The 57,671-nt window shown below is 56.3% G+C and carries 50 protein-coding genes and 1 pseudogene (1 of these 51 running past the window's edge); 24 read left to right on the top strand and 27 right to left on the bottom strand.

Annotation, left to right across the window (positions count from 1 at the left end):
- Positions 1–609, top strand: partial view of a murein L,D-transpeptidase catalytic domain family protein gene (locus tag IEW06_RS08125; RefSeq protein ID WP_188548014.1) — the 3' portion only. Its footprint begins 159 nt before the window's first position; only the last 609 of its 768 coding nucleotides appear in the window; its start codon lies off the left edge, out of view; it ends in the stop codon at positions 607–609.
- Between the two features lie 90 nt (positions 610–699).
- Here the strand turns inward: IEW06_RS08125 and IEW06_RS08120 are convergent, their stop codons facing one another.
- Positions 700–894: a hypothetical protein gene (locus IEW06_RS08120; protein ID WP_187732089.1), complete on the bottom strand. Its 195-nt coding sequence runs from the start codon at positions 892–894 to the stop codon at positions 700–702.
- 186 nt (positions 895–1,080) lie between these two features.
- Between IEW06_RS08120 and IEW06_RS08115 the strand changes: the two genes are divergently transcribed.
- Together IEW06_RS08115 and IEW06_RS08110 are read left to right on the top strand one after the other, a co-directional pair.
- Entirely contained in the window at positions 1,081–1,893 is an 813-nt protein-coding gene (locus IEW06_RS08115) for a M48 family metalloprotease (RefSeq protein WP_187732088.1), read from the top strand.
- Positions 1,894–1,992: 99 nt separating this feature from the next.
- The gene (locus IEW06_RS08110; protein WP_187732087.1) at positions 1,993–2,904 is read left to right on the top strand and encodes a diacylglycerol/lipid kinase family protein; all 912 of its coding nucleotides are present in this window, start codon (positions 1,993–1,995) and stop codon (positions 2,902–2,904) included.
- Here the strand turns inward: IEW06_RS08110 and IEW06_RS08105 are convergent.
- A complete protein-coding gene (locus tag IEW06_RS08105; RefSeq protein WP_223284545.1) occupies positions 2,861–4,132 on the bottom strand; it encodes a metallophosphoesterase in 1,272 nt (423 codons plus the stop codon). The two genes, IEW06_RS08110 and IEW06_RS08105, sit on opposite strands and share 44 nt — an antisense overlap.
- Before the next feature lie 576 nt (positions 4,133–4,708).
- Between IEW06_RS08105 and IEW06_RS08100 the strand changes: the two genes are divergently transcribed.
- Both IEW06_RS08100 and IEW06_RS08095 read left to right on the top strand, forming a co-directional pair.
- The gene (locus tag IEW06_RS08100) at positions 4,709–5,581 is read left to right on the top strand and encodes a universal stress protein (protein WP_187732086.1); all 873 of its coding nucleotides are present in this window, start codon (positions 4,709–4,711) and stop codon (positions 5,579–5,581) included.
- A 47-nt stretch (positions 5,582–5,628) separates the two neighbouring features.
- A complete protein-coding gene (locus IEW06_RS08095) occupies positions 5,629–6,393 on the top strand; it encodes an SDR family NAD(P)-dependent oxidoreductase (RefSeq protein WP_187732085.1) in 765 nt (254 codons plus the stop codon).
- Between the two features lie 63 nt (positions 6,394–6,456).
- Here IEW06_RS08095 and IEW06_RS08090 read toward each other — a convergent pair whose 3' ends face one another.
- The 3 genes from IEW06_RS08090 to IEW06_RS08080 all read right to left on the bottom strand — a co-directional run bounded on the left by IEW06_RS08090 (position 6,457) and on the right by IEW06_RS08080 (position 9,261).
- The gene (locus IEW06_RS08090; protein WP_187732084.1) at positions 6,457–6,678 is read right to left on the bottom strand and encodes a hypothetical protein; all 222 of its coding nucleotides are present in this window, start codon (positions 6,676–6,678) and stop codon (positions 6,457–6,459) included.
- A gap of 52 nt (positions 6,679–6,730) precedes the next feature.
- Positions 6,731–7,597, bottom strand: coding sequence for a universal stress protein (locus IEW06_RS08085; RefSeq protein ID WP_188548012.1), 867 nt, complete (start codon positions 7,595–7,597; stop codon positions 6,731–6,733).
- A gap of 179 nt (positions 7,598–7,776) precedes the next feature.
- On the bottom strand, positions 7,777–9,261 hold the full coding sequence (locus tag IEW06_RS08080; protein WP_188548010.1) for a L,D-transpeptidase scaffold domain-containing protein: 1,485 nt from the start codon (positions 9,259–9,261) through the stop codon (positions 7,777–7,779).
- A 264-nt stretch (positions 9,262–9,525) separates the two neighbouring features.
- On the opposite strand from IEW06_RS08080, the gene hemA reads away from it, so the two are divergent.
- Positions 9,526–10,800, top strand: a complete 1,275-nt coding sequence (hemA, locus tag IEW06_RS08075) for a glutamyl-tRNA reductase (RefSeq protein ID WP_188548008.1) — start codon at positions 9,526–9,528, stop codon at positions 10,798–10,800.
- 120 nt (positions 10,801–10,920) lie between these two features.
- Here the strand turns inward: hemA and IEW06_RS08070 are convergent, their stop codons facing one another.
- The 12 genes from IEW06_RS08070 to IEW06_RS08015 all read right to left on the bottom strand — a co-directional run bounded on the left by IEW06_RS08070 (position 10,921) and on the right by IEW06_RS08015 (position 22,980).
- Positions 10,921–11,607: a hypothetical protein gene (locus IEW06_RS08070; RefSeq protein ID WP_187732080.1), complete on the bottom strand. Its 687-nt coding sequence runs from the start codon at positions 11,605–11,607 to the stop codon at positions 10,921–10,923.
- A gap of 104 nt (positions 11,608–11,711) precedes the next feature.
- A complete protein-coding gene (gene hemF / locus IEW06_RS08065) occupies positions 11,712–12,638 on the bottom strand; it encodes an oxygen-dependent coproporphyrinogen oxidase (RefSeq protein WP_187732079.1) in 927 nt (308 codons plus the stop codon).
- A gap of 156 nt (positions 12,639–12,794) precedes the next feature.
- Positions 12,795–13,685: a universal stress protein gene (locus IEW06_RS08060; protein WP_187732078.1), complete on the bottom strand. Its 891-nt coding sequence runs from the start codon at positions 13,683–13,685 to the stop codon at positions 12,795–12,797.
- Positions 13,686–13,732: 47 nt separating this feature from the next.
- Positions 13,733–14,497 (bottom strand): sulfite exporter TauE/SafE family protein, encoded by a 765-nt coding sequence (locus IEW06_RS08055; RefSeq protein WP_187732077.1) that lies wholly within the window; start codon positions 14,495–14,497, stop codon positions 13,733–13,735.
- 41 nt (positions 14,498–14,538) lie between these two features.
- The gene (locus IEW06_RS08050) at positions 14,539–15,000 is read right to left on the bottom strand and encodes a FixH family protein (protein WP_188548005.1); all 462 of its coding nucleotides are present in this window, start codon (positions 14,998–15,000) and stop codon (positions 14,539–14,541) included.
- A 56-nt stretch (positions 15,001–15,056) separates the two neighbouring features.
- Positions 15,057–16,466: a cytochrome c oxidase accessory protein CcoG gene (gene ccoG, locus IEW06_RS08045; protein ID WP_188548003.1), complete on the bottom strand. Its 1,410-nt coding sequence runs from the start codon at positions 16,464–16,466 to the stop codon at positions 15,057–15,059.
- A gap of 66 nt (positions 16,467–16,532) precedes the next feature.
- Positions 16,533–17,405: a cbb3-type cytochrome c oxidase N-terminal domain-containing protein gene (locus tag IEW06_RS08040; protein WP_223284544.1), complete on the bottom strand. Its 873-nt coding sequence runs from the start codon at positions 17,403–17,405 to the stop codon at positions 16,533–16,535.
- A gap of 11 nt (positions 17,406–17,416) precedes the next feature.
- A complete protein-coding gene (locus tag IEW06_RS08035; protein ID WP_187732074.1) occupies positions 17,417–17,671 on the bottom strand; it encodes a hypothetical protein in 255 nt (84 codons plus the stop codon).
- Positions 17,665–17,868 carry a hypothetical protein gene (locus IEW06_RS08030; protein WP_187732073.1) on the bottom strand — a complete coding sequence of 68 codons (204 nt, stop codon included), beginning with the start codon at positions 17,866–17,868 and terminating at the stop codon, positions 17,665–17,667. Before IEW06_RS08030 ends, IEW06_RS08035 begins: the two co-directional genes overlap by 7 nt.
- 151 nt (positions 17,869–18,019) lie before the next feature.
- On the bottom strand, positions 18,020–20,230 hold the full coding sequence (gene ccoN / locus IEW06_RS08025) for a cytochrome-c oxidase, cbb3-type subunit I (protein ID WP_187732072.1): 2,211 nt from the start codon (positions 20,228–20,230) through the stop codon (positions 18,020–18,022).
- 103 nt (positions 20,231–20,333) lie between these two features.
- Positions 20,334–20,483: a cbb3-type cytochrome oxidase assembly protein CcoS gene (gene ccoS / locus IEW06_RS08020; protein ID WP_133272948.1), complete on the bottom strand. Its 150-nt coding sequence runs from the start codon at positions 20,481–20,483 to the stop codon at positions 20,334–20,336.
- Positions 20,484–20,493: 10 nt separating this feature from the next.
- Complete coding sequence (locus tag IEW06_RS08015; protein ID WP_188548001.1) at positions 20,494–22,980, bottom strand: heavy metal translocating P-type ATPase; 2,487 nt, start codon at positions 22,978–22,980, stop codon at positions 20,494–20,496.
- A gap of 205 nt (positions 22,981–23,185) precedes the next feature.
- Here IEW06_RS08015 and IEW06_RS08010 point away from each other — a divergent pair, with 205 nt between their 5' ends.
- The 3 genes from IEW06_RS08010 (at position 23,186) to IEW06_RS08000 (ending at position 24,558) form a co-directional block, all read left to right on the top strand.
- Positions 23,186–23,662 (top strand): hypothetical protein, encoded by a 477-nt coding sequence (locus tag IEW06_RS08010; protein ID WP_188547999.1) that lies wholly within the window; start codon positions 23,186–23,188, stop codon positions 23,660–23,662.
- Between the two features lie 49 nt (positions 23,663–23,711).
- Positions 23,712–24,098, top strand: coding sequence for a group III truncated hemoglobin (locus tag IEW06_RS08005; RefSeq protein ID WP_187732070.1), 387 nt, complete (start codon positions 23,712–23,714; stop codon positions 24,096–24,098).
- 64 nt (positions 24,099–24,162) lie between these two features.
- Positions 24,163–24,558, top strand: a complete 396-nt coding sequence (locus tag IEW06_RS08000; RefSeq protein ID WP_187732069.1) for a cupin domain-containing protein — start codon at positions 24,163–24,165, stop codon at positions 24,556–24,558.
- A 131-nt stretch (positions 24,559–24,689) separates the two neighbouring features.
- On the opposite strand, the gene IEW06_RS07995 is transcribed toward IEW06_RS08000, so the two are convergent.
- Positions 24,690–25,316: a DoxX family membrane protein gene (locus IEW06_RS07995; protein ID WP_187732068.1), complete on the bottom strand. Its 627-nt coding sequence runs from the start codon at positions 25,314–25,316 to the stop codon at positions 24,690–24,692.
- A gap of 111 nt (positions 25,317–25,427) precedes the next feature.
- Positions 25,428–25,748 (bottom strand): thioredoxin domain-containing protein, encoded by a 321-nt coding sequence (locus IEW06_RS07990; RefSeq protein WP_187732067.1) that lies wholly within the window; start codon positions 25,746–25,748, stop codon positions 25,428–25,430.
- A gap of 278 nt (positions 25,749–26,026) precedes the next feature.
- Here IEW06_RS07990 and IEW06_RS07985 point away from each other — a divergent pair, with 278 nt between their 5' ends.
- Together IEW06_RS07985 and IEW06_RS07980 are read left to right on the top strand one after the other, a co-directional pair.
- Positions 26,027–27,640, top strand: coding sequence for a sensor histidine kinase (locus tag IEW06_RS07985; protein ID WP_188547997.1), 1,614 nt, complete (start codon positions 26,027–26,029; stop codon positions 27,638–27,640).
- Entirely contained in the window at positions 27,618–28,676 is a 1,059-nt protein-coding gene (locus IEW06_RS07980; RefSeq protein ID WP_187732066.1) for a response regulator, read from the top strand. Before IEW06_RS07985 ends, IEW06_RS07980 begins: the two co-directional genes overlap by 23 nt.
- Positions 28,677–28,690: 14 nt before the next feature.
- On the opposite strand, the gene IEW06_RS07975 is transcribed toward IEW06_RS07980, so the two are convergent.
- Positions 28,691–29,326 carry an LON peptidase substrate-binding domain-containing protein gene (locus IEW06_RS07975; protein ID WP_187732065.1) on the bottom strand — a complete coding sequence of 212 codons (636 nt, stop codon included), beginning with the start codon at positions 29,324–29,326 and terminating at the stop codon, positions 28,691–28,693.
- A gap of 134 nt (positions 29,327–29,460) precedes the next feature.
- On the opposite strand from IEW06_RS07975, the gene mtgA reads away from it, so the two are divergent.
- Both mtgA and IEW06_RS07965 read left to right on the top strand, forming a co-directional pair.
- Positions 29,461–30,207, top strand: a complete 747-nt coding sequence (mtgA, locus tag IEW06_RS07970; protein WP_187732064.1) for a monofunctional biosynthetic peptidoglycan transglycosylase — start codon at positions 29,461–29,463, stop codon at positions 30,205–30,207.
- An 80-nt stretch (positions 30,208–30,287) separates the two neighbouring features.
- Positions 30,288–30,722 carry a YybH family protein gene (locus tag IEW06_RS07965; protein ID WP_187732063.1) on the top strand — a complete coding sequence of 145 codons (435 nt, stop codon included), beginning with the start codon at positions 30,288–30,290 and terminating at the stop codon, positions 30,720–30,722.
- Between the two features lie 197 nt (positions 30,723–30,919).
- Here IEW06_RS07965 and IEW06_RS07960 read toward each other — a convergent pair whose 3' ends face one another.
- Positions 30,920–32,032, bottom strand: a complete 1,113-nt coding sequence (locus IEW06_RS07960; RefSeq protein ID WP_188547995.1) for a DNA topoisomerase IB — start codon at positions 32,030–32,032, stop codon at positions 30,920–30,922.
- Between the two features lie 325 nt (positions 32,033–32,357).
- On the opposite strand from IEW06_RS07960, the gene IEW06_RS07955 reads away from it, so the two are divergent.
- Together IEW06_RS07955 and IEW06_RS07950 are read left to right on the top strand one after the other, a co-directional pair.
- Entirely contained in the window at positions 32,358–33,167 is an 810-nt protein-coding gene (locus tag IEW06_RS07955) for a M48 family metalloprotease (RefSeq protein WP_188547993.1), read from the top strand.
- Positions 33,168–33,355: 188 nt separating this feature from the next.
- Positions 33,356–34,507: an App1 family protein phosphatidate phosphatase gene (locus tag IEW06_RS07950; RefSeq protein ID WP_187732061.1), complete on the top strand. Its 1,152-nt coding sequence runs from the start codon at positions 33,356–33,358 to the stop codon at positions 34,505–34,507.
- Between the two features lie 149 nt (positions 34,508–34,656).
- Here the strand turns inward: IEW06_RS07950 and IEW06_RS07945 are convergent, their stop codons facing one another.
- Positions 34,657–36,243: a hypothetical protein gene (locus tag IEW06_RS07945; protein ID WP_188547991.1), complete on the bottom strand. Its 1,587-nt coding sequence runs from the start codon at positions 36,241–36,243 to the stop codon at positions 34,657–34,659.
- 166 nt (positions 36,244–36,409) lie between these two features.
- On the opposite strand from IEW06_RS07945, the gene IEW06_RS07940 reads away from it, so the two are divergent.
- On the top strand, positions 36,410–38,026 hold the full coding sequence (locus IEW06_RS07940) for a hypothetical protein (RefSeq protein ID WP_188547989.1): 1,617 nt from the start codon (positions 36,410–36,412) through the stop codon (positions 38,024–38,026).
- A gap of 355 nt (positions 38,027–38,381) precedes the next feature.
- On the opposite strand, the gene IEW06_RS07935 is transcribed toward IEW06_RS07940, so the two are convergent.
- The 3 genes from IEW06_RS07935 to IEW06_RS07925 form a co-directional block, all read right to left on the bottom strand.
- Positions 38,382–39,869: an exonuclease domain-containing protein gene (locus IEW06_RS07935; protein ID WP_187732057.1), complete on the bottom strand. Its 1,488-nt coding sequence runs from the start codon at positions 39,867–39,869 to the stop codon at positions 38,382–38,384.
- Between the two features lie 355 nt (positions 39,870–40,224).
- Positions 40,225–40,689 (bottom strand): ferritin-like domain-containing protein, encoded by a 465-nt coding sequence (locus IEW06_RS07930; RefSeq protein WP_187732056.1) that lies wholly within the window; start codon positions 40,687–40,689, stop codon positions 40,225–40,227.
- Positions 40,690–40,780: 91 nt separating this feature from the next.
- Entirely contained in the window at positions 40,781–41,956 is a 1,176-nt protein-coding gene (locus IEW06_RS07925; protein ID WP_188547987.1) for an AI-2E family transporter, read from the bottom strand.
- 241 nt (positions 41,957–42,197) lie between these two features.
- Between IEW06_RS07925 and IEW06_RS07920 the strand changes: the two genes are divergently transcribed.
- Positions 42,198–44,117, top strand: a complete 1,920-nt coding sequence (locus tag IEW06_RS07920) for a DNA topoisomerase IV subunit B (RefSeq protein ID WP_187732055.1) — start codon at positions 42,198–42,200, stop codon at positions 44,115–44,117.
- Positions 44,118–44,338: 221 nt separating this feature from the next.
- Here IEW06_RS07920 and IEW06_RS07915 read toward each other — a convergent pair whose 3' ends face one another.
- Both IEW06_RS07915 and IEW06_RS07910 read right to left on the bottom strand, forming a co-directional pair.
- Positions 44,339–45,964, bottom strand: a complete 1,626-nt coding sequence (locus IEW06_RS07915; RefSeq protein WP_187732054.1) for a M1 family aminopeptidase — start codon at positions 45,962–45,964, stop codon at positions 44,339–44,341.
- Positions 45,931–46,812, bottom strand: coding sequence for a M1 family metallopeptidase (locus IEW06_RS07910; protein WP_229743074.1), 882 nt, complete (start codon positions 46,810–46,812; stop codon positions 45,931–45,933). Before IEW06_RS07910 ends, IEW06_RS07915 begins: the two co-directional genes overlap by 34 nt.
- An 826-nt stretch (positions 46,813–47,638) precedes the next feature.
- Between IEW06_RS07910 and IEW06_RS07905 the strand changes: the two genes are divergently transcribed.
- The 7 genes and pseudogenes from IEW06_RS07905 to rplT all read left to right on the top strand — a co-directional run bounded on the left by IEW06_RS07905 (position 47,639) and on the right by rplT (position 56,473).
- A complete protein-coding gene (locus IEW06_RS07905) occupies positions 47,639–50,392 on the top strand; it encodes a DNA gyrase/topoisomerase IV subunit A (protein WP_373285373.1) in 2,754 nt (917 codons plus the stop codon).
- A 315-nt stretch (positions 50,393–50,707) separates the two neighbouring features.
- Positions 50,708–51,484, top strand: a complete 777-nt coding sequence (locus IEW06_RS07900) for a tetratricopeptide repeat protein (protein WP_188547984.1) — start codon at positions 50,708–50,710, stop codon at positions 51,482–51,484.
- Between the two features lie 150 nt (positions 51,485–51,634).
- Entirely contained in the window at positions 51,635–52,753 is a 1,119-nt protein-coding gene (locus IEW06_RS07895) for a tetratricopeptide repeat protein (RefSeq protein ID WP_187732050.1), read from the top strand.
- A 188-nt stretch (positions 52,754–52,941) separates the two neighbouring features.
- Entirely contained in the window at positions 52,942–54,885 is a 1,944-nt protein-coding gene (gene thrS, locus IEW06_RS07890; protein ID WP_187732049.1) for a threonine--tRNA ligase, read from the top strand.
- 187 nt (positions 54,886–55,072) lie between these two features.
- Positions 55,073–55,630: pseudogene (gene infC / locus IEW06_RS07885) on the top strand (translation initiation factor IF-3); the annotation flags it as partial.
- A gap of 173 nt (positions 55,631–55,803) precedes the next feature.
- Entirely contained in the window at positions 55,804–55,998 is a 195-nt protein-coding gene (rpmI, locus tag IEW06_RS07880; RefSeq protein ID WP_187312636.1) for a 50S ribosomal protein L35, read from the top strand.
- A 130-nt stretch (positions 55,999–56,128) separates the two neighbouring features.
- Positions 56,129–56,473 carry a 50S ribosomal protein L20 gene (rplT, locus tag IEW06_RS07875; protein WP_187732048.1) on the top strand — a complete coding sequence of 115 codons (345 nt, stop codon included), beginning with the start codon at positions 56,129–56,131 and terminating at the stop codon, positions 56,471–56,473.
- Positions 56,474–57,671 lie beyond the last annotated feature (1,198 nt).

The following is a 57,671-nucleotide window of genomic DNA, read 5'->3' as shown; positions in this document are numbered from 1 at the left end:
GGCCTCCCTGCCTCCGGACTTCCCCTTGATGTGTATCGGCAGGCGCTGATGGGCTATTACCAGCTTCAAAAGCGCGGCTTGGCAAATCCTTCCAAAAATACCCTTACTATCATCGATTTCAACCGCTCTAGTCGTCTTAAGCGTCTGTGGGTCATTGATTTGCAGAAATCACGGGTGGTGCATCATACACTGGTTGCCCACGGCATAAACACGGGTCAGGAGTTTGCGCAGGCTTTTTCCAATCGGGTAGGTTCGGAGATGAGCAGCCTGGGCTTTTACGTAACGAGCCACACCTACACCGGTAAGCACGGCTTGTCGCTGCGTCTGCGCGGCGTGGACCCGAGCTATAATACGAATGCGGCCAGCCGGGCCGTGGTAGTGCACGGAGCTGAATATGTGTGTGAGGAATTTGTGCAGCGGCACGGGCGTCTGGGGCGCAGCCAGGGCTGCCCCGCCCTGCCGATGAAGGAAAGCAGCGCTATCATCCGAACCATAAAAGATGGCACTGTACTGTTTGCGCACGCACCTTCCGGCGTCCGCTACGATTCCGACTGGCTCGAGCTAGATCCGGCTCTACAGGCTTTTGCCCAGGTGAAAGGCCTGAACTAGCAAAGAATGCAAGCCATAAAAAAAAGCCCCCCAGAACTGCTCTGGGGGGCTTTTTTTGTGAAGTGTTACTTTCCGAAAGTAGAATTTCGGCTAGGCCCTGTCGCTGGTGGTTTTGACCAGGTTGATGCCCGCGAAGAAGAAAATAAGGCCCACAATGAAGGGCACCAGGCTATTGATTTTGCTGAGATTTATGCCAGCTATTCCTAAAAAGCCAAGGGCGGCGTAAATAATGCCGATGATACCTAGGATGGTGAGGATGGCGCCGAAGGTGCGTTTTTGATTCAAGGAAGAGGGAGATTAGAAGGTACAAGAGGACAACAGGAACCGGTTGCGGACCAGTTTTGCGCCTGATACGCTAATCGTGGCAAATAGGGTGCCTCACTGCAAGCAACCCTACTGCGGAGTGCGCGTTAGAAGCCCGTCGGCCCACTTTGAAGCCGCCTTTTCCCTCCCTTAATTCTCCCTACTACCATGAGAGGAAGCCTTCGTTATTTGATTGCCCTGGCCGTCGCAGCCTTTTCTTTTGTGACCTATTACTGTAACCGCCAGACGAACCCCGTGACCGGTGAGGTGCAGCACGTAAACATGACCACTGAGCAGGAAATTGCGCTCGGGTTACAGGCTGCTCCCCAAATGGCCCAGCAATACGGTGGTCTGCACCCCGATCAGCAGGCTAGCGCTGCCATAAAGCGCATTGGCGCCACGCTGGTGCAGTCGTCCAAGGCCGACCAGTCGCCCTACAAATTCGATTTTCATCTGCTGGCCGATGAGCAGACTATCAATGCGTTTGCCTTGCCCGGCGGGCAGGTATTTATCACGGCCGGATTGCTGAAAAACATGAAGACGGAAGGGCAAGTGGCCGGCGTGCTGGCCCACGAGATTGGCCACGTTATCGGCCGCCATTCGGCTGAGCAGTTAGCTAAATCGCAGCTGACGCAAGGCTTGGCCGGTGCCGCCACCATCGCCGCCTACGACCCCGACAGCCCCGGCAGCTCTATTGGCAAAGCGGCCGTAGCGGCGGCTATTGCCAAGGTGGTGTCCTTGCGCTTCGGACGTGAAGATGAGCTCGAATCGGACCGCCTGGCCGTGCAATACACCGCCGACGCCGGCTACGACCCCCGCGCTATGATTCAGGTAATGCAGATTCTGGCGCAGGCTGGTGGCCAGAGCCGCGGCCCTGAGTTTATGAGCACGCACCCCGACCCGGGCAACCGCGTGGGCGTGCTGGAGACGGAAATCGCGGAGCGCTTCCCCGGTGGCGTGCCCAGCGGACTGAAGCAGTAATTGCCTGATCCTGAACAGGAGAGGAGAACTAAGGTGGAGTTCAGGAAACTCATTATCCGCCTTCGTTCTCCTCTTTTTTATTCTTAAAACATTTTAACAATGGCCGCTGAATCAACGCCCAACCTGCACTCGCTGCTGTTTGTCCTCAATCCGATTTCCGGCGACATCGATAAGCAGAGCATAGAAAGCACCATCACTGATTTCTGCTCGCAGCGCGGCCGCCATGCCGGGTTTTTTCATACGTCTGGCGAAAACGACCTCGACAAACTCAAGGCGCACCTAGCCGCCAACGCCTACGATGCCGTGTTTGCCGCCGGTGGCGATGGCACCGTGAACTTAGTGGGTGAAGCGCTGCTGGGGGGCAAAATTCCGCTCGGAATCCTACCGTTGGGGTCGGGCAACGGGCTGTCCAAAGACCTGAGCATTCCGCAGGATATAAACGGTGCTTTGGAGGTGATCTGGCAGCACCAATTGCGTGCGCTGGATACCCTGCACGTGGGCGGGAATTTTTCGGTTCACCTTGCCGACCTGGGTTTTAACGCGCTGGTAGTGGAGCGTTTCTGCAACGGCGACACGCGCGGCCCGGGCGCTTATATTCGCATTGCCTTGCAGGAATATCTGAGCTACGAGCCCGCCACCTACCGCATCGAAACCGACCGTGAGCAGTTTGAAGGGCCGGCGTTTATGCTCACCATTGCCAACGCCAGCACGTTTGGCAGCAACGTAGTTATCAACCCCGACAGCTACCTCGACGACGGCGAGTTTGAGCTGTGTTTGATTGAGCCATTTCCCGCCACGGCTTCCCTGGGCATTCTATATCATCTCTACACCGATGCCTTCGATACGTCGGTGTATACGCGGCGCCTGCGCTGCCGCCATGCCAGCATTCAGGTGCCGGGACAGGCGCGTGTACTCGTGCAGGTAGATGGCGAACCTTTGGAGCTGGATACGCCGGTTGAGGTCAAGATTAATCCGCGGAGCTTGCAGGTGCTGACGCCCGCGTCGGAGTAGACGCCGCGCCGGAAATGTCCCCCAGACTGCTTAGCAAGCGCCGCCGAAATGGTTCGGGGGCGCGCTCGGTGCCGTCGGCGTTCCCGGGCTCCAGCGTGCGTAGCCAGGCTTCCCCGTTCTCGTAAAAGTCCAGCGTGAAGAAACCTTTGTGCTCGTGCGTGAAGGTTGCTTTACCGCCCTTGCCCACATAGGCCGTTTTGCTGCCCGAGCCACTGACTAAGTAGTGGCCATTCTTGTAGGCAAAATATTGCAGGTTGTGATCGTGGCCGGCGGCGTAGATGATATTGGGAAATTGGTGCAGCACGCGCAGCAGGCGGCGGCGCATTTTGCGGTAGCGCGGATGGGCCATATCTTCCTCCGCGCCCACTATGCGCCTATATATCGGAAACAGGGAGCCCACGCCCGGGAGCGGCACATACGCCCTTTTATGAACGGCCGTGAGCGGAAATACGTGCTGCTTGGTCGTGAATTGCCCCCCATGCATGGCGTTGGAATACAGCGGATGATGCCCGGCCACCACAATCTGCTGGTGGCGGTTGGCGTCGAGCAGCAACTGTAACTGCTGAAAAGGCATGCGGCTATCTGTGGCCTTGCAGCCGTAGGCTGCTCCCAGCGGGCGCGTGCCGTGCTGCACCCACCACTGCGTATTGAGCACCACAAGCAGCAGGTTGTCGGCCAACTGCACGGTTACGGGATCGGGGCAGCCGCCGGGGGGCAAATATTGGGCAGCGGGCAAATGCTCGCGCACGTAGGCTTCCTGCCGCAGCAGATACTGAAAACCGTCGCTGCGGCCTTTATTCCAATCATGGTTACCACTCAAAAACACCACCCGACCAGGATAGCGCAAGGCATCGAGCTGAATATCCAGGCGTCGCTCCGCCGCCGCTCGGCCGATGGACGTTTCGGCAGGCAGCCCCGTCGGGTATACATTATCGCCGAGTATAACCACAGTGCTGTTGGCGCCGGCTTCCTCCAGCCAGCTGTGCAGCAGGTTCAGTACCGGGTCGCGGCCGTCGGTGGCTACGGCGCCCAGGTCGCCTACCAGGGCAATGCGGTGGCGCAGCGGCGACGAAGGATCGGGTTGGTGCTGCTCCCAGTCACGCACGGCCGGAGCAATGTAAGGCAGGCGCCGGAAACGACGCTCCTGCACGTAGCGCCACAGCAGCCACCCAATCAACACGAGGTTGATGCTGAGCAGAATATAAAACAGAAGAGTAGGAGTCGGCAAAGCGAATAATCAGATGTACAGAACCTTATACGCACCACTGGCAGCGTAGTATAGAAGCATCTGGCCTGAGAAAGTGTTTCAGGCAAGTTTCCCGGGTTAAAACGCAATTCCGGCTACCTGAAGGCCATAGCAGTTACCCGAACGGTGTAGAGACGCAATAGTTGGAGTCTCGTCCTTGAACACGTCGTGTGTGCGGCGCGAACGACGAGACGCAAATACGAGTCTCTGCATCGTTTGGGTAACCGCTTTAACAAGTGGGATTGAGTTCTTGCCTTTCAGTGTTCACTGCGTTGCTGAATACGTTCCGGAGAAATACCTCAAAAAAAGCCCCCCAGATCCGTTTAACGACTGCTGGGGGGGGGCTGATAAATGAGTGAAGCATCGGGCTGATTATTTCCAGCGGCTTATCAACAACTCAAAGGCCTCGCGGTGCCCGTCGCCGACGCCTGATTAGCTCAGGGCTGAGTATTACGGCCTTAGGGAGCTGATAAAAATCATGGCTGATCATGATTTGCCACATGGCATATGTCCTGTTGAAATAGCAGATTTGGTTTTTTAACTAAGCGTTAGATAGTTATGAAGCCTGCCCTGCTTATCCTGACCGATTTTTTCGCCGGCTCAAACCGGGCCTTAGCCTTCGCCACTGCCATCGCGCAGCCTCTCGGAGCGCGGTTGGTGCTGCTGCATGTAGAGCGCACTTCCCTGCTCGACCCGGAATTGCTGACGGGTGAGGTGACAGTCAGGTCCAGGAAGGAAACGGATCTGGCGCTTAACCACCTGATCCGTGACCTGCCCGTGTCTGCGGAGGCAGAAGTAGCTTCGGGCCGCGTGGAAGAGGCCGTGCTGGAAAGCACCCGGCTGCATAATCCGCTGATGATTGTGCTGAGCCGGCCGCCCGACGAAGATACGCCTGATGTGCTGGTGACAACCACCGCACTCAATCTTTTGAAAATCAGCCCTTACCCTTTGCTAATAGTGCCTCCGCATGCCCCGCCGGCCAGAGTGCCGCACCGCATACTGCTGGCCGCCGATGGCGACGGGTTTGAGCTGGGTGAGCATGTGGCCCCCATCCGCGACTTCTTCAACGCTTTGCAGATTGATCTGACGGTGGCGCACATCACCGAGTCGGCTACCCGCCACACCACCCGGCGCGCGCTCCAGACGGTGGAGAACACCGGCCTTACCCGCGACCTTCCCCATCAGGTGCGCCCCTACCATGTGTGTCATACCCACGCGGGCGAGGGCATACTGCAGGCCGTATCGGAGCTGGGGGCCGATATGCTGGTGATGATTGCGCGGCGGCACCGCTTTCTGGAAAGGCTGTTTCATACCAGCGTAACGGCGCAAATGATTTTGCACAGCCCGGTTCCGGTGCTTGTATTGCCCGCTCAGCGCGAACCCCGCGGCGTGGCCAGAAGCCTGCCCCGCATCATGAGTTTAATGAATTAACTATCAGCTTAATAGTATAACTGGCCTTTTAATCATCTGTATTCTGTATGCCATCATTTGAAAATCAAGTTGTGCTGATTACGGGAGCTTCTTCCGGCATCGGGAGAGCCGCCGCGGAAGCGTTTGCAAAAGCGGGCGCCCACGTAGTAGTCGCCGACGTGTCGGCGGAGGAAGGCGAGGCGGTGGCCCGGCAGCTGAGCGCCCTAGGACCCAAAAGCGTGTTTATTGCCTGCGACGTAGCCTCATCGGCCAGCGTGCAAAATCTCATTCACCAAACCCTCGACACCTTCGGCCGGCTCGACGTGGCAATTAACAACGCGGGAATAGGCGGCGCTTCCGCCTTCAGCGCAGATTACCCCGATGAGGAGTGGCAGCGCGTGATCAATATCAACCTGAGCGGCGCCTGGTATTGCCAGAAGTATGAGCTGCAGGCGATGGTAGCGGCGGGGCGGGGCTCTATTATCAATATGGCCTCTATTCTGGGGAAAGTGGGCTTTGCGGGCGCATCGGCATACGTGGCGGCCAAGCACGGCCTCATCGGCCTGACCGAAACCGCCGCCCTGGAATACGGGCCACAGGGCATTCGGATAAATGCGGTTTGTCCGGGCTTCATTGCCACGCCCATGCTCACCAAAGCAGGCATCGACGAGGCGCACAAGGATCTGCAGGACGCAATTGCTGCCAAGCACGCCATGCAGCGGCTGGGCAAGCCCGAGGAAATAACGGGCGCGTTGCTGTGGCTGGCTTCCGACGAAGCATCGTTTGTAACTGGCCAGGCCATCGTGGTGGATGGCGGCTACCTGGCGCAGTAACGTTGCTCATAAAAAAGCCCCCCAGAACAAATCTGGGGGGCTTTTTCTGTTTAAAACTGGTGTTTAGAATGAGCCGGCGTAGTAACCCCAGGCGTCTTTGTTTCGGGCCAGGCCCGCCGCTTCCGTAACCATGTCATTGAGTTGATGATTTGCTTCCGGACGGGTTAGCATGTCTTGGGAAGGGATAATGCGCTGGCGGCCGCGCGAACCGGCCGCTGACCGGCTCACCCGCGCACCCGAGGGGTATGTTGAGTGAAGAGCGGGATACTTGATTTGCTTGTTCATAGCAGTAGAAAGAATAGTTAGTTCAGATCAGGTGGCCTTGCTGCTCAGTAGGTTAGCCGTCGATGGCGGGCAATACCAGCATGGGTATGTGGCAAGTGCGCAATAGCCGGTTCGTGACGCTGCGGTGAAACATAGTGCCCAGAAAGCTGCGTCGGCGGGCAACAAGAATCAGCAGATCGGCCTTGGTAAGCGTAATGGCTTTGAACAGGCCCTCGACCGGATAGGCGTGCCGGATGGCTTCCAGCGTAACATGACTGGCTGCATCGGCGAGGCCACTGGCTTTTACCTGGCGCAGCGACGTAGCGCAGGCCTGGTTGTCTGCAATGCCCGACACCGTCACGACGGTCATGCGCGGCTCTAGCTGTGCTATTAATTGTAAGGCAGCCAAGGGCTTATCCAGGGTGAATGGCTCGCCGTCGGCGGCCACCACGGCTTGGGTCGGAGTGGAGGAGCCCTGATACGTTTCGGGCACTACCAGCAGGGGTAAAGGCCCCCCGCGCAGCACTTCCAGCACCGCTACCCCCACTTCGGCTTCGTTCAGGCTTTCGTCGGCGCGGCCCAGCACAAACAGCGCCGGCGCGTGCCGCTTGGCCAGATCGGCGGCCGTAGAAAGCTGCAGATCAGCTACCATCTCGATGGTAGTAGGCACGTACAGCTCGTCGGCCAGCGCCCGCACGGCGGCCCGCAGATCCTGGTCGCGCTCTTTGCTGTCGTCGGGGGCGAGCTTGCTGTCGAGCTGCGAATCGTCGCGCACGTACAGCAGCAGCAACCTGGCTCCGAGGGGCGCCGCCAGCTCGGCCGCGTACTGAATAGCCCGATGCGCGGCCGGAAAGAAATCAGTCAGCACAATCAGCGTCAGGGCCGGCTTGTCGGAAGCTGGTACGGTGGTGGGTGCAGACTGAGCGAGGTTCAACGTCATGACTACAGGCTTAGATTGGTGAGGTGAGACAGGCCGAAAACAAGTGCTGGGGGGCTTTTTTGCGGCGTGAACTCAACCAGCGTGGTCAAACAGCGATACAAAATTCGAAAATGCGTCCGCCCACGTCCATGATTTAAATCATGAAGCAATCTGTTTTAAATCATGCAGTTAAAGGAATCCTACGACTCGCGCGCTACCACAGCAAGGGCTCGCCTGAGGGCCTTGTCGCGCTGGTAGATGTCGGCGTAAAAGCGAAGCTGGCCGTTCTCGGTGGCGCAGGTGAAGTAGCGCACATGCAGCGGAATAGACTTGGCGAGGCGAACATGCTCCGGCTTCGACTGGCGGGCGCACTCCTCCTCGGTCGGTAGCTTCCTGAATTGCCCCCCACGCGCCAACAGATAAGCTGCCAGCTGCATGGGGTTCTGAAGCCGCATACAACCGTGGCTGAGCGCCCGCATCGGATATGTAAACGCCTGCCGCACGGGCGTATCGTGCAGATACACGGAGTACGGGTTTTTAAACCGAAACACAATGTTGCCCAAGGCGTTGTCGCAGCCCGCCGACTGCCGGATAGTGTAAGCAAAGCTCTTGGCCGTAACCTGCTGCCAGTCGACCTGGTACGGGCTGAGCAGGCGGCCGCCCTCATCGTACAGGGCGAAGTTATTCCGGGCCAAATAGCCCACGTCTTTCTTCAGAATGGGCAGAATTTCCTTGGTGGCAATGGAGCGGGGCACATGCCAGTCGGGCGCCAGGGTAAAGTGGTCGATGGTGCTGCTCAGGGTAGGCGAGGGCGTTTTGGGCTGACCCACAATCACGCGGTGCTGTCGCACCACACTGTCGCCGCGCACCACGTCCAGCCGGTACGCGGGCAGGTTTATCAGCAGGTATTCCGAGTCCGAAATAGCCTCCTGCCGCCAGCGCTCCAAGTTCAGGGCCACCTGCTCATACCGCGCCTGAAACTGCGCAGCCGAGTCGGGCGGAGCCGGCGTGCTGAGCCACTGCTCCAGCGCCTGCTGCAGCTGCCGGTATTCCCGGTTCCGGGGCTGACACGCTAATACGCCGTCGGCCACTTTGCCCGCTGTCAGGCTTTCCCGCAACACATCGGCTGGCTGAAAAATCTGGCCGGAAGCCTTCTCCCGCGGAGATGCCACGTACGTCCGCAGCCTGCCACGGTGCAAATCGAGCATAAAGCGCAGCACGGCGTCGCTCAGAAGCACGTCAAGGCGCGCCCGTTGCTGCGGGCCGGAAGCAGCCGGGAGGCGTAGCGAGTCACGCAAGGCAACCAGCTGATTAGTAGCGTAGTACTCGGGTTGGAGGCCATAGGCGCGGGCTTCACCGAGCAAGGCCAGTACCGCTTTGGCTTCGGCACTTAGGCTGTCGTTGGGCTGCGTCCAGACGGGCTGGGGGCTCGCACCGTAAAATGCCCGCACGTGGGGCCCGGTCTGTAGCCCCAGACGCTCGTCTGCGGCCGCCGGGCCTGCGGCCGTGGTATCGAGCAGGGCCAGAATGAGTTCACCCACTGGAGTTTCGGTGGGGGGCAAATCCTGGGTGATACCAGCTGTCTGGTCGGGCGGGGTGGTCACCGCTTGCTGCTGGCCCCCGCATTGCAATTGCAGCAGCGAAAAGAGAACCGCAGACGTCAGGGAAAAGAGGCGAATATGCATTGGGCGGTGAAATGAGCGAGAGCCGGGCCGGCCACGCACGTAGCTGCGTTTGAGCGACCGGCTACCACACCAAAAATACGGACTGCTTCAGGTGCGTGGATATGACGGTAATCATCACAGTCTCTGAGTAAAGTCATAGAATGTGCCGCCGGCAAAGCGAAACTTTGAGCCCACTATCTGCCCATTACCCAAGCCCAGGCTAAACAGCAGATTGTAGTTGTTCAAACCCCCCTTTCGCTGCTTTCTTCGTTCCGGCAAATCTCTATGAAACAATCCTTTAAGGCCGTCAGTCTCTCTTACAAAAAAGCCCCCCTGGCCATTCGCGAGCTGCTGACACTGGATGAGGCAACGTGCTGCCGCCTGCTGCATACGCTGCACCACCACCTGGGCCTGTCGGACGTGCTGGTGCTGAGTACCTGCAACCGCACCGAGATTTATTACACTGCCGATACTGACAACAGCGCCGCCATTGTGGAAGCCTTAGGCGACCTAAAGGAAATGGATGCGAGCAGCTACTCTTCCTACTTCACTGTCCTAAACTCAGCTACGGCCGCTGTGCAGCATCTGTTTGAAGTAGCCCTGGGCCTCGACGCGCAGGTGGTGGGCGATATGCAGATCAGCAGCCAAGTGAAAAGAGCCTACCAGCGCTCGACAGAAGCAAATGTCGCAGGGCCTTTTTTACATCGACTGTTACACACCGTATTCGCCGCCAACAAGCGCGTGCAGCAGGAAACCGCCTTCCGCGACGGCGCCGCTTCTACGTCTTATGCTACGCTGGAACTGGTGCAGGAATTGACGGCCAATATTCCGCAGCCGCGTGTTCTGATTGTTGGTTTGGGCGAGATTGGGGCCGATATCTGCCGTCATTTTGGCAAGAGCAAGCGCTTTGCGGAGGTCACTATTTGCAACCGTACCCCGGCCGCGGCTCAGGCTTTGGCCACCGAGTGCGGCCTACAAGTGCTGGATTTTGCCCACCTCACCCAGGGTTTGCAGGCGGCTGATGTAGTCATTTCGGCCATCGCCACGCCATCGCCGTTTTTTACCCGCGAGCTGCTGGACAGCCTGACCATCCTGAGCCCCAAGTTCTTCATTGATCTGTCGGTGCCCCGCAGCATTGCGGCCGCCGCTGAGCAGGTGCCGGGCGTGCTGGTGTATAACATTGACGCTATCCAGAACAAGGCGTCGGAGGCGTTGGCCCGGCGGGTGGCGGCGGTGTCCCACGTGCGCGAAATCATTGCCGAAAGCATGGCTGATCTGCACGAGTGGAGCCGCAATCTGCAAGTGTCGCCGGTTATTCAGAAGCTGAAAACGACGCTGGAGCAGCTGCGCCAACAGGAGCTAAACCGGTTCGGCAAAAACATGAGCCCCGCGGAAGTTAGCCGCCTCGATGACGCCACCAAGGCCCTGACCCAGAAGTTTCTGAAGCTGCCGGTGGTGCAGCTCAAAGCCGCCTGCCAACGCGGGGAAGCTGACCAGCTGGTGGCCATGCTCACCGAGCTGTTTGCCCTGGAAGACGAACTGGTAGAAGCTGGAGCATAAAAGTTAGTTTAAAACTGCAATAAAGGGTTGCGGAAGTATAGACTATGATGTCATACTTCCGCAACCCTTTTTACTGTGCTCATGAAGCTACGTTAGGCCTAAAAAAGCCCCCAGCCATATTTAAGAAGGACAAGCGCCGCGCAGATCAACGAAAATCAGGCGCCAGCGGCCACCTACACCCGCCGATTTGGCGAAGTGAAACTGGTAGCCCGTGCGCGTCTGAAGTACCGAGCGAACGGTGCGCCCCTGTGCCGCCTGGCCCTGGTTGCGGTTGCCTCCCTTCACCGACGCCTGCGCCCAGAAATCGAGCCCGCGAAACGCAGTGGACGGTCCCACGAAGCAGCCTTCCTGCCCAAATTTGCCCCCCGGACAGCTCGCCGAGGGTAGCGCGGCTACCGGCTGCGGCGCGGCACAGGTCATCAGTTTTTTATCCAGCGCGAAAAGTGGCTGTTGCTGCTGGTCGCGGAACTGCTGCACGTCGGCTACGCGCGTCACGCGGGGTGTGCCGCCGGCTTGCTCCAGAATCCAGAGGCCGTATTCCGGGTCCATGAGCTGGTTAAGCACCTGCGCATCGTGGCTGCGCAGGGCGCCGTCGAGGATTAGCCAGGCACCCGTAACGGAGGTGTCGGCGGGCATCACGGGGTTCTCGGTTTTGGCCGCGGCTGAGTCAGGTTTGGGTGGGTTGGCCGTTACTATCCGGGCTGAGGCGTTGCTGGTGGACTCGTCGGGCATGCCATTCGGGTTTTTGACATCGCCGCAGGCAGCAAGCACCAAGGCCAAGCCCGGAAGTAAGGGTTTGAGGTTCATCGGAGAGAGTTAAGGCTGAAACCTGCGTGAAGAGTAGTAAATGCAGCTGCTTGGGGGGCAAATTATCGGCGCAGCTTACGGCGAAAATGGGTGCTGATGGATGCCTACACCCAGTTTATACCCTGCCGGAGCCAAGCTTGCGTAGCCGCTTCGGCCGAGACCGGCGCGGGCTGATAGTCGTAGTGCCAGGCGGCCAGCGGTGGCAAACTCATCAGGATAGACTCCGTGCGGCCGCCCGTTTCCAAGCCGAACTTGGTGCCGCGGTCGATGGCCAGATTGAACTCCGCGTAGCGTCCGCGGCGCACCAGTTGCCACTGCTTCTCGGCCTCGCCAAAAGGCAGCTTCGCATTGCGCCGCATCAGCTCCGAATAGGTGCGGCCGTACACTTCGCCCACTGCCTGGACGAAGGCAAACAACGCTTCGAAGGTGCCGTCTTTGCCCACGGTCAGGCGGTCGAAGAAAATGCCCCCCACACCGCGGGTTTCCTGCCGATGCGGCAGATAGAAGTACTCATCGGCCCACTGCTTGAAGCGGGGATAAAACGACGTGTCATGCTGGTTGCAAACCTCCCGTATCTGCTCATGAAACCAGCGAGCCTGGGCCTCATCCACGTAAATGGGCGTAAGATCGAGGCCGCCGCCAAACCACGCCTCGCCGTTGCCGGCCTCAAAGTAGCGCACGTTCATGTGCGAGATGGGCACCCTGGGGCTGCGCGGGTGCTGCACCACCGATACCCCCGTAGCAAAGTAATTGGGGTCGGGCATAAGAAGCTGGCGGGCAGCGGATTCGCTCATTTGCCCCCACACGGCCGAGAAGTTTACGCCGCCTTTTTCCAGAATAGCACCCTCGCCAATCACGCGCGTACGGCCCCCGCCGCCCCCTTCGTGCTCCCACCGATCTTCCCGAAAAGCAGCTTTGCCATCCGCAGCTTCGAGCTGCTGACACAGCCAGTCCTGAAATTGGCGCATCCACGCCTCAACGGTAGCGCGGGTAGATTGGGTATCGGTGGAGCTAGTGGTTTCGGTAAGCATAAATAGGGAAAACCTTAGTTGTAAAATGAGTAGAGGTAGAGAGGCAACATGTTGCGTCTCCTCGTTGCTGCCGTTGTTCAGGTGGAGGTGCGGTTCCGGTCGTTCAACGAGGAGACGCAACATGTTGCCTCTCTACCTCCTTTGATAAACAGCTTATCAGAACGTGACGTTGGTAATACGGGCCATCAACCGGCTTTCGGCGGCTTGGCGCAACCCGCACTGGTTGCAGCAGGCTTTGGTGGGCACGGTACTGGTGGGGAGCAGCAACACCGGGATACGCAAGTGATAGGCGTTCGTTTGGGTATAGTGCGGGTTGAAAAACCGGCGGACCAGGCAACCGTCCATGGTCGCTAAAACCAGGAGTTGAGCGCTAAGCTGGGCGCAGAGCTCGCTGATATCTTCCAAGGCATCTTCTTCGGGCAGCAAGTGCACAGTGGCATTCGGTATAGCGGCGCGCGCGGCCATCAGCGCTTTTTTCAGCGGCACCAGCCCGGTGCTGGTCGGTGGGTGGAACTGCACCAGATCGAAATGCGCCTCGGCGGTGCGGGCCAAAGAGGTGAGCGGTGCCAGCTGGTGGGCATCGAGACGAGAGAAGTCGCCGGAAACAACCACCTCACTCGCCAGCTCGTGGCGGCCGGGCGGCACGATAAGCACCGGGCAGCTCACATGCTCCGGCAACAGCATTACCGGATTGCCCGCGGCCGTGGCCGTGGCGCAATCAACTAATGCTAAGCCCGTTACTACCAACGTGGCGCGGTAGCCGCTTACCAATACTTCCAGGCTGTCGGTGAGGGAGGCCGCCGCCATGTGGTAATGATAGTGGATGCGGCGGCCGCTCTGGCGCGTGAGGTGCTGATAGCGCAAGCGCTCGGCCAGCGCCTCCAGTCGGCTCAGTAAAGCTACCCGGCGCTCGGGGGTAAGCGTGGCGCCGACGTGAGAGTGCACCAACACAATTTCGGCCGGAAGATGCAGGGCGAGCTTGTTGGCATAAACCAGCGCGGTTTCGGACGCGGCCGAGAAATCGATGGGAACGAGAATGGTTTGCATGGCAACAATGCGTTAAGAGTGATCCGGAAGCCGGTTTAGTTCTGTAATTAATTGGAGTTGGGAGCGGGGGCGGCCGCCTCGCCGTGGCAGTAGTGCATGGTGGCGGGCAGGTGGCTGGAGCGTCTGGTGGTGCTGATCGTTTCACTGCTCAGCTGCGGGCTCAGATACGGAATACCCAGGCTCAGGCCGCGCACAATGAACAGCAGCGCCAGACAGGTCGCCATAATCGGGACTGCCCGCCGCATACGGCCGCGCCACACGAAGGGCACCAGTTGCCCCGACAGGGAAAGCGCCAGCATGAGGGGCAGCGTACCCAGTCCAAACAAGGCCATGTAACCCGCTGCGCCTGCTATGCCGGGCACGCTCAGGGCGCCAGCCAGCGCCAGATATACCATGCCGCAGGGCAGCAAGCCATTCAGCAACCCCGTGATATAGAAGGCACTGAGCGAAGGCTGCTGGTAGAAATACACCAGCTGGCTTTTCACCCGGGCCAGCACGCCATCTAGTTTCAGGAGGGCTGCCGCCTTGCTCAGCCAATGCTCCGGCGCCACCACCAGCACCAAAATAAGCCCCCCAGACAGCAGCGACAGGCTTTGCTGCCAGCCCGCCAATTGCAGGCCCCGGCCCAACAGGCCCGCCACCGCCCCCAGCGAAGCATAAGTCGTGACGCGGCCCAAGTTGTAGAGCACCCGGCCGGCTACGTAGCGCCAATTAGGGCCGGCTGCGCCGGGCAGCGACAGAGCAATAGCGCCACACATCCCCACGCAGTGAAAACTACCCAAAAGCCCGAAAAGAAAGCCAGCCCAAAGCATGGTAAGAAGGTTTAGAAGCGGACGACAGCGTCCGCGCTGAATCAGATGGAAAGCTCCTTATCGACGAAATACTGCTGTCCGCCGACCGTGAAATCGACCCGCAGACGCCAGTAGCCCGATTGCAGCTTACTGGTATTTAGCTGCTGCTGAGCGGACTCGCCAGTTGGGGCGAAGGGGAGGCTGAAGTCCAGCTTCTGATCGGAGGGGCGGAAGAAGTGCACGGTGCCCTGCACGGCCTGGCCTGCGAGGCTGGGGGGCAATTTTAAGGTCAGGCGCTGCGCTGCCGGCTCGTATTCTACCGCTACCGGCGCGGGCAGGGCCGCCGTGCGGGCCACCGATTCGATGCGCTTTTGGTAGGCCAGTTCTTGCTGGTAATAGTCGGCGCTGACCAGGTCGACGTTGGTGCTCATGGCCTGCTGCACCATGTAGCCGATGTAGCTGGCAAACAATATGAAGGTGGCAATGATGGCGTAAGGCCAGAGATTAGCGCGGGAAGTGGTCATAGAGGCAAGCGAAAAGCGCGGATTGGGTAGGCCGCTGGTAGAAAGCTTGGGCCGGGCTATTGCGCGGGCCCGAGAAACTTGGTGTTGGTTTCCGCAATCAGCTGGCCTTTGCTGAAGACGCCGATGCGGATTTTCTGGTTGGTCGTCAGCAGGGCCGACTTGGGCAGCTCGGCGAAAAACACGCCTTCAGTAATTCCCTGGGCGGGTAGCGTCAGCTTTTCGTTGCCAACGAGCAAAATTTTGCCCCCCAGCGGCTCCAACACCTTGAGCGTGATGGGATAAGGGTGATTGGTTTTGTTGATGACGGACACATTATAAAGGTTGGTAATGGTGCCGCGGTCGGTTTTCTGGAAAAGCTGACCCGGCGTGCGTAGCACCGTGGCCTGCACATTGGAGCGCGACACCAGCAGAAACGTAAGGCCCATCAACAACACCATCAGCACGCCCGACAGGGCCTTCACGCGCCCACGCAGCTGGAATTTGGTGCCCTGCGCGATGTTGTTTTCCGATGCATGGCGAATCAGGCCGTGAGGTTTGTTTATCAGGTCCATGATGTTGTTGCAGGCATCTATGCAGGCGGTGCAGTTGGTGCACTCCAGCTGCTGGGCGCCGTTGCGGATGTCTATGCCTGTGGGGCACACCTGCACGCACTGGTGGCAATCGATGCAGTCGCCGGCGGTGCGCGTTTGGTTTTTGCGCAGCTTCTCCCGTGGCTCCCCGCGCTGGTAGTCATAGGCTACCACGAGGCTGTCTTTATCGAGCATAACGCCTTGCAGGCGGCCGTAAGGGCAGGCGATGGTGCACACTTGCTCCCGAAAGCGGGCAAATACGGCGTAGAAAACGCCTGTGAAGAGCACCATCGAAGTAAGGCCGCCGAGGTGCTCGCGGGGCGGATCGGTGATGATGCTGACCAACTCATCGGAGCCGATAATGTAGGCCAGAAACGTGTTAGCAATCAGAAAGGAAATGACCAGAAACAGCGCGTGCTTGCTGGTTTTGCGCCAGATTTTGTTCCAGTCCCACTCAGCGCGGTCGAGTGCTTTTTGCTGAGGCGCATCGCCTTCCAGCCAGTACTCGATGCGGCGAAAAACCATCTCTAGGAAAATGGTTTGCGGACACACCCAGCCGCAAAATGCCCGCCCGTACACCACGGTGAAAAGGATGATGAACAGCAGAAACGTGAGCGCCGCAAGCAGCAGGATAAAGAAGTCCTGGGGCCAGAAGATCTGTCCGAAGATGATAAACTTCCGCGCCGGCAGATTCAGCATCAGCACCGGCAGGCCGTTGATGCGCAGCCAGGGCCCGGCAAAAAGCACGATGAGCAGGCCGTAGCTGATCCACTTGCGGGCTCGGTAAAATGCGCCGCTGGGCTTTTTGGGGTACAGCCAGACGCGCTTGCCGGCCGCATCCACCGTAGCGATGGAGTCGCGGAAGTCGTCGTTTGGATGGTAGCTGGTAACAGGCATTGACTGGTGCGCCGACGGTAAAATCGCGCTGAAGTGTAAAAAAGTGGGGTGGGCAGTGGGCGGGTGCTACTTGGCGGCAATGGATTTGCCAGCAGTTGCTTTCTCGCCCTGGGGCTCTTTGGCATTGGCTGGCTTCGACCCTTGCAGCGACTCGATGTAGGACGATACTTGCAAAATCTGCTTGGCGCCAAGCTTGCCTTTCCAGGCAACCATGCCCTTGCTGGTGACCCCAAACTTGATGGTTTTATACACCTGATTTATTTCGCCGCCGTGGAGCCAGTACTCATCCGTAAGGTTAGGACCTACTTTTCCCTCGGCATTGGCCCCATGACAGGGCGCGCAGTTGGTAGCGTAGATAGACTTGCCGGCGCTCAAATCGGCCGGCGCCATCAAAGCCGTGTAGGTGGTGAGCTTGTTGGGGTCGTCGGGCTCATTGGAAACCAACAGGGCCGCTTGGCGCATTTCGGTTTCATACTCGGCTATCTGTAGCTCACCGGCATTGGCCACGTGGTAGTAGCCCATGTAGGCCACAGCAAACACGATGGTGAAATAGAAGCCATACTTCCACCATGGCGGCAAATCGTTGTCGAACTCCGTGATGCCGTCGTACGAGTGGCCCATATCCTCCTCCTTGTAGCCGCCGGTTACCAGGCGCGTGTCGCCGATGAGCAGGCCGAGCACTTTACCGCTCCAGGTATCGTGCACCGTGGGCAGCTCGTACACTTTGCGCAGCTGCGGCTTCATGCGCACGATAATCATCGTGAAGAGCAGCACAAACACCATCAGCACCAAGGCTAGCGTGCTCAGCAAAAACCAGAACAGCATTATCTGCGCATCCTGGCCGCCGGCCGCCGGGGTGGGGGTGGTGGCTTCCGCCGTCTGGGCTACCGTTGTGCCAATGGATAGCGCCAGCATAGCGGCCAGTGCCCCATAATTCATTTTGCGGTGCGTTAACATGTGGGTGCTCCTTCCTCTACTTCGGTGATAGATTGATTGGTGGCCGACGCTGTATGTTGGCGCACTTGCCGAGTGGCCGAGGCCAGGGACGCGCCGGCAATCAGCACCATCAGCAGCACGATGATCAAAATGCCCCCCAGCAGCCAGAACAGCATGTCAGCACCGGTAGTAGCGGTTTGCCCAAAGGCCATGTTGCCGGTTAGAAGAAGCCCAGCGGCGGTTAGCAGAAAAGCGCGTTTGGTTAGCATACTACGTCGTGTTCGAGGTGGGCCTTTAGGGTTTCGTCATCGCTGAGCAGTGGCAGATTGCTCATGTTGTCGAAGTGCTGACGATTGGCTATTACCACGTAAATCAGCAAGCCCAGAAAGAAGAGGAAGAAAATGAGGAAGGAGATAATGGGGTATATCTCGACGCCGGCAATGGATTGCAATACTTTCTTGTCCATGATGGATTGAGGTTTGAATAATTTCCGTTTGTCATGCAGAGCGCAGCGAAGCATTTTGCCCGCTTCGTTGAGCAAGCGGTAGGAGTTACTTTGGCAACATCAGCACGCGAGATGCTTCGCTGCGCTCTGCATGACCGCCTCTTTAAGTCGGCTATTGAGCGGCGGCCGTGGCCTGCTCGGGCTTCACTTTGATATCGGTGCCGAGGCGCTGCAGATAGGCAATCAAAGCCACGATTTCCTTGTCCGATTTCACCTCGATGTCCTCCTTCTTCAGCTCCTGCACGATGCCTTCGGCCTGGCGGCGGGCATCGGCCACGGCTTGCTGGTCGTAGCCGGCGGGGTAAGGTGTGCCCAGCTGTTGCAGCACCCTGATTTTGGCAGGCAGCGTGGAGTAGTCAATCTCGTTTTCGAACATCCACGGATAAGGCGGCATAATGGAGCCGGGCGACATGCTGGTGGGGTCCATCATGTGGTTGTAGTGCCAGGAGTGCGGATATTTGCCCCCCAGGCGGTGTATATCGGGGCCGGTGCGCTTGGAGCCCCACAGGAAGGGCCGGTCGTACACAAACTCGCCCGCTTTGCTGTACTCGCCGTAGCGCTCGGTTTCGGAGCGGAAGGGGCGCACCATCTGGGTGTGGCAGTTCGAGCAACCTTCTTTGATATAGAGGTCACGGCCCTGCAATTCCAGGGAGGTATAAGGCTTCACGGAAGCAATGGTGGGCACGTTGGATTCGACGAGGAAAGTAGGGATCATCTCAACCAGGCCGCCAATCAGGATGGCGACCGTAGCGCCAATGGCCAGTTGCAAGGGGCGTCGCTCAATCCAGCGGTGCCAGTGACCAGCATCAGCGTGTGGATCTTCCGAAGCGGGCCGCAGGGCAGGAGCATGGGCTTTTTCGGAAACGAGCAGCGTACCGGCTTTGGCTGTCATTATCATGTTGTACAGCATCAGAAACACGCCGCTCAGATACAGCACCCCGCCAATACCGCGCATATAGTACATCGGTACCAGCTGAAGCACCGTTTCGAGGAAGTTGGGGTATTGCAGCATGCCCTCGGCATTGAACTGCTTCCACATCAAGCCCTGAGTAAAGCCGGCCCAGTACATGGGCAGGGCATAAAACAGGATACCGATGGTGCCCAGCCAGAAGTGAGTATTGGCGAGTTTCTTGGAGTGCAGCTCGGTGCGGTAGAGGCGGGGCCACAGCCAGTAGAGCATAGCGAAAGTGAGGAAGCCGTTCCAGCCCAGCGCGCCTACGTGCACGTGCGCTACTATCCAGTCGGTGAAGTGGGCAATGGCATTCACGTTTTTCAAGGAGAGCATCGGGCCTTCGAAGGTGGCCATGCCGTAGGCCGTAAGGGCCACTACCATGAATTTCAGCACGGGCTCCTCGCGTACCTTATCCCAGGCGCCGCGCAGGGTCAGCAGGCCGTTGATCATGCCGCCCCAGCTAGGCGCGAGCAGCATAATGGAGAAGGCTACACCCAGGCTTTGGGCCCAGTCGGGCAGGGAAGTGTAAAGCAAGTGGTGCGGACCAGCCCAGATATAAATGAAGATCAAGGACCAGAAGTGAATGATGCTCAGACGGTAAGAGTACACCGGCCGACCAGCTGCCTTGGGCAGGAAGTAGTACATCAAGCCCAGGTAGGGCGTAGTCAGGAAGAAGGCTACCGCGTTGTGGCCATACCACCACTGCACCAGCGCATCCTGCACACCGGCGTAGGCCGAGTAGCTTTTCATAAAGCTCACGGGCAAAGCCACCGAGTTGACGATGTGCAGCACGGCCACCGTGAGGAAAGTGGCGATGTAAAACCAGATGCCGACGTATAAGTGACGCTCGCGCCGCTTGGCAATGGTGCCGAACATATTCCAGCCAAACACCACCCACACCAGCGTAATGGCAATGTCGATGGGCCACTCCAGCTCAGCGTATTCCTTGCTGGTGGTGTAGCCTAAGGGCAAGGAAATCAGGGCGCTGAGGATAATGAGCTGCCAGCCCCAAAAGTGAATCTGGCTGAGCTTTTTGGAGTACATGGCCGCTTTGCACAAACGCTGCAAAGAGTAGTACACCCCCATAAAAATACCATTGCCGACAAAGGCAAAAATGACGGCGTTGGTGTGCAGCGGCCGGATGCGGCCGAAGGTGGTGACGGCCGTATTCATGTTGGCCTCAGGCAGCGCCAGCTGAAAAGCCGCCAGAATTCCGACGATCATGCCGGCAATTCCCCAGAACACGGTAGCAATGCCGAAGTCGCGGACAATCTTGTTATCGTAGAAAAACTCGTCGACGGCGCGGGATACTCGGGTCTGAACTGGAGGCTGCGCCGGAAGGATAAGAGGCGTAATGGGTACGACTTCCATAGAGTGAAACAGTAAGTGTTTTTACTGCTTCAAAGGTCCTCGCCGCCTCCTTGGCAAAGCATGACGGATATCAAGCGCGGGCTTGATTGATATCAAATCAATACTATTTCTCTTCTTCTTCATCGAAGAGCATGCGCACGGACGGCGTGTATTCGTCGTCGTATTGGCCGCTGCGCACTGCCCACAAAAAGCCCCCTAGAAACGCCAGCGCCACGAGTAGGCTGATACCAATCAGCAAGAAGATAATAGTCATGACAACAGCGTTAGAGGTGGTAGCGGTTCGCGGCCCAGCGCACGAGTAGCGTGGATACAACCATCACGCTCAGGGAGCTGACGGGCATCAGAATAGCCGACACAATAGGCGTGAACAGGCCCTGCACGGCCAGCGTCAGCCCGAAGCCATTGTAGCAAAACGACAGCGCAAACGTGACCAAAACAACGCGCAGGCAAGCCCGCGAAAAGCCCAGAAAAGTGGCTAGTCGCTGGAATTCGCTGGCATCGAGAATGGCGTCGCAGGCGGGCGAGAAGTTGGTGAGCCTGTCGGTGAGGGCAATGCCCGCATTGGCGGCGCGCAGCGCGCCGGCATCGTTCAGCCCGTCGCCCATCATGACCACCGTGCGGCCCTGGGCGCGCTGGGCCGCGATATAAGCGAGCTTATCGGCGGGCGACTGCCGAAAATGCAGCTCGGCATCTTCCCCGAACAGGGTTTGTAAGCGAGTGCGCTCGGCATCGGTGTCGCCGGAAAGCACGGCGAGGCGGTAGCGGCGGCTGAGCGTGGCCAGCACGCTGGCCAGGGCCGGACGATACACATTGTGGAAGGTAAAATAGCCCACCTGCTTCTCATTCAGGGCAACGCTCACGCGCGTTTCGGGTGCCTCCGGTGGGGCTGTATCATTGGCCTGAAGTGCCTGGGGGGCTTTTTTGGTCGAATTAGGCTCTTGCCCAATGTCCGCCAGCTCAACATGGTTTGCCTGCACAAAAGCCGCCGACCCTAGCCGCACAGTATCACCGGTTTCGGCCGTGGCGCTGATGCCCTGGCCGGGGCGCTCCTGGCAGGCGGCCAGCGGCAAAGGCTCAGTGGCCAGCTCCTGCGCCAAGCGCTGACTTAGCGGGTGCGTTGACTGGGCGGCCGCCGTGGCAACAAGACGCTTTTCCTTCATAGACAGCGGCCGGCCGTGATACTGCACTTCTGCCTGACTGGTGTCGGTGAGGGTGCCGGTTTTGTCAAATACCAGCGTATCGGCGCGGCCCAGGGTTTCGATTACGGCGGAGTTTTTAAGGTAGAACTTTTGTCGGCCCAATACCCGCAGCGCGGCGCCCAAGGTAAAGGGCGTTGCCAATGACAGCGCGCACGGACAGGCAATTACCAGCACCGACGTAAAGGCCCGCCACATCATGCTCGTATCGCGCGGGCCCCAGTAGAGGAGCGTGCCCAGGGCCAGGAGCAGCGTTATGGCCACAAAATAGCGCCCCACGCGGTTGGCGTAGGTTTCCCAGGTGGCGTCGCTTTCCTGCTTGGCAAAGGCCGGATTATTCCAGAGCTGGGTGAGGTAGCCCTGTGATACTTCGCGCACTACTTCCAGCTCGAGGGCCTCGCCCAATTGCCGACCGCCCGCGAATACCAACTCCCCCGAGGCCCGCGCCACCGGCGTACTCTCACCCGATACAAAAGAGTAATCGAGCTGGCCGGCACCGCGCAGGACCACGGCATCGGCGGGCACTACTTCTTGGTGCCGCACCCGGATACGGTGGCCTACTTTCAGCTCTTTGACCGAAATACTCTGGTCGCCTTCCGGCGTGAGCCGCGTGACGGCCACGGGAAAGTAGGAGGTAAAATCACGGTCGAAGCGCAGGGCGTCGTAGGTGTGCTGCTGCACCCATTTGCCAATCAGCATAAAGAAAATGAGCCCCGTAAACGAGTCGAAATAGCCAGGGCCGGTACCGGAAATGACTTCGTAAGTACTCACGCTGAACAGGGAGGCGAGCCCCAGACTGATCGGAAAATCGAGGTTGATGTAGCGCTGCCGCAGCCCTTGCCAGGCCGAGCTGAAGAAGCCCCGTGCGCTGTACAGCAGCACGGGCAGTGCCAGCAGCAAGCTTAGATAGCCAAAAAACTGCCCGAAGCCCGCCTGCAAGTCTTCCACAAAAGAGAAGTAGTCGGGCAGAGCCATGAGCATGACGTTGCCGAAGGCAAACGCCGCCAACCCCAGCTGGTAGTAGAGTGTGCGGCCGGCGCGGTGGGGCTGGGCGCCAAGCTCGGCCAGCGTAATCTGCGGCTCGTAGCCCACGGAGGCCAGCAGCTGCACTACTTCTTTGAGGCTGGTTTCGGCCAATAAGTAGGTGATGGTGATTTCCTTGCGCAGAAACTGCACCCGCGCTTCCACAATGCCGGGGTTCAGGCGGGGCAGGTTTTCCAGCAGCCAGATGCAGGACGTGCAGTGCATTTGGGGCACCTGCAATGTCAAGCGCGCCCGCTCCTCGGAGCGAAATGCCAGCAGCTGAGCCTGCACGGATTCGGAATTCAGGTAATCGAAGCGGCCGGGCAGCTCTACCTCTTTTACTTTCAGGCCGGGCCGCTCATCGAGCTTGTAGTAGGTGCAGAGGTTATTCGTGTCGAGCAGCTCGTACACGGTGCGGCAGCCGGCACAGCAAAACGGCTTTTCGGCGAGCAGCAGGGGCTCTGGGGGGCAATTATCGCCGCAGTGGGCACAAACGACATGGGTAGCGGGTTGTTCGAGAACGGCAGGCACAGGCGGCTACAATAAGTTCAGCGACAAAGCTCCGCCCCGCAGCCCGCCCGAACGATGACAAGTATCAAGCGCGGGCTTGATTGATGTTAAGCCGCCCGAACGGAACACCTTTGACCTTTGTACTAGAGCGCGGCTGTTCCAGTCAGCGCTTCGACTTGTAAATTCTGGGTGCGGGCTACGGCATCCGTACTGCTTATTCTTTGCTATGCGTCAGTCACTTCCTCTTGTACTTGTAGCGTCTCTTTTTCTGTGGGCCGGCATGGTGGGGGGCATTTCTTTCCTGGAAGCGCCCCTTAAGTTTACGGCTCCGCACATCACGGTGCCGTTGGGCGTGGGCATTGGCCGCATCGTGTTTCATGCCCTGAACAAGGTGGAAATCGGGCTGTGCGCACTGGCCGTTATCAGCGCCTTGTACCTGCGCCCCGAATGGCGCGTGCGGGCCGGACTGGCAGCGCTTAGCTTTGTGCTGCTGCTGCAAACGTTCTGGCTGCTGCCGGCGCTGGATGTGCGGGCCGAGGCGCTGCTGAGCGGCAACCCGCCGCCGCCCAATTCCCTGCATCTGCTGTATATAGTGGCCGAAGCGGTGAAGCTGCTGCTGCTGCTAGGCACCGGCGCGCTGGCTTATTTTACCCTCAATCGGCAGAGGTTGAACGCGCAGCGCCGACGCGTGCAGCACGCGTAAAAAAAAGCCCCCCAGCAAGCCCATTCGCGACTTTTCTCTAAACCAACACATGTCCAATTCCCGCCCCGATATTCAGACCGAAGCCGACATCAAGCTGCTGGTAGATACCTTTTACGATAAGGTGAATGCCGATGCTTTGCTGGCGCCAGTCTTCAACGAATTTGCCCACGTCGACTGGCCGGCGCACCTGCCGCGTATGTACGATTTCTGGAGCGGCCTGCTGCTGCATACCTCGCGCTACAGCGGCCGGCCTTTCCTCAAGCACATTCCGCTGCCTATTGCCGGGGAGCATTTTCAGCGCTGGCTGACGCTCTTCCTGGGCACGGTGGATGAGCTGTTTGCCGGGCCGGTGGCCGACGAAGCCAAGCTGCGCGCCCAGAATATTGCCCACGTGTTTGAAGCCCGCCTGCGCCCCAATCCGCTCTCGATTCTGTAAGGGTAGCACCGCAACGGCTTCCGTTTAATCTGATTCCTCCATTGCCCTGAATCCCACTCTTTTTATGAGCACCAATATCACTTCTTCCCAAGCTGCTGCAAACGCTGCCTCCGCTAGTCCGGCGCAGACAATGAATCTGGCACACGAGATAGCGCAGGCCAAGCAGACGCCCAACTGGAAGTCCAGCGACCGGCACGCCACTACACTGTTCAAGTCGGAGAGCCTGCGCTTAGTGCTGTTGGGTTTGCATGAAGGGGCCGAGCTGAAAACGCATTCCGCCCCCGGCATCCTTACCGTGCAGGTGCTCGAAGGCCACATCACGTTTTGCACCGCCCAGCAGTCATCCGACCTCAGAGCCGGGCAGTTACTGCTGTTGCCCGCCGGTGTTCTGCATAGCGTGCAGGCGCATCAGGACTCCTTTTTCCTGCTGACAGTGGCAATAGCGGCAGTGAAGGGGTAATAGACGGCTTATGATTACCATAAAATAAGGACCGCCGACGTAACCGTTATCGGTCCTTATTCATGCTTTTTTATATCCTGAAATCGTTTTTTGGGAACTAGTAAGCGCTAGAAGAAGCCCATCACTACCTTCTAACTAACTAAGTGTTGCATTATTGTGTCCCACAAATAGACCAACCCGTCCCACGTTTTTCTGGGGCTAGTCATGAGATAAAAGAAAAATCGCGGTAGGGCCCCAGCTATTTCGGCGCCAATAGCAGCGACGGGTAATAGTCCATACGCCCACCACGGGTAAGTAAAACGCGTCGTGAGCCCCTTCGTCACGGTGTGAAATACGACGAGCATGCGGGCGCGATAATGCCAGAAAATCAAGAAGATAAGCCCGATATAATAGGATAGCCGCCAATAGAACCCTGGCATCTTCAGGTAGGTGATGTCAATAATGAGAACGTTAGCGGCAATCGGCAACAGCAGTAGCGCCCCGAGGAGTGCTGTCCGATTCCAGAGCAATAGTAGTCCCGCCAGTATCTGCGACACGCCCACAAAGGACCGGAATGGTTCGTGGTCAAACACATACCAGGCGAGTTTGAACAACGTAAGGCGGCTGACCGGTAAGGCCGCCTGTGTGGGAGTAAGGCCAAATTGCCCCCCAGTTAATTTGGAGTAACCGTAGCTAATAAAGGTGAAGGCCAATAAGACCCGGGCAGTTAAGATAAAGTAGTCCCAGAGATGGACTTTGGTAGGTCGGCGGGCGAGCACAGGAGGCGCGGCTAAATAGAAACCTCAGCAATGTAGGGAGTCTGCCGCCAAGAGCCATGTAGCTCAGAAAATAGGATTGAAGCTCAACTATAAGTAAGCAAGAAAACCTGCTTAATGCGCGTGCGCCGCTTCAAGCAGGGCAGAAAAGACTTCTTCGTCTTCGGGCAGGCCGTGCTGCCGCCAGATTTCAACTCCCTGTCGTACCAGCACACAGGCTGGCAGCTCGGGGGTGCCAAAGCTGCGTACCACGGCCGGATGGCTGGCTTCATCAATTTTGAGCACCCTTATTCCGGGGCCAAGTCGCCCTTGCAGCGTGCGAATGGAGGCGTTGCTTTCTGTCCCGGACGAAGCTTCGCCCGCACTATGCAGCGGCAGCAGCACCAGTAATACGACCGTATCGGGCTGCAGCACAGGAGGAGACGAGGCGGACATGATGGGATATGTTAAATGGATGTCGTAAAATTAGCTTTTAGCCCTGCTGCTCATCCATGAGGCTGGTCAAGTAGGGGCTTGACATTTATCACATATCATCCCTACAGACTACTTTTAACCACCTTTGGCCGATGCCAACGCCAGGCGCCAAGCATTAATCAGTTCTCCCTGCACTTCCAAACGATGCCTCTGCGCTTAACAATAGCATTAATTTGCCCCCCACAGCAGCCGTAGCTAAGCAGATACGCTTTGTCCTGATTTCTTTGCCTTTATTAATTATGCCAGACAACGTGTTCGCACTAGCTATAACCGATATACTCGTCAACCAGGCCCAGGAGTTTGTGGGTGTGTTTGACGCTACTCACAATCGGTTCGCGCAGGTGAATCCGGCCGGAGTGCAGCTATTGGGCTACAGCTCAGAGCAGGAGCTTTTGGCCGAACCAGCCCGTACGCTGCTTACCCCAACTTTTTCGGAAGCTGAATGGATAGCTCTGCTTGCGCAAGCCCGCCAAAGCGGCCGGCAGGAAGCCGAAGTAGAAATCAACCGGCCAGGGAAAGATTTGTTGCAGGCCCACATCGAGCTTACATATTTTAAAGTAGCCGAAGCGCCCTATTTTATGGTTCGCCTTACGGAGCAGAACCGTCTGCACCAAGCCGAGCGCGAGCTAGCCCAGAGCGTGCGTCGTTTCGAGGCCGTGTTTGCCAATGCTACTATCGGCATTGTTGTGTGCAATCGGGGGGGGAGTATTATATCGGCCAATCAAATGGCCCACCAGCAGTTTGGCTACGAAGATGGGGAGCTAATAGGGCATGCCATTGAAGCCCTGGTTCCCAACGCGGGAGGCCGCCGACACGAGAAGCTGCGCGAATCCTTCAATGCGCAGCCCCAGGTGCGCTCGATGGGTGCCCACCGGGGCGACTTGGAAGCGCTTCGCAAGGACGGCTCGGTGTTCCCGGTAGAGGTTAGCCTCAGCTATTTCTACCTCGATGATGAACTGTTTGTCGTTTCCTATATCCTTGATATCACCTTCAAAAAGAACGCGCAGCAAGCCCTGATATCGGAGCGGCAGCGCGTGGAGAGGCTCAACGCCGAGCTGGAGCAGAAGGTAGCCGACCGCACCCACGCGCTGCTGAACACCCTGGAGCAGCTGGAGCAGCGCAAGGATGAGCTGGCCAAAGCCCTAGCCGCCGAGCAGGAGCTGGGCGAGCTGAAGTCGCGCTTCGTGAGCATGGCCTCGCACGAGTTTCGGACACCGCTGACGGCCGTGCTTACCTCCGCCTCTCTTATTGAGAAATACCCCAGCAGCGAGCAGCAGGATAAGCGTCTGCGCCACCTCGAGCGCATACGGCAATCCGTCAATCACCTGAATGATATTCTGGAGGAGTTTCTGTCGGTAGGGCGTATCGAGGAAGGACGGGTGGAGGCCCGCCCGGCCCGCCTCATCTTATCGGACCTACTGAACGACACCATTACGGATGTGGAGGGCCTGCTGAAGCCGGGGCAAACTGTTCAGCGACGCATAAACTGCCTCGAAGCCCTGTGGCTTGATCCTTCGCTGCTGCGCAAGATTGTCGTCAATCTGCTGTCCAACGCCATAAAATACTCCGGCCCGAATACAACAGTCGAACTAGAGGCCGAGTGCGCGGCAGGTCAGCTCACGCTGGTTGTCCGTGACCACGGAGTAGGTATCTCGGCCGAAGATCAGGAACACTTGTTTGAGCGTTTTTTTCGGGCCCGCAACGTAACAAATGTACCGGGCACGGGCCTGGGCCTGTATATTATTGCCAAGTATCTGGAGCTAATGAATGGCACCATATCCCTGCAGAGTACACTCGATGTAGGCACTACCGTCACTATCAAAATCCCCTATGAAAACCATTCTGCTGATTGAGGACAACGATTTTATTCGTGAGAATACCGCCGAAATTCTGGAAATGACGGGCTACAATGTCATCACGGCCGAAAATGGGAAGGTGGGTATAGAAAAAGCGCTCGAAACGAAGCCTGATCTGGTGGTGTGCGACATTATGATGCCCGTGCTGGATGGCTACGGCGTGCTGCATATTTTCAACCAGAATCCGCAGCTCTCGGGTGTGCCCTTTATCTTTCTGACGGCCAAAACCGAGCGCAATGATTTGCGCAGAGGTATGGAGCTGGGAGCCGATGACTACCTGACTAAGCCCTTTGACAGCAGCGAATTGCTAAGCGCCATAGCCGGCCGACTCAACCGTTTTCAGCACCTTAAGCCGGAGTACGATCTGCACGCTAATGGGCTCGACGAGTTTTTGCATGATGCTCAGAAAACGGGCAGCCTTACGGCGCTTTCCGCCGATCGGAAACCGCATACCATACCTCGCAAGCAGATTGTGTACGCCGAGGGTGATGAAGCCACGCGGCTGTATTTCGTGCAGTCGGGGAGGGTGAAAACCAGCAAAACCACCGCCGCCGGCAAGGAGCTCATTACCGGGTTATATCAGGCGGGCGACTTTTTTGGCTACAAAGCGCTCCTGGAAGGCACTGCACACCACGACTCGGCCGTGGCCGTGGAGGATTCCGTTCTGCTCTACATTCCGGCCGACGACTTTACCCAGCTAGTAATGCGCAATCCGGAGGTAAGTCAGCAGTTTGTGCGCCTGCTGGCGGGTCGGGTGCGCGAGCAAGAGGATCTGTTGCTCGATATGGCTTATAACTCGCTGCGTAAGCGCGTGGCTGATACGCTGCTGCGCCTGCATGAGCAGCAACGCACCCTCAACCCTGATGACCCTCAGATTCAGCTATCGCGCGATGATATGGCGGCGTTGATTGGCACGGCGCCCGAGTCGTTGAGCCGCACGCTCAGCGAGTTTCGGCAGGATGGCATTATTGAGCTGACCAACAAGTTTATTCGGGTGCAGCAGCCGGAAAAGCTGCGCCGTACCAACTGGTAAAGCTCCTGAGCCCGTTAAAAATTCGGCGGCGTGAGGTTCTTGAAGTGCCCGTTGAGGCGGGCGCGCTCCTTTAGTCGCTCGGTTTCTAGGATAATGGGCAGCACGTTTTCGAGGTGTTCCAGCACTATGGATTGGCGCTCCAGCTCGCTGGTGGCCTGCAATAGTTGGTACTCCTGCTCCGTGCTGAAGCCTAGGTTGTGGGCAATATCGTAGATGCGATAGCTGGGGGGCAAATCCAGGAAGATTTTGCGCAAACCCAGCGTATCGTAGAGCTGGCGCACGTACTCGTTGATGCGCACCTTCAGATTGGGGTCCTCTTCGGGGTCGTCCTCGATGGTATCTACCTGGCCGGCGGCGTAGAGCTTGCCGGGGGCTTCGCGGTAAAACTCACGAATGCGAAATACCCCAATGCCCTTGGTCTTTATATCCAGCTCACCGCTGTCGTAGGCCTTTTCTACACTTATCAAGCGCACTTCTGTACCCAACTCGCTCACGCCATCATTGAGGTAAGGCGGGATGCCAAAGGTCAGGTCGGACTCGATGCAGTCGCGCACAAGCTGGCGGTAGCGCGGCTCGAAGATGTGCAGATTGAGCTTCTCGCCGGGAAATACGACAAGGTTTAAAGGAAAGAGAGGAAGGATACGAGGCATAGGAGCTCAACAATGTCGGCGACGAAAATAGGCTAAAAACGCTGGTATTGGGTTGCTGCGCGCCCAAATGCGTTACTTTTGCCCCTTCTGTGCCTCTCAGCAGGATGGATGGGAAAGAAGAACGGCTTTATTTCATGAAAACAAAATTCCGGCAACATGGGCGGCGGGTGTGGCGGGTATTGCTGCAAATAATTGCAGCCCTGTTTCTTACCACGGTAGCCTGGGTGCTTATCTATCGGTGGCTGGCCCCGCCCGCTACCTGGCTCATGCTCGACCGCCGCGCCCACGCGCCCATTGGCCGCGGCTACCACGGCATTCGCGAAGACGACCGCCGGATCAGCTATAATTTCAAAACCCTGGACGAAGTATCGCCGCAGGTGCCGCTGGCGCTGGTGGCGGCCGAAGATCAGCGCTTTTTGCTGCATCGGGGCTTCGATGTGAAAGCCATTCAGCAGGCGGCCAAGCGCAATTTTGAGGGCGGCAAACAGTTGGTTGGCGGCAGCACAATCAGTCAGCAGGTAGCCAAAAACGTGTTTTTGTGGTCGGGCAGGAGCTATGTGCGCAAGGCAGCGGAGGCGTATTTTACCATTCTGATCGAAGCGCTCTGGAGCAAGCGGCGCATCATGGAAATGTACCTGAGCGTGGCCGAAATGGGCGACTGCACCTTTGGGGTAGAAGCCGCTTCCCAGCGCTATTTTCACAAATCGGCGGCCAAGCTTACTGCTTCGGAGGCGGCGCTGCTGGCGGGCGTGCTGCCGAATCCGCTTCGTTTTCGGGCCGGTAATCCGGGGCCGGTGGCGCGGGCCAAGCAGCGGCGGGTGCAGCGCAACATGCGTCGTTTGGGGGGCATTTCTTACGTGAAGGCGCTGCTAGAGGAATAGCATCACCAGAAAAAAGCCCCCCACCAGCTATATTCAGGCCGGTGGGGGGCTTTTTCCTTCCTTCTTTACTACTTGATAACATGAAGAAAATTAGCGGATTAGTGCTGGGCGTGGCCTTTTTGTGCAGTTGCGCCGCCACGCGTCCCGGCAGCCAGCGGCAGGACATCAGCCAGGTGCTGACGACCCAAACGGCAGCCTGGAACCGGGGCGACGTAAGCGGCTTCATGCAGGGCTACTGGCAGTCCGACTCGCTCGTGTTTATTGGCAAAAGCGGCCTGACCTACGGCTGGCAGCCCACCCTCGACAACTACCGCCGCAGCTATCCCGATGCCGCCGCCATGGGACAGCTTACGTTTTCCAACTTGCGCATTACTCCCATCAGCCCCGACGCGGCCCACGTAGTAGGCCGTTGGCAACTCGCCCGCCCCGCCGCCGGCGACCTTGGGGGGCATTTTCTGCTCGTGTTTCGCCGCATTGCCGGCCGCTGGGTTATCGTAGCCGATCATTCCAGCTAAAAATGCCAATAATCAAGATGGCCGTTATGCAGAGCAGATCGAATCATTTCGCGTGTTTAGCGGGATTACTAATCTCTCGTCAGCACGCGAGATTCTTCGCTACCGCTCTGCATGACGGCCATATGTTTTATGCAACGGCAGCACATAACTTATTTCAGCGCCACTTAGCATGACTTGACCATCTTTATAAACAGCGCTTACGCGGCGGTGCGGAGCATGTGCAGCACCATGTGCTCGGTAGGAGAGAGGATGTCGTTTTCGGTGGGGTCGATGTCGTGCTGACGGAGGTAGTCGATGAGCTTGTCGGAATGAAAAAGCTCGACTACCTGCGGGTGAATGTAGTATTTGCTGCACACAGTGGGCGTGTTGCCCAGGCCCGAAGCCACATCTTTCACGGCTCGCTTCAGTACTTTTTCCTTCGGCAAATCCGGCTCTTCGTGCAGCACGCTTTCCAGGCACTCCACCATTTTTACGGTGCCGCCCCAGGTGCGGAAATCCTTAGCCGACAGGGCTATGCCCGTCACCTCCTGCAAATACTGGTTCACGTCGCCCGACTCCAGCTCTTGGCGGTGGCCATCGGCGGCGTAGTATTGAAACAGGTGCTGACCGGGAATCTCCTTGCATTTGCGCACCATGCGTGCCAGGCGGCGGTCTTGCAGGGCTACATCGTGGGCCACTCCTTTCTTGCCCACAAACGAAAAGCGTACCTCGTCGCCTGATATCTGTACGTGCCGGTCGCGCAGGGTGGTGAGGCCGTAGCTTTTGTTCTTCTTGGCGTATTCCTTGTTGCCAATGCGAATAAACGACTGATCCATCAGGGTCAGTACCAAGGCAATAACCTTTTGCTTGTCCAGCCCAGCGCGCTTCAGATCCTGCTGCAAACGCTGACGCAGGGTAGGTAAGGCTTCACCAAAAGCCAGCAGGCGGCTGAACTTGGTCAGGCTGCGGGCTTGGTCCCAGGTGGGGTGGTAGATGTATTGCTTGCGCCCCTTGGCATCGCGGCCCGTTACCTGAAGGTGAGCGGAGGCGGAAGGCGCAATCCAGACATCGGTCCAGGCGGGCGGAATGACGAAGCCTTGCAGCCGGGCCAGCGTCTTCTCGTCCGTGATTTTTTCGCCTTTCGCCGTGAGGAAAGTAAACGTGCCATCGGGACCGGGCTGGCGGCTGATGCCGGGCTTGGTATCAGCCTGGTAGCGCAGGCCCGCCAGCTCTGCCTGCCGGGCCGGGTCTTTATACAGCTCGTGCGCCTCCTCTAAGGGGGGCAGATGTTTTTTTTTGGTTTTGGGCCGAGGGGTGGAGGTGGTGGGCATAAAGCGCTAAAAATGTCCCCGGCCAAAAGCAGCCGGGGGGCATTTCTGTACGCAGAAGCTGGAAAAAAGTAGCGGCAGGTAGCTCGTCATCAGCGAAGAAGCGGATGCATGCTGAGTAATCGCAAAGCAGAAGAGTAAGGCGAATGAATAATAATGAGACAGGGCAGGAAAATAAAGTTTCAAGTTGAGCGTCTGAGCTATATGTTTATTATCTGCGTATCAGCAACGCCTCACAACCCAAACCCGTATGGGTAGCCGCCGGCTTTGGCACCGTTTTTAGACGGTAAGTTCTGCCCCCTGTTCTTCCTACACTCCTATTTGCAGTATGCGTCGTATTTGGCTTAAACCCTGGTTTTTTCTTGCTCTTCTCACGTCGTTGGGCACTGCGGCCTGCTCCGGTACTGGTGATGGGGTCGTGCTGTTTTCTGTGGAAGATGATATTGCGCTGGGCCAAAAAGTAGCCGCGCAAACCGACTCCACCTACCGGTCCAAGAACCAGCTGCTTGAGCGCAATAACGGAGCCAACCAGCGCGCCTACGTGCTGCTTGATGCGGTAGTGAGTAAGGTGCTCAGCTCCAACGAGCTTCAGTACCGCAACGAGTTTCCCTGGGATGTCAAAATCATCAAGGACGATGAAATCCAGAATGCCTTTGCCACGCCCGGGGGGCATATTTATGTGTTCTCGGGGCTGATTAAGTTTCTGGAAACTGAAGACCAGCTGGCCGGGGTGCTAGGCCACGAAATTGCCCACGCCGACCGCCGTCATACGTCGCGCTCTTTGCAGAAGGAGTTTGGCGTTTCCTTCCTTTTAAGCCTTTTGTTAGGCGAAAACCCCAACCAGCTGGCGCAAATCGCGGCCAGCCTGGGCCAGCTGCGGTTTAGCCGCGAGTACGAAGTAGAAGCCGACGAGTTCTCGGTGCGCTACCTGAATAGCACTCCCTACTCTTGCGACGGCGCAGCCGGCTTCTTCATCAAGGCCGCAGCACAGGCTCCCACCAGCACCCCTGAGTTTTTAAGCACCCACCCCAACCCCGGCACCCGCGTGGAGGCTATTCAGGCCAAAGCCAAGGAGCTGAATTGCGCGAGCCGCACCACCGATAATGCGAGTTTCCTGGAGCTAAAGCGGATTTTGTAAACCCTTGATTGATAGTTCTTATAGCGGAAAGCCAGCCTCCACAGGGCTGGCTTTTTTTATGGGTACTGAGGATGATTAATCCGTTTGTATCCATTCGAAAACGTGGTCAGGCGGAGGGAAGTGTACTGTTGAGGCAACTCCCTGGCGGGTTTTGCTCGTACGCTGCTTTCTACCCTTTTGCATTCCCTATGCCCTCCTTCCTCCACAAACTCAGTAGTCTGGCCGAGCGGGCTGATGACCTGGTCACGAACACCCGCGCCCGTTTGGGCTTCTTGCACCCGCTCCAATTGGTAACGTACCGCAGCTACGGCACTGCCGGCCGCCTGTACGTAAAAGGCCGTTTGCTCACAGATAAAGGCATTGGCGACCCCGGCGAGGGCGATTCGCGCTGGCAGAACCTGCTGAATATGTATCGGCGCTTCGAGAGCAATGAGATTCCGGGGGCTGAGCTGATTATTCGGCCGGGTGATGGCAGTGAGCACAACGTGACCACCGACGAGGAAGGATACTTCACGCTGAATATTGAGCCCAAAAGTCTGCCGGCTCCCATCGATTTTCTGTGGTACCCGGTAGAGGTGGAGTTGAAAAAAGCCCCCCAGCATCTCCAGATGCCCACCGACATGAAGGAGCCGGCCCACGTGCTCATTCCGCCCCTCGACGCTGAATACGGTATCATCAGCGACCTCGACGATACTGTTATTCAAACCTCCGCCACCAACCTGGTGCGCATGGCGCGCACGGTGCTGGTGCGTAACGCGCACTCCCGCCTGCCGTTTGAGGGCGTGGCCGAGTTCTATCGAGCGCTGCAATTGGGGCGCAATGGCAAGCGCAACAACCCGTTTTTCTACGTGAGCAGCAGCCCCTGGAACCTCTACGATCTGCTGGACGATTTTCTGGAGCTGAATGACGTGCCGCCCGGCCCGCTGCTGCTGCGCGATATGTCATTGACCCGCAAAGCAACCAAGCCCGAAGCCTCGGCCCATCATGGCCATAAGCTGCACGAGATTGATAACCTTCTGCTTACCTATCCCGAGTTGCCATTTGTGCTCATCGGCGACAGCGGGCAGGAAGATGCCAACATTTACCGCGAGGTTGTGCGCCGCTACCCCGGCCGCATTCTGGCCATTTATATCCGCGATGTGCAGCACCCCGGAAGGGCGGCGCTCGTGGAGCGTGTGGCCGAGGAAATACTGCAGGATAAGGTGGAAATGCTGCTGGTAAAAGACACGGTGCAGGCCGCCGAGCATGCCGCCAAGATTGGCCTGCTTTACACAGAAGCTATTCCGGCAATTGAAGTAGAAAAGGAAAAAGACCAAACGGCTCCGGAGCCGACGTTGTAAAACAACGGTTTTCAGAAGTTTGCTATTGAAAACAAAAAAGCCCCCCGCACATTGTGCGGGGGGCTTTTTTGTCTTTTAACAAGTCATGCAGAGCGAAGCGCCGCATGACGTTCTGAGGGTATTATTTCTACGCTAACAATATCATTAACTCAGGTTCCTTCCCGGTCATAGGCGTGCATTTTTACACCATGATCCGTTCTGTCCCAGGTTTCCTTGCTCTTGGTCAGCTCATTATCGGAGTGGGTGTCATAGTAGCGGGTTTTCTTGCTGAGGCCCTGCACCCGAGTTGAGTCGGTGACTTTATCGGAGTTGGGGCCTCCGTAAATGTTGATGCGTGGGCCGCGCCGCACTTCACCGCTTAGCTCAAATATGTCTTTGCCTTCGAGGCCATGCAGCGTGATCTCCTTGGTTTCATTGGTCCGAAACACGCGTTGGTAAAACACCGAATCCCGGTCCGATTTGCCCCCCAGCGTGTACACCGTGACTGCCGTGGTGGAATCGGTAAGGCGGCGCACCACGAAGCGCTCATCCTGGTCGGTGCCGACAACGGTGACGTGGCGGGCCAGAATACGGTAAAACTCGTTGGCTGCCCAAGGCAGCTTAGCGCGGCGGGCTTCTAACGCCTGCCCGATATATTCACCTTCCTGCGCAAACACGGGCTCTGGAAAGCGCTTGAGCGCATTCGCAATGGCGTCGTCATCGAGGCGCGTTTGCAACTCCGTGGCCAAGCGTTGGAAGTCGGCAGAGGTTACTTTATTCAGAAAGCGCTCATCCACGAACCGGGAGTTCTGCGTCATGCCTTCAATGCTCTCATATTCGGGCCGAAACGTGCGAAACTTTCCCACAAAAAAGGGCCGGCTTACAATCCAGGGAATGATACCATCCTTGAACCGAAAAAACGCCTGGTCGCGGTCCTGGGGGACGGGCCGGTAGATAGTTGGGCCGTTGGCATCAGGATAAACAGCCCAGCTCCACTGGCCCTCGTGGCGGTCCCAGTCGCCAATCCATAAATCGAACAAGCGGGCACGGGCGAAGGCAATCTGATCGACGCGGTGGCTGGGGTCGGCAAAACGGTCGCGCAATACATCGTCGCTTTCCAACAGGTCGGTGGCTTTGCCGAATGCGGGCGTCAGGCTGGCTCTATCCTCGAATTTCTCTTCCAGCAGCACCAGCTTTCCCCGAAATAGCTCCGATTCCTCACCCAGGCCATTTTCATCGGAGCGCACATAAAAAGGCCGCGGCGTGGTGTGCAGCAAACCGGCCGCTTCCGCCAAAGGTGCCACTACAAAGGACCCATAGGGGTTGGCCGCCGAAGTAGCGTCGCGCACCAGATTCAGGGCAAACGTCTTGCGAAAAATCTTGGGCAGCGTTTTATATGGGTCTTTATCGATGCTGCGCAGGGCGTACTCACGGCCATCGGAGCCGAGCACTGTCATGCTGGTGCTCTGAAAACCGCCTCCCAGCTTGCCCGGTTTCAGGCCTCCCGGCACAGCAGTGGCGGGGTCAAACACGGGTACCCACACGGGCGTGGCCCACACCGGGCGGTAGTGCTTGCCCAGCAACAGGTTGTGAACGGGGCCGCGCTGATAATGCCTACCCGCGGTGACGAGCACACTATCGGTAGCAGCGGGGGAGGAGGTGGTTACAAGACGAGCGTCGGGTTGGAAAAAGTTTTCCCGTACACAGCCCATCGAACAGGCCAGTAAGAGCAGTAGGGCGGAGGAGCGTGAAGGCATGGAGTGAGATTGTGGCGCAACTTACTGCCTTCAACGCAACAGTAGGCAATAGCGGATAACAATTGCATAATTTCCAAACGGAATTGCTCTTTTCCCGTTTGCGCTATAAATTATGCTATCGACTGCGTTCGCAGCCGGCTTCCATTGTAGCGCTATTCCCGCATCTGTGCACTTTCTACTGAAAGCATTCCGGCCTGGCCGCTTATTGGGATTAGGTACTAGTTGGCTGGTACTGGCTGCCTGCTCAGCCCGTGAGGTGCCGGCAGGTACGCTGCCCGTTATTGGCCCCGACTCGACGGTACGCGTGGCGGCCGGCCCACAGTACGAGCGCGGCGCTGTGCATCAGTTTTTCTGGGGCGACCACTACCGCCGCGAATGGGCGACGCCGGTGCAGGCTCCCGTATTCAACCTGCGTACTGCGGTGCCGGGTGGCTTGCGCCCCTTACAGGCCGGGGGCAGCTTTCAAACCAAAAACCTGCGCCTCGTCGACTCGCTGGGGCAGGAGTATGTACTGCGCTCCGTCGACAAAGATGCAACGAAGGCTTTGCCCCCCAGGCTGCAAAACGGCCCCATTGGCCGCCTGATGAAGGATCAGACCAGCGTTATTCAGCCGTACGGGGCCTATATCGTGCCGCGGCTGGCGCAGGCGGCGGGCGTGTATCATACCAATCCGCGCCTGGTGTGGCTGCCGGCTGATGCGGCGCTGGGCCCGTTTCGGGAGGAGTACGGCAATGCGCTGTATCTGTTTGAGGAACGCCCCGACGGCAACCAGGTCAACAGCGCGAACTTTGGCAACTCCTCATTAGTCGAAAGCTCCCGGAAGGCCTTTACTTCCCTTTTCGTGACGCATAACTACCGCGTAGATGCGCGCCATTACCTGCGCTCCCGCCTGTTTGATATGTGGCTGGGCGACTGGAGCCGGCGCGAAGATCAATGGCGCTGGGCCAGCTTTCCGGGGCCGGGCGGCACAGTGACGTACCGGGGCATTCCTCGCGACCGGGACCACGCCTTCTTTAAGTTTGATGATGGCCTGATGACGCGGGTAATAAGCTGGTTTAAAACTAATTACCAGACGTTTAAAGAGAATATTCGCCTGCAAGATGTAGAGGGACTCAATAAGGCGGCGCGGCCCATGGATAAGTCGCTGCTGGCTTACCTGACGGCCGAGGACTTCCGTCAAATTGCGGACTCTTTGCGCCTGCGCCTCACCGACGTGGCGATTAAGGAAGCAGTAGGAGTGTGGCCGCCCCAGATTTATGCTCTGTCGGGAGCGGAGTTTGAGAGCAAGCTGCGCAACCGGCGGGAGCAATTGCCGGCTGTGGCCGCCAAGTTCTACGAGCTGCTGGCCCGCGATGTGGAGCTGCCCGGCACCGACCAGCCTGAGCGCTTTCTGATAGAGGCCGTAGCGCCGGACGAAGTGCGCATCAGTATGCTGGCCCGCCGGGTGGCCTTGCAGGATAGTCTGCTAAGCCAACGCACGTTTAAAGCCCGCGAAACCAGCACCATCAAGCTCTTCGGGTTGGGCGGCAACGATGTATTCGAGTTTCATGGCCTGCCCGATGCTGATTTTGTCATAAGCATCTACGATGGGGCCGGACAGGACCTGGTCATCACCGGAAATGCCCCCCAGACTAAGACCAAAACGGATGTCACCATCTACGACAGCGGCGACGGCAACTTATTGCAGCTAGCCCCCAACAGTGACATAAAAGTGGAAGCTTATCATCCGCTGGCCAACGAGTTTGATGCCGCTGGCTGGCTCCTGCGGCACCGCTTGTATTAAAGTGGGTGCCTGTTCAAAGGTGGCCCCTCATGTGGTCGTTCAACGATTGGCCTCACCCCCCGGCCCCCTCTCCCTTGGAGAGGGGGAGCCTGACGTCAGTCGTTCTACGCGGCTGCGTCGGCTGTCGCCTCCGCAACCGCTACCGCGTTCTTTTCATGGTTTTATAAAGCAAAAAAGGCCCCCCAGATATCTTCTGGGGGGCCTTTTTTGATGCTGAGCTTATCGGATTGGACTGGTAGCCGTACCTGGAGCGCGAGCGGAAGGTGCGGCGTAGGCCAAGCGGCTGGCTCCCCCGCAAACGCTTGAAGCGCGTTACCCCTTTGAGAGGGGGCTGGGGGGTAAGGCCCGGCCAGAACTACTTAAAAATCTTAACCTTATCCTTGTGCTTGGTGCGCAGATATTGGCGGATAATCTGCTGCACGTCCTTGTTGTCGCCGTAGGGCTTGATGACGTCGCGGAAATCGGCCAGGCGGCGGGCCGAGAACTCGCCATCCACGTAGCCGAAGCCTAAGTAGCGTCCATTTTCAACCACCACAACCGACTTCTCATCCCCGCTGCGGCCCTTGCCGATAACTACGAAGGAGCCGTGCTCAAATGTGAAGCTCTCGATGGCCTCGTCCACGCGCAGGTTATACTCTTCCGGCGACTCAGCGCCCACGCACGCGCCCTTGCAGCGGTGCACCTGATAATCGAAGCAGGCACCCTGGGTTTTGTACAGGTCGCAGAGCTTCTGGCAGAGGTTGAACTTGGAAACTTTGTGAAACAGAAAGCCTTTGGCCTTGAATTGATTGGCCAGCGCAATAAGCGGCGTGGCCGGATTATCGGCGTCGGCGCGGCCGTAGTAGAGGTGCTTGTAGCCCTTTTCATCCTGCCGAAGATAAATGCCAGCTGGAAAAATGGAGCGCCGCTGCTGACGGTTATAAAACGGCTTCATGCGCTTGATTTCGGCCGATTCATACAACAAAGCCACTAACTCCGAGCCCGTCAGCTCCCAGGTAATATCGGAGATGCTGTTCTTGAATTCCAGCGACTTGCGCGACTTATAATCGACGGCGAAGTGCTGCTGAATCCGCTTGTAGATATTGATGCTCTTGCCCACATAAATCACCTCGCCCTGCTCATCGTGGAAGTAGTACACGCCGGCCTCCTGGGGCAATGTAGCTACCTTTTCGGGGGTGATGTTGGGGGGCAAAAGTGCGGTTTTGATGGCTTCCTGCACGGCCGTTACGCGCTTGACGCTGGGCTTTTTGGTGGCAGTAGCGGCGGGTCGGCCGCTGGGCGCCAGGGCATCAACCGAGGCCAGCGTGTCGGCGGCACTGATGGCGGGATTGGCAAGGGCTTCATCCTGCTGCGAAATCTTGAGCAGACGATCGAAGAGAATGGCAGTGGCGGCAGCATCGCCGGCGGCGCGGTGCCGGCCTTCCAGCGGAATGCCAATATTCTGGCACAGCTTACCCAAGCTGTAGCTGGGCTGGCCCGGAATAAGCGACCGGCTCAGGCGCACCGTACACAGCGTTTTGCGCGAATAGTTGTAGCCTAAATCCGCGAATTCCTTTTTCAAAAACGAGTAGTCGAAGCGCACGTTGTGGGCCACAAACACGCAGCCTTCGGTCATTTCGACCACTTTGCGCGCTACCTCGTGAAACCGGGGCGCGTCGCGCACCATGTCGTCGGTGATACCTGTGAGCTGGGTAATAAAAAAGGGAATCGACCGGCCCGGATTGACCAGCGTTTCATATTGGTCTACCACCTTGTCGCCATCGTGAATGAAAATGGCCAACTCGGTAATGCGGTCCTGCGTGGGCTGGCCACCAGTGGTTTCAAGGTCAATGATAGCGTACAAAGGCAGCGCAGATTTGGATTCTGATTTAGCTAATGATATTGGTAACAAAGATAAGCCCTACTAAGGTTGCAAAAAGAAATCGTAGGAATGACTGATGAGCAGAACGTCATGCTGAGGAATCGAAGCATCTCTGCCGCTTCGTTGCAATGGTATTGATTCTACTAACCAGTAGAGATGCTTCGACAGGCGGACGCCAGATCAAGCATGACGGTCTGTTTGTTGAGACTACTACTCCTACATCAGCCCATAAGCTGCTTCGCTGCGCTCTGCATGACGTTCTTTTGTGGAATATTTGTGCACAAAAAAGCCCCCCAGACGAATCTGGGGGGCTTTTATTATAAATCGGGAAAGCGAATTAGCGCTTCAACGAAGTAATCTGGTTTTTGGCAGCCAGGATTTCACCGTGCTGCTTTTGAATGATCGACTTGGCTTCAACGGGCAGGCCCTCAGCTTTCAGCGCTTGCTCGTAGGCTTCGAGGGCTACTTTGTCGCCGGTTTCGCACTCGCCCAGAATGGCGTTGTCGTCCTGGCCGGTGATGACCGATTTAATGTTAATCCAGCCGCGGTGTACAGCAGCAGCAGCATCGGCAACTACGCCTTCCACTGTGTTGCCGGCTTCGGTATTGATACCAAACTGACGAGCCTGCTGCTTCAGCTCAGAAGCAAACTGGGCGCGCTGCTGGCTGAACTGGCTCAGTTGCGACTTTAATTGAGGACTGGTAGCGCCTTCGGCGGCTTCCTGGTAGCCTTTGGCACCAGTTTCGTTGATTTCGACGAGGTCGTTATAAGCGCGGGCAGTGTTATCGCTAATAGAGGCCATGGTAAGTTTGTTTTAGGGTTAGGTCAGAATGTGTAGCACAGCCACGTCAAGAAGCTGATCAGGAGTTTATACTAACAAATTGCCCCCCAGGTTACGAGGCTCCTCGCAGGCGCTGCCAAAGCCGCCCAAAAAAGCCTGGCTCGGCCTTCTTGTCTACAATATCGTCGCCATCGGCCACGTCGCCCAGCAGAAAGCCGAACGGCTCCGTGGCTTTGGATGAGTCGAGCACTACCTTAATCACGGCTATCAGCGGAATGCTAATGATGATGCCCGGCGTTCCCCACAATTCGCCCCCCAGAATAAGCGCAATGATGGCCGCCATCGGGTTGATGCTCACTTTGGAGCCCGTAATCATAGGCGTAATAAAATTGCCCTCCAGGAACTGCACAAACACAAACACGCCAATTACGCCCAGTGCTTTGGCCGGCGAGCCGGTTTCGACCAGCGTAATGATGGCCGGTAAGGCCGAGCCAATCAGAATACCGATGTAGGGAATGATGGTCAGAACCGAGGCAAAGACGGCGAAGAAAATGGCGAATTTGACCCCCAGAACGAGCAGGCCAATAGCATTCAGAATGGCCACAATCACGATAACTGTCATCAGACCACTGATATAGGCCTGGATCACCGTCTGGATACTGTCCACGGTGTGCAGTACCGATGTGCGCTTCTCGGGGCTTACAAAGCGGAACATAAACTGCCGCATGTGGTCGCGGTAATACAGGAAGCAGAACATATAGATAGGCACCAGCGTGACCACGCTCAGCACATCGGCCGTGGTGTTTAGCGTAGCGCCCAGGTATCCGCCAGCATCTTTTTTAGCGCTCTTGAGCGATGAATCAATCAACTCGTCTTTGCTGATGGGCTCAATGCCAAAGCGCTGGCTCAGCATCTGCTGAATCTGGTCGAAATACTGCACCAGTTTAGTCTGCAGCTTGGGAAGTTCGGCCTTAAACTGCGTCATCTGCGAGCCGAAAGCGAAGATTATGGCTGCCAATCCGACAATCACCAGCAACAGACAAAAGAGAATGGCCAGCACCCTCGGCCAGCCCCACCGCTCAAAGCGTTGGCACAACGGCAGCAGCAGAATGGAAAAGAGGGCTGCAAACGTGATGGGCAGCAACACACTGTCGAGCTTCCAGAGCACGAACACGAGCAGCGACAAACCAATGAGCAGGAAGGTATAGTAGATGACGGGGGGCAATTTCACCTCGGCCGGAGTCGAGTTGGGTCGAGGGCCGTTAAAGTGTTTAGAGGTAGAAAGCATTAGCTAAAAAAATTAGGAAAGCAGAAGAGAAGTAAAGTTGGGCGTCAGGGTAATGGATGTTGTTTTTGGGAGGAACTATGTGCGCTAGGGGCTGGTTTTAGTTGGAAATTTTGCTAATATTTATGGCTAAAATCAGCGCTTCGGTTCCACGAGCAGCAGTCTTGCGCCCTCCTACGGCTTACTGTTGAGAAAAGGCCAATTTTCTGCGTTATTTTACCTCAAATTTGATTACCTAGTTTATATGGCTGACGAACAACTTCCCATTGCCCCCCAACACGCGTACACCGAAGACAGCATCCGCTCGCTTGATTGGCGTGAGCATATCCGTTTGCGGCCCGGTATGTACATCGGTAAGCTCGGCGATGGCTCGGCCTACGACGACGGTATTTATGTACTTGTGAAGGAAGTTATTGATAATTCCATCGACGAGCACGTGATGGGCCACGGCCGCACCATCGACATCAAGATATCTGACCAGCGCGTGCAGGTGCGCGACTATGGCCGCGGTATTCCGCTGGGCAAAGTGGTGGACGTGGTCAGCAAGATCAACACCGGCGGCAAGTACGATTCCAAGGTGTTTCAGAAGTCGGTGGGCCTGAACGGCGTGGGTACCAAAGCCGTGAATGCGCTCAGCAACTACTTCCTGGTGCAAAGCGTGCGCGACGGCCTGATGAAGTCGGCGGAGTTCTCGCAGGGCAAGTTGGTGCAGGACCCTAAGCCCGCGAAAACCTCCCAGCGCAACGGCACTCTGATGGTATTTCAGCCCGATGATACGGTATTCAAGAACTACCGCTTCATTCCGGAATATCTGGAAAATCAGATCTGGAACTACGTGTACCTGAACGCGGGCCTGACTATCAACTTCAACGGGCAGAAATACTACTCCGAAAATGGTCTGCTCGATTTGCTTTCGCGCAAAGCCGACGCGGAGAGCCTGCGCTACCCCATTATCCACCTCAAAGCCCCCGATATTGAACTGGCGCTAACGCACGGCAACGACTACGGCGAGGAGTATTATTCTTTCGTAAACGGCCAGTACACCACCCAGGGTGGTACGCACTTGGCAGCCTTCCGTGAGGCGGTGGTCAAAACCGTGCGCGAGTTCTATAAGAAGGAATACGACGCGGCCGACATTCGGGGCTCCATTATCGCGGCCATTTCGGTGCGGGTGCAGGAGCCGGTGTTTGAAAGCCAGACCAAAACCAAGCTTGGCTCCATCAATATGGGTGAGGACGGCCCCACGGTGCGCGGCTTTATTCTGGACTTTGTAAAAGAGCATCTCGACAATTACCTGCACAAAAACCAGGCAGTGGCCGACGCGCTTAAGCGGCGCATCGAGCAGAGCGAGCGGGAGCGTAAGGATATGGCGGGCGTGAAAAAGCTGGCTAACCAGCGCGCCAAAAAAGCCAACCTCCATAACCGCAAGCTCCGCGACTGCCGCTTCCACCTCGGCGAAGGCAAGCAGGAAGCCGAAGCTCTCACCACGCTGTTCATCACGGAGGGCGATTCCGCGTCAGGCTCCATTACTAAAAGCCGCAACGTGGAGACGGAAGCCGTATTCAGCTTGCGCGGTAAGCCGCTGAACTGCTTCGGGCTGAAGAAGAAAATCGTGTACGAGAACGAGGAGTTGAACCTGCTCCAGCACGCGCTCAACATCGAAGAAGGCATCGAACACCTGCGCTACAACCGCGTGGTAATTGCCACCGACGCCGACGTGGACGGCATGCACATTCGCTTGCTGCTGCTTACGTTCTTCCTACAGTTTTTCCCCGATCTGGTGCGCAACAACCATGTTTTCATTCTGGAAACACCTCTGTTTCGCGTCCGCAATAAGAAAACGACCATCTACTGCTACAACGAGCAGGAAAAGCAGGAGGCTATGCGCAAGCTGGGCCGCAACCCCGAAGTAACGCGCTTCAAAGGTTTGGGTGAAATCAGCCCCGATGAGTTCGGCAAGTTCATTGGCGAAAACATCAAGCTGGAGCCCGTCATTCTGCAATCTGACCGCTCTATTCAGCAAGTCCTGACGTATTACATGGGCAAGAATACGCCTGCCCGTCAGGAGTTTATCATCGATAACCTGCGTCAGGAGAAGGACCTTATTACCTCCGATGTGCTGCCAGTAGAAGAAGTAGCCGAAGAAGATATGGCGTTTGCATAGAGCCCGCTTTTTCAAAACTTAAATTCATAGAAAAGCCCCAGCCGACACTTCCGACTGGGGCTTTTCTATTAGTTATGAATAAGGCGGTCATGCAGAGCGGAGCATCTCGCGTGCTGATATAAGATTAGTAATCCCACTAAACACGCGAGATGCTTCGCGTTGCTCTGCATGACCGCCTTTATGTGGCAATTTTATTTAGGCTTTTTCAGCCACAAGCCGCGCTAATTGGCTTCCTGAATTTCTTTTACCGCTGCTGCTACCAGCGTTTTGGTCTGGGTCGCAGTTGGGCGCGCGGCCTGCTGCTGTTCTACTTGCCGCAGCCCGCCGATAATTGGTTCAGCAACGCCATAGGCCTTAAACTTCACTGCCAGATCTTTCATTCGCGTAATGCCCTCCGCCAGCGCCGCGGCATCTTCCAAACGACCGAGCATTTCCACCATTCCGGTCAGCATATCGAAGCGCCCATTGGGGCCGGCTGCATCATACTTGCTCAATATCGAGGGCCATTGGGCTGGTCCGCCGGCTTGGCCATATACATTTACCAAGGCCACGGTTAATGCTCCTTTGTTATCGGCCTCGAAGGCGCTGGCGCGGGCCAGCGCCTGCTTGGGTTGAAGCGGCAACAGGGCCTGCAGCGCCGCCCCCTGCACTCGGTACGATTTGCTGTCGAGAGCTTTGCTGAACAGCCTGGCGTAGCGCTTCTCCTCCAGCGTGCCGAGCGCCGTAAGCGCCGCCGCCTGCACCTGCACCGATGAATCGTTGGCGGCTAGCTTGGCGAGCAGGGGAGCGGCCGCCCGGCGCTGGGGGGCATTTTTGAGGTCAAGAGCCTGAACGGTCATCTCTCGCAAAGCGGCAGATTTGTCGGTGAGGCCAGCCACCAGAATTTTTTGGGCTAGCGGATCGGTTGGTTTGGCTTGAGCAGCGGCCAGGGCTTCGCGGCGGTCGAGGTAGTGCGGGGCGTGGCGGAACTGGTAGGCGTATTCGGCCAATGATTTGTTGTCCTGCTTCTGCCACACCTGCACTTTGGCGGCGTCCACGTTCACCAAATCCGGTTTAGTAGCAGCCGGAAAGTACAGCGTATCGATAGCATTACGAAGAGTAGCGTGGTAGCGCTGCGCTTTGCCCCCAGCGTACACATCAACCAGCAGCGGCAGCACAAAAAGCCCCCCAGCCTGGGTTTGGCGCACTACCACTGCCTGTCGCTTGCGGGCCGCATCCCACTGGTAGTCAATGGTAACCACGGGGTGGCCGGCGCCGTAATACCATTGATTGAAAAACCAGTTCAAGTCCTGGCCTGATACCTCTTCGAGGGCCAGGCGCAACTGGTGCGGCTCGCCCGTTCCGAAGGCATTTTGCTTTAAATAGTGCTGCAAGCCCCGGAAGAATATTTCCTCGCCCAAGTGGGCGCGCAGCATGTTCAGAATGCTGCCGCCTTTCTGGTACGTCACGCCATCAAACATGTCCTCTTTATCGGCATACTGAAAGCGCACCAGCGGCTTCTCATAGTTGGAAGAAGTGCGCAGATAGTTGCGCAGGCTGCGGTCGGCCTGAGCCGCGCCGGCATCGGGGCCGTAAGCGTGCTCGGCCCAGAGTACTTCACAAAAGTTGGCAAATGACTCGTTCATAGTCAGGTTGCTCCAGCTTTCGGCCGTCACGTAGTCGCCAAACCAGTGATGGAATATTTCGTGGGCAATTTCGCGCTCCACACCGGCGTATTCCCAGTCCAGCAGCTCGCGGGCGGTGCCCTGGGCTTGCTCGCCAAACAGAGAAGCGGTCGTGTTTTCCATGGCCCCGCTCACGTAGTCGCGGGCCACTATCTGGGCATATTTATTCCACGGAAACTCCACGCCGAGGCGTTGGGAAAAAACTCCAGCATCTGGGGCGTTTTGCCAAAAATAGCGCGGGCCTGGGGGGCAAATTTTGGCTCCAAATAATAGCTCACTTCCTTGCCCCGCCACGTGTCCTTCGTGATGCGGAAGTCGCCAATGGCCAGCATAAAGAGGTAAGGCGCGTGGGGCTGCTCCATCTTCCAGGTATCCGTGCGCAAGCCCGCGCCGGCCGGCTTTTGCTGCACGAGCGCGCCGTTGCTCAGCGTGACGTACTTACTAGGCACGGTCAGACTGATTTCCGAAGTCGTTTTCTGATTCGGCCTATCGATGGTCGGAAACCATACCGAAGAGCCTTCGGTCTCGCCCTGCGTCCAGATCTGTACGGGCTTGCCGGCCACAGCGCTGTCGGGGTTAATGAAGTACAGGCCCTTTGCTTCCAAAATGGCGGCGCTGCCCTTTACATTGGCCTCGTCGGGCTTGGCCGTGTATTCGATATAAACCGTGTAAGCAGCGCCGGGGGGCATTTCTCGGCCCAGGTTCACGCGCAGGTTCCGCTGATCGGTATACGCGTACTTCAGCGGCTGCATCGATGTGCCGTTCACTAAAGCTACCGCCTTGATGTCCATGCCTTTGGCGTCAAGGCGCAATGAATCGGTGGGGTAGGCGTGGGGCTTGAGTGTGAGCCATTCCTTGCCGTAAGCGTAGCGCTTGGCGTAGTCGAACTGTAAGTCGAGCCTGGTATGAACAAGATTGTTCACCCGGCGCTCCGTGGCGCGGTAACTGCTTGCGGCAGGTTGCTGAGCACTAGCAGATGAAAGGATGGCCAGGATTAGCAGGCCCGGCAGAAAGTGATGAAGGAGGCGCACAGAGGAAGTAAAGTACAGAGGTGAGGGCTGAATAAAGCGTATTTCTGCCAGCAGGAAGCGTGTTTGCAAATGACGCGTTTCTCAGCGCTTTAACAGCCAGATGCTGACGATACTAGCGGGGTTGCCTGCCCCAAGCAACAATTTGCCCCCCAGCGCAGAAATTGGCGCGCGCTGCATTTTTGAGCGTGCGAATGGTAGACTTTTACGCCCTTAATTATAGCAACCGTTGGTGTAGCTAAGATTAATCATCAAATGTATTCTATGTTTGGCTAAAGCTGTTAGTATAATTTGCGCTGATTATCAAAGGCACTAAGTTGAAAGAACTGGTTGCAGGGTACATAAAATTGGGTTTATGCTTGTGTTTGGCTAATATTATTGGGAACTTTATGAGCTTGACGCGCATTACAAATATTGCGTTCTGCGCAGCTAACGGTACTTTTGATACGCAGGCTGAACATGTAACAAGCCCGGACGCTGCTCATTTTCTTTGTAGCTTTTACTCAAACTCCATGAGTTGATCCTTACATTTTTTGCCAGTTATCTATTTTCAGGCGTCTTTAGTGAAAAGCCTTTCAGCCGCAGGGCTGAAAGAGAGGTACAAGAACATTAATCGTGGCAAGCGCCACACCCCACTGTGTCAGAAGAGAAGAATCCCCACGACCCGAACCAGGAAGAGCAGCCGAATCTATTTGGTGCCGGCGACTCCTTTGAGTTTGGGTCAGCCTCGGCCGCGCCCGAGGACGCTGATGCCGCATCGGAAAAGGAGAAGGCGGAATTTGTAGTGAGTGCCTCCGGCGAGCTGCTGCTGTCTGAGTCGTCCGAGGATGTGCACGTCACGACCGAGCCCACGCCAGTAACCGAAGAAACCGAGGAGGAGCCCAAATTTGCCCCCGGCGAAACCATTCACGACGTAGCCACGGTGGCTGGCATGTACCAGAACTGGTTTCTGGACTATGCCTCCTACGTGATTCTGGAGCGGGCTGTGCCGGCAATTGAAGATGGATTGAAGCCCGTGCAGCGGCGCATCTTGCACGCCATGAAGGAGATGGACGATGGTCGCTTTAATAAAGTAGCTAACGTCATCGGGCAAACCATGCAGTATCACCCTCACGGCGACGCCTCCATCGGCGACGCGATGGTGAATCTGGGACAGAAGGATCTGCTGATTGAAACCCAGGGCAACTGGGGCGACATACGGACCGGCGATGGTGCGGCTGCGCCGCGTTATATCGAGGCACGCCTGTCCAAGTTTGCGCTCGATGTGGTGTTTAATCCCGACATCACTGACTGGCAGATGAGCTACGACGGCCGCAAGCGCGAGCCCACCACGCTGCCTGTTAAGTTTCCATTGCTGCTGGCCCAAGGCGTAGAAGGCATTGCCGTGGGCCTGAGTACCAAGATTATGCCCCACAACTTCCGCGAGTTGTGCAAGGCCAGCATCGATGTGCTGCGGGGCCGCGACATTCAGCTGTTCCCGGATTTCTCGACAGGGGGGCTTTGTGACATTACCAACTACAACTCGGGGCAGCGGGGGGCAAAAATCCGCCTGCGCGCCACCATTGAGAAGGCCGACAAAACCATGTTGGTCATTCGCGATATTCCTTACGGCACCACCACTACGGCGCTGATGGAAAGCATCGTGAAGGCCTCGGAGGCCAACAAGATCAAGATTAAGAAGGTAGTCGATAACACGGCTGCTGATGTCGAGATTCAGGTGCACCTGCCCACCGGTGTATCGCCCGACCTGACCATGGACGCGCTGTACGCCTTCACTGACTGCGAAATTTCGATTTCGCCCAATACCTGCGTTATTATCGAAGACAAGCCGCGCTTCGTGGGCGTGGAGGACATGCTGCGGCTGAGCACCCAGAAAACGGTACGTCTGCTGGAGCGTGAGTTGGAAATCCGGCAGGATGAGCTGCACGAAAAGTGGCACTCGGCTTCTTTGGAGAAGATTTTCATCGAGAACCGCATCTACCGCAAAATTGAGGAGTGCGAAACCTGGGATGAGATTCTGGAAACCATTGACGCGGGCCTGAAGAAATTTGTGCGCGTGGAAGGGGAGAAGCAGAAGGCCAATGACACCCGCATTGTGCTGCGCCGACCCATCACCCAGGAAGACCTCACGCGCCTGACCGAAATCCGCATCAAGCGCATCTCCAAGTTCGATGGTTTCAAGGCCGACGAGTACATTCAGAAGCTGGAAACGGAGCTAGCCGAAGTGGCCGACCACTTAGCGAACATCACGCGCTACGCTATCAGCTATTTTGATGGCTTGCTGAAGAAGTACGGCGCTGGTCGGGAGCGCAAAACCCAGCTCCGCACCTTTGATGTGGTAACGGCCCAGAAAGTAGCCGTAGCCAACCAGAAGCTTTACGTGAACCGCCAAGACGGTTTCGTGGGCTTCGGCCTGAAAAAGGACGAATTCGTCTGTGACTGTTCCGACCTAGATGATATCATTGGCATTCGCCGCGACGGCTCGTTCATGGTCACGCGCATTGCGGAGAAAACCTTCGTTGGCAAGGACATCCTGCATGTGGGCGTGTACAACAAGAACGACGACCGCCTGGTGTACAACATGATGTACCAGGATGGCCCGTCGGGGGTAACTTATGCTAAGCGCTTCCTCGTGACGGGCATCACCCGCGACAAAACCTACGATCTGACCAAGGGGGGCAAAAATTCCAAGGTGCTGTACCTGACTGCCAACCCAAATTCTGAGTCGGAAATAGTAAGCATACAGCTGACGGATAAGGCCCCGGCGCGGGTGAAGCAGTTTGAGTTTGACTTCGCGGAGCTGGCCATCAAAGGCAAAGGCTCGCAGGGCAACATCGTAACCAAGCAGCCCATCAAGCGCATCAAGCAGGAAGCCCTCGGCGACTCTACTTTAGGTGGCCGCGAGATCTTCTTCGATAGTGTGGTTGGGCGCCTCAACACCGCCGGCCACGGTCGCTATTTAGGTACTTTCGACACGGATAATACCGTCCTGGTTGTATACAAGGATGGTAGCTATGAGCTCAAGTCGCCCGATCCGGCGCACCACTTCGATATGCCTAATATCGTGCTGCTGCGCAAGCTGGAACCTGATACGGTGCTCAGCGCCATATATGTGGAAGGAGAAACGAAAGTGCACTACGTCAAGCGCTTCAAGATCGAAACCAGTACGCTGGAAAAGCGCTTCTCATTTATTTCGGAAAGCAAAAGCTCCAAAATGCTGGTCGTTACGGCCAACCCGGAGCCGCTGGTCGAGATGAAAGTGCAGCGCGATAAGAAATCGGACCGCGAAACCGAGAAGCTGCCGCTGCACACGTTTATCGACGTGAAAGGATGGAAGGCTGCCGGTAATAAGCTTGCCTACTACAAAATTCACTCGCTGGCCTTGCTCACCGACGAAGGTCCGGAGCCGGAGCGCCGGGCGGCCGCCAAGAAGCGCGGCCCGGCCACCATTCCGCGCCCGGCCGCGCCGGAGCCCGTGGCGCCACTGCCCGAGCTAACCGGTCCGGTGGAAGTGACCAGCGAGGATGTAGAGCGCGCCCAGGCAGTACTACGGCGCCCCAAGTCTCAGCTAAAGCTATTTTAAAAGTCTAAAAAAGCCCCCCAGTTACTTTCTGGGGGGCTTTTTTAGACTCAACTTACAAACTCTGACCTAAAGGAACAGCCCGCGTGGCTTTTGCGGTTTGCCAGGTGTAGCCATGAATGATTAAGTTTCGGTTTCCAACCGTTTTGCGGAAAGCATTAATGAACTGTACATAGCTGGCAACTCATTGTATTGCGGCCAAATGCAATTATTCGCTGCTACTTCCCCAAGCTTCAATTTCAATGCTGGGCCTGCTGCCCAGCCACTTTCTAGCCTATGTTTTCGCCCCGTATTTTCAGGCTAATCATACTGCTGGGAATGCTCATGGTAAGTGAGTTGGAATCCATAGCCGCCACACTTTCCTTGCCAGATATTGGAAAGCTGTTGGCCGAAGCGCGGCTGCTCCAACGAAAATACCTCGATTCGGAAGCATTAGCGAAATACGAGCAAGTGCTGGACGAGGACGCCAAGAACTACGAAGCGCTCTGGCAGGCCGCAGTGCTTAGCGTGCGCATCGGCACGCGCTATACCGACGAAACGCGGCGGTCGGCTTATTTCACCTCGGCGGGGCAATATGCGTATCGGGCTTTTGTAGCCAAATCGGATGGGGGAGAGGCCAACTACGCCGTGGCCTTGTCTCTTGCCAACCAGGCTACGTTGCTGCGGGCTCGGGGCCGCTTGCTGATGTACAAGGAAATGCAGCCCTACGTGTTTCGGGCCGTAGCGCGCCGCCCCGATTGGGCCGATACCTGGCAGCTGCTTGGGCGCTGGCATTATCGTGTTGATCATTACAACGTGTTGGAGCGGGTGTATAGTGAGCTGATTCTGGGCGGAATGCCCGGCGGTGCCAGTAGCACTAAAGCGGTCGACGCGCTTAAGCGGGCCCATGAGCTGGACCCGAAGCGCATACAGTTCTGCTATGATCTGGCCCGTGTCTATCAGAATCAGCGCCAGTTTGATGAAGCCATCACAGTGCTCGTCGATTCGCAAAAGCTGGAGCCTGTAACGGGTGAAGAGCTGGAGGTAAGTAGGCGCTGTCGGAACCTGTTGCAGCAGTTGGCGCGGCAGAAACGCGGCCGCAATGAGGTCGAATAAGCTTCTGCGGTCCTTGTCTGGCGGTATCGTTGTTGGCTTTGAAGTTATCTTTGCTGTCGGATGCGTCGTGGCTTCGGTAGAATAGTTTTGATTGACTTTCTTTAGCTCGTCGCGGCAATTCTGTATTTTATACTAAGGTTCGTAGCTGCCGTGGCTGTTATTCGTCGTTTTCTGCCTTTGCTGTTGTGCGTCGCTGCTATTTCTGCCTGCGACCAGGCACCTACTGGCCCACCTGCCACGATGGTAAACCTGGCTACGGTGCAAAGCGGGCCTCAACTGCAAGCCGAAACGTTGGAAGGCGCCATTGCCCGCCAACCCCGCAAAGCGTCTTTATACGCACGCCGCGCTACATTTCGCCTCGATGCTGGTCAGATTGGCCCTGCGCTAGCCGACATCGATCAAGCCTTAAAGCTAGATGATGACCCCGGCGAATTTTATTTCATCAGGGCCCGCGCCCTACGCGCTCAAAACCGGCTCGAAGCCACCTTGGCTGCTGCGGCCGAAGCGTCCAAGCGTGGGTTTTCTTCGCCTGAACTGAACCTGCTGGTAGGTGAAACTCACTTGGCTGCCCGCCGCCATCAAGCAGCCCTTGATCATCTTGATAGAGCCTTGCAGCAGGAGCCGGAGCTAGCCGCCGCTCTGTTCTACAAAGGCTTAGCTCACGCTGCACTCGCTGATACCGCCCAGGCGCTGGACTACCTGCGCGCCAGCCTGGCTCGCGACCCTCACCAACCCGAAATTCTACATCAGCTAGCTTTCTTGTCGAATGCCAACCGGCGCCCGGCCGCCGCTGCGGTATATGCTACGCGTGGCCTTCGCCTGGCGCCCACGCACGGTCCGCTGTGGTACGACTACGGACGGCAGCACGAGCTGCAAAACCGGCCTGATAGCGCGATTTATGCCTACACCCGCGCAGTAGAGCTGGACACCACACTATACCGCGCCGATTATCGTCTGGGCTTGGCTGCTTTCAAAAAGCGTCGCTATGCAGAAGCTTTGCCCCATTTACAGCGTGCCTTGCGTCGGGCTTCCCGCTTGCCAGGCGGACGTCAAATGGTAGCGGAAAGCCTGGAAGCTATGGGCCGCACTACAGAAGCAGTCGCTCAGTATCGTATTCTAGTCGCCGAAAACCCAGGCAATAAACACTGGACTTACCGCGCCTGGAAAGCGGGAGAACGCGCACGGCAGTTACGCGGAGATAGTATGCGTCGCCCTGTTCGTCAGGCAATAGCCCCTTTGGTTGAACGGTCCTTACCTACACTGCGCTAAGCACGCCTGGGGGGCTTTTTCGGTCGGTTTTCACATAGATAAGACGTGTCTGTAGCTAGTACGGTGATGATAAGCGCAGCTATAGACAAAGAGATTTGGGGTGGTAGCTCCAATAAATGCCCCCCACATTCGTCTTAACCAGCTAACTTGCGGGCTAACGCTGTTTGTAGAGCATTTTTTCCTGACCAATGATTAACATCACTCTTCCCGATGGCTCTGTGCGCCAGTTTGTAGATGGCGCGACGGGCTACGACGTAGCCGCTAGTATTAGTGAGGGCCTGGCTCGCAACGCTTTGGGCGTGCGCGTAAATGGCGAAGTTCGCGACCTGCACCGACCCATCACGCAGAATTCTGCCCTCGAAATCCTGACCTGGAACGACGACGCAGGCAAAAATACGTTCTGGCATTCGTCGGCTCACTTGATGGCTGAGGCTTTGGAGGCTTTGTATCCGGGTGTAAAGCTTGGTATCGGCCCAGCTATCGAGAGTGGCTTCTATTACGATATCGACCTAGGCGAAGGCCGGACTATATCCACCAACGACTTTCCCCAGATCGAGCAGAAAATGCTGGAGCTGGCCCGAAAGAAAAGCCAGTATGAGCGCCGCGAAGTGCCTAAAGCTGAGGCTATAGCCTATTTCACGGAGAAAGGTGACCCCTATAAGCTTGACTTGCTGGAGCGCTTGGAAGATGGAACTATCAGCTTTTACACCCAAGGTGATTTCACGGACCTTTGCCGCGGGCCACACATCCCTGATACAAGTCCTATTAAGGCAGTAAAGCTGCTAAATGTGGCCGGAGCCTTTTGGCGTGGCGATGAAAAGAATAAGCAGCTCACTCGCGTGTACGGCATCACTTTCCCCAAACAGAAAGAGCTGACCGAATATCTTGAGCGCCTAGAGGAGGCTAAGCGCCGCGACCACCGCAAGCTGGGCAAGGAATTGGAATTGTTTGCATTCTCTGAGAAAGTGGGAGCGGGGCTACCGTTGTGGTTACCTAAAGGTACGGCCCTACGTGAGCGCCTTGAGCAGTTTATGCGCCGTGCCCAGGTTAAGGCAGGCTACCTGCCTGTAGTGACCCCTCATATCGGCTCAAAGGAGCTTTATGTAACGTCGGGTCACTATGAGAAATATGGCGCTGATTCTTTTCAACCCATCAAGACGCCTAATCCCGGTGAGGAATTCTTCCTTAAGCCGATGAACTGCCCGCACCATTGCGAAATCTACAAAACCAAGCCTCGCTCATACCGTGACTTGCCTTTGCGCCTTGCAGAGTTTGGAACAGTGTATCGCTACGAGCAAAGTGGTGAATTGCACGGCCTTACCCGTGTACGTGGGTTTACCCAAGACGATGCACATATCTTCTGCCGGCCAGATCAGGTTAAGGAAGAATTTATCAAGGTGATAGATCTTGTACTGTATGTGTTCCGGGCACTCGGCTTTGAGAATTATACTGCTCAAATATCCCTTCGCGACCCTGAAAATAAGACCAAATACATCGGCTCCGATGAAAATTGGGCCTTGGCAGAAAGCGCTATTCAAGAGGCTGCTGCGGAAAAAGGATTGCCTACGGTTACGGAGCTAGGCGAAGCGGCCTTTTATGGTCCTAAGCTCGACTTCATGGTGCGCGACGCACTAGGCCGGAAGTGGCAGCTAGGTACCATTCAGGTTGATTATAATCTACCTGAGCGCTTCGAACTCGAATACGTCGCCCCCGACAACTCCCGCCAACGACCTGTAATGATACATCGTGCGCCTTTTGGGTCGCTGGAGCGCTTCGTTGCGGTACTTATTGAGCATTGCGCCGGCAATTTTCCGTTGTGGCTCTCGCCTGAGCAATTTGCTGTCTTACCCATTTCCGAAAAATATCAAGATTATGCCCAGCATGTCTATGACCGCTTGGTACAAGCTGAATTGCGTGGTTCATTAGATAGCCGCGATGAGAAAATAGGCCGCAAAATCCGCGATGCCGAAATGTCCAAGGTGCCTTATATGCTCATTGTAGGGGAGAAGGAGCAGGAAAATGGCATTGTTTCACTCCGTAAGCACGGGGAAGGCGATTTGGGTAGCATGCCAATCGAAGCATTCATTCGTAGCTTTAATAGCCAAGTAGCTGAGATGCTAGTAGGTAATTAGTTCACTTATATAAAAACATGCCCACGACAGCAAATGCTGAAATGGGCATGTTTTTATATAGTCACTTTTTTAGATCCGAAAAATAAGCGGATATTTGCCCGCTGATTGAAACTCATCACGGGTCATTGTGTTGAGTTAGATAGTATCTAAAGATTATTCGCTCACCTTTCAGAAGGAGGACCAACTCATAGCAACCCCAAATCGCCGCTACATCCCCCGTGCTCAGGTGGAGGAGCCGTTCAAAATCAACCAGAAGATTACGGCCCGCGAAGTGCGCCTGGTCGGTGAAAACATCGAGCAAGGTGTTTATTCAATTGAGCAGGCCCGTCGTTTAGCTCAGGAGCAAAACCTAGACTTAGTTGAGATTTCGCCTACGGCCGTGCCGCCTGTGTGCCGAGTTATCGACTACTCTAAGTTTAAATACGAGCAGAAAAAGCGCACCCGCGAAATGAAAGCCAAAGCCACGAAAGTGGTATTAAAGGAAATTCGGTTTGGTCCTAACACCGACGAACATGACTTTGCTTTCAAATTGAAGCATGCGCAGGAATTCCTGCGTGAAGGGGCAAAAATCAAGGCTTACGTGCACTTTGTAGGCCGCTCCATCGTGTTCAAGGAACGCGGTGAGATTTTGTTGCTAAAGTTTGCTCAAGCTCTTGAAGACTTAGCTAAAGTTGAGCAGTTGCCCAAACTAGAGGGCAAGCGTATGTTCTTATATTTGGCTCCTAAGGTAGCCGTAGTTGCCAAACCCAAAGCACCCGCCACTAAAGAAGGAGGGAAGGAAGGTAAAGAGGTCGCACCCAAAGAGCTTAAAGAAGTTAAAGCCAAAGAAGAACAGGCTTAGAGGTAGTTATTCATTGCTTAGGCATTAGATTAATTAGCTTATTAACAAGCATTTCCTTTTTCTCAATTCATACCACAATGCCAAAAGTAAAGACGAAATCCGGTGCTAAGAAGCGTTTTACGCTCACCGGAACGGGCAAGGTGAAGCGGAAGCACGCCTTCAAAAGCCACATTCTCACCAAGAAGACTACCAAGCAAAAGCGTAATCTAACGCATGTTACGCTTGTTAGCTCTGCCGATATGAATCGGGTGAAGGATATGCTGAATATCTAAGAATGTTGAGTCACTGTTAATTTAATAACAGTTTCGATTATCATTTGAAGGTTCAGTATCTCAATAATTTTCCACCAGGCGCCCGGTTTACAAGACAAGGATTGTCACCGGTCGCCAAAAAAAGTAGGTTATGCCAAGAAGTGTGAATAACGTGGCTTCGCGCCACCGCCGCAAAAAGGTAATGAAGCTTGCAAAAGGCTATTTCGGCCGCCGCAAGAATGTTTGGACCGTTGCAAAAAATGCTGTTGAGAAAGGCTTATTATACGCTTACCGCGACCGCAAAACCAAAAAGCGCGAGTTCCGTGCTTTATGGATTCAGCGTATTAACGCCGGTGCTCGTGAGCATGGGTTATCGTATTCTCAATTCATGGGCGGCCTGAAAAAAGCAGGCATCGATTTGAATCGTAAAGTATTGGCTGATCTCGCTTTGAATCACCCAACCGCTTTTCAAGGTATTATTGAAAAAGTTAAGTAATACCTCAAGGATAAATAAAAAGGCTCACCTTATGCAAGGTGAGCCTTTTTATTTATCCACTTTTTAATTAATTACTCTCATTTTTATTTGAAGAACAAAATACGCTCTTTATGCAACTTTGTATATACAAATGATTAATGAGATTAGACCTGTACATAATTAAATCATAATAGGTTATTATTTATGTCACGCCTAACTAACTCAAAACCAACACGCTTAGTTTAATTAAGGTGAGATTAATATAAAGCAGTATTATAAACTGACTAGCATAGTTGAATGATACTATACTACGCGCTTACAAATGCTTAGATAATAAATTAAGGGTGCCAGCAGAATTTTTATTTCATAATAAAAAACTTAGTTATAATAAATGATTAGAAGGTGTTGATATTCCCGCAATCGGAGCAAATTTCCTGATAAAGGAAAAAAGGGCCTAGAGTGTGCTTTTAAATTATTTCGCTGGGTGACCCTACAACTAAACTGCTTGAGGCAGTTGAATAGCCGATCAATAAGGTGACATTGGGTATAGCTGACTTCATTATAAGCACAGGAGCACTTGCTAGAGTGGGAGGGATGGGATGACGGCACAGTTGCCGCGGGCCGCTTCAAGTGGTTCTGAATATATTCGCGACTAGCATCAAGTCTTGTAGTGCATGCTGGTAGGCGGCAGGGTACACCCGAACGAGTTAACCACAAGTGTTAGCCACCACGAGCAGCTTGCTACTTAAGACGTCGACAGCTGCACTCTATTCAGTATGGGTTGCTGGCGTACTGAATAGAGTGCAGCATTGGCATGTGCAAATAAATTTCCCTGTTGCCCTGGTGCTTACAGTCGGGCCCACATGTACGGAGCGGTCCCGAGCTTATGTACTTTGTGCCAAATCAGATTTTTTGTGTGCGCAAAAGGACGGCTGGCAGCACCGTTGCGTCTCAGTCACGTCAATAGTAAGCTACAGATGAGTTTTTCTGACCTGTAAATATTGTACTACGGCTTGGCAGCAGATGTGTGATGTCTCACTAATGCGCATCTGTCGACATGAGGTCAATGCCACAGGCTATTTCCTAATTACTTATAATAGTGATGTAAGGTAAACTATAACTAGCACTCAGGTACTGGTGCCTTTAGGTGTGCGGGGGGGGCTATAAACGAGGGCAGCCCCCCGCATCCGGTATGGGGACGCTGGGGGGCTGCGGCAAA

Source organism: Hymenobacter qilianensis, from assembly GCF_014638675.1.
GTDB classification, from domain to species: domain Bacteria; phylum Bacteroidota; class Bacteroidia; order Cytophagales; family Hymenobacteraceae; genus Hymenobacter; species Hymenobacter qilianensis.
This window is presented reverse-complemented; position numbering and strand designations above follow the sequence as displayed.

What these genes read in the sequence shown, in the direction of transcription:
- IEW06_RS08115 (WP_187732088.1), top strand. Translation starts at nt 1,081, where the DNA reads ATGAGAGGAAGCCTTCGTTATTTGATTGCCCTGGCCGTCGCAGCCTTT.
- IEW06_RS08110 (WP_187732087.1), top strand. Translation starts at nt 1,993, where the DNA reads ATGGCCGCTGAATCAACGCCCAACCTGCACTCGCTGCTGTTTGTCCTC.
- IEW06_RS08100 (WP_187732086.1), top strand. Translation starts at nt 4,709, where the DNA reads ATGAAGCCTGCCCTGCTTATCCTGACCGATTTTTTCGCCGGCTCAAAC.
- IEW06_RS08095 (WP_187732085.1), top strand. Translation starts at nt 5,629, where the DNA reads ATGCCATCATTTGAAAATCAAGTTGTGCTGATTACGGGAGCTTCTTCC.
- IEW06_RS08090 (WP_187732084.1), bottom strand. Translation starts at nt 6,678, where the DNA reads ATGAACAAGCAAATCAAGTATCCCGCTCTTCACTCAACATACCCCTCG.
- IEW06_RS08085 (WP_188548012.1), bottom strand. Translation starts at nt 7,597, where the DNA reads ATGACGTTGAACCTCGCTCAGTCTGCACCCACCACCGTACCAGCTTCC.
- IEW06_RS08080 (WP_188548010.1), bottom strand. Translation starts at nt 9,261, where the DNA reads ATGCATATTCGCCTCTTTTCCCTGACGTCTGCGGTTCTCTTTTCGCTG.
- hemA (WP_188548008.1), top strand. Translation starts at nt 9,526, where the DNA reads ATGAAACAATCCTTTAAGGCCGTCAGTCTCTCTTACAAAAAAGCCCCC.
- IEW06_RS08070 (WP_187732080.1), bottom strand. Translation starts at nt 11,607, where the DNA reads ATGAACCTCAAACCCTTACTTCCGGGCTTGGCCTTGGTGCTTGCTGCC.
- hemF (WP_187732079.1), bottom strand. Translation starts at nt 12,638, where the DNA reads ATGCTTACCGAAACCACTAGCTCCACCGATACCCAATCTACCCGCGCT.
- IEW06_RS08060 (WP_187732078.1), bottom strand. Translation starts at nt 13,685, where the DNA reads ATGCAAACCATTCTCGTTCCCATCGATTTCTCGGCCGCGTCCGAAACC.
- IEW06_RS08055 (WP_187732077.1), bottom strand. Translation starts at nt 14,497, where the DNA reads ATGCTTTGGGCTGGCTTTCTTTTCGGGCTTTTGGGTAGTTTTCACTGC.
- IEW06_RS08050 (WP_188548005.1), bottom strand. Translation starts at nt 15,000, where the DNA reads ATGACCACTTCCCGCGCTAATCTCTGGCCTTACGCCATCATTGCCACC.
- ccoG (WP_188548003.1), bottom strand. Translation starts at nt 16,466, where the DNA reads ATGCCTGTTACCAGCTACCATCCAAACGACGACTTCCGCGACTCCATC.
- IEW06_RS08040 (WP_223284544.1), bottom strand. Translation starts at nt 17,405, where the DNA reads ATGAATTATGGGGCACTGGCCGCTATGCTGGCGCTATCCATTGGCACA.
- IEW06_RS08035 (WP_187732074.1), bottom strand. Translation starts at nt 17,671, where the DNA reads ATGCTAACCAAACGCGCTTTTCTGCTAACCGCCGCTGGGCTTCTTCTA.
- IEW06_RS08030 (WP_187732073.1), bottom strand. Translation starts at nt 17,868, where the DNA reads ATGGACAAGAAAGTATTGCAATCCATTGCCGGCGTCGAGATATACCCC.
- ccoN (WP_187732072.1), bottom strand. Translation starts at nt 20,230, where the DNA reads ATGGAAGTCGTACCCATTACGCCTCTTATCCTTCCGGCGCAGCCTCCA.
- ccoS (WP_133272948.1), bottom strand. Translation starts at nt 20,483, where the DNA reads ATGACTATTATCTTCTTGCTGATTGGTATCAGCCTACTCGTGGCGCTG.
- IEW06_RS08010 (WP_188547999.1), top strand. Translation starts at nt 23,186, where the DNA reads ATGCGTCAGTCACTTCCTCTTGTACTTGTAGCGTCTCTTTTTCTGTGG.
- IEW06_RS08005 (WP_187732070.1), top strand. Translation starts at nt 23,712, where the DNA reads ATGTCCAATTCCCGCCCCGATATTCAGACCGAAGCCGACATCAAGCTG.
- IEW06_RS08000 (WP_187732069.1), top strand. Translation starts at nt 24,163, where the DNA reads ATGAGCACCAATATCACTTCTTCCCAAGCTGCTGCAAACGCTGCCTCC.
- IEW06_RS07990 (WP_187732067.1), bottom strand. Translation starts at nt 25,748, where the DNA reads ATGTCCGCCTCGTCTCCTCCTGTGCTGCAGCCCGATACGGTCGTATTA.
- IEW06_RS07985 (WP_188547997.1), top strand. Translation starts at nt 26,027, where the DNA reads ATGCCAGACAACGTGTTCGCACTAGCTATAACCGATATACTCGTCAAC.
- IEW06_RS07980 (WP_187732066.1), top strand. Translation starts at nt 27,618, where the DNA reads ATGAAAACCATTCTGCTGATTGAGGACAACGATTTTATTCGTGAGAAT.
- IEW06_RS07975 (WP_187732065.1), bottom strand. Translation starts at nt 29,326, where the DNA reads ATGCCTCGTATCCTTCCTCTCTTTCCTTTAAACCTTGTCGTATTTCCC.
- mtgA (WP_187732064.1), top strand. Translation starts at nt 29,461, where the DNA reads ATGAAAACAAAATTCCGGCAACATGGGCGGCGGGTGTGGCGGGTATTG.
- IEW06_RS07965 (WP_187732063.1), top strand. Translation starts at nt 30,288, where the DNA reads ATGAAGAAAATTAGCGGATTAGTGCTGGGCGTGGCCTTTTTGTGCAGT.
- IEW06_RS07960 (WP_188547995.1), bottom strand. Translation starts at nt 32,032, where the DNA reads ATGCCCACCACCTCCACCCCTCGGCCCAAAACCAAAAAAAAACATCTG.
- IEW06_RS07955 (WP_188547993.1), top strand. Translation starts at nt 32,358, where the DNA reads ATGCGTCGTATTTGGCTTAAACCCTGGTTTTTTCTTGCTCTTCTCACG.
- IEW06_RS07950 (WP_187732061.1), top strand. Translation starts at nt 33,356, where the DNA reads ATGCCCTCCTTCCTCCACAAACTCAGTAGTCTGGCCGAGCGGGCTGAT.
- IEW06_RS07945 (WP_188547991.1), bottom strand. Translation starts at nt 36,243, where the DNA reads ATGCCTTCACGCTCCTCCGCCCTACTGCTCTTACTGGCCTGTTCGATG.
- IEW06_RS07930 (WP_187732056.1), bottom strand. Translation starts at nt 40,689, where the DNA reads ATGGCCTCTATTAGCGATAACACTGCCCGCGCTTATAACGACCTCGTC.
- IEW06_RS07925 (WP_188547987.1), bottom strand. Translation starts at nt 41,956, where the DNA reads ATGCTTTCTACCTCTAAACACTTTAACGGCCCTCGACCCAACTCGACT.
- IEW06_RS07920 (WP_187732055.1), top strand. Translation starts at nt 42,198, where the DNA reads ATGGCTGACGAACAACTTCCCATTGCCCCCCAACACGCGTACACCGAA.
- IEW06_RS07900 (WP_188547984.1), top strand. Translation starts at nt 50,708, where the DNA reads ATGCTCATGGTAAGTGAGTTGGAATCCATAGCCGCCACACTTTCCTTG.
- thrS (WP_187732049.1), top strand. Translation starts at nt 52,942, where the DNA reads ATGATTAACATCACTCTTCCCGATGGCTCTGTGCGCCAGTTTGTAGAT.
- rpmI (WP_187312636.1), top strand. Translation starts at nt 55,804, where the DNA reads ATGCCAAAAGTAAAGACGAAATCCGGTGCTAAGAAGCGTTTTACGCTC.
- rplT (WP_187732048.1), top strand. Translation starts at nt 56,129, where the DNA reads ATGCCAAGAAGTGTGAATAACGTGGCTTCGCGCCACCGCCGCAAAAAG.